The organism is Pseudomonas sp. AD21, from assembly GCF_002878485.1.
Classification (GTDB): domain Bacteria; phylum Pseudomonadota; class Gammaproteobacteria; order Pseudomonadales; family Pseudomonadaceae; genus Aquipseudomonas.
The window spans coordinates 1-57,671 of record NZ_NQYG01000013.1 but is presented as its reverse complement, the minus strand read 5'-3'; the positions used below and the strand labels follow the sequence as shown (position 1 = coordinate 57,671).

Sequence of the window (57,671 nt, the reverse complement as noted above, 5' to 3'; positions counted from 1 at the left end):
AAGATGGCGAAGAACTGCTGTTGCTCACCACCGCCGTCGGCGTTGAACCGGTGCGGCCATCGAAGCGAATCGTCTGACCCGGATGGATCGTGTACGGCGTAGGAATATTGTTCCGGGCGGCAAGGGCTTTGTAGTCCCAGCCGTAGCGAAAAGCGATGGAAAACAGCGTATCGCCCGGACGGACTACATACTGCCCGGTCGTGACGGCAGGACGCTGGGCCGCTGCACCGTTGCGATCGACCACCCGCACGTTGCTCGATTTGGTGCTGGAGCAACCGACCAGCAAGGTGCTCAATACAAGGCCAGTCACCAGGCGCTGAAAGCTCGTGTTACCCATACGCTGCGCAATGACTGTGAGACTCACCCGCCGCTCCCTTTGTGGTGGCTGAAATATGTGGAATGCCGTGTTGCGGCAAGTAGTGTCGCAAGTATAACGGGCCGCACAGGCTTTACCGTTAAAGATGCGAAAACGCTTCACGCACACGTTTGCCCGTGGACAATTCGTAGTGTTTAACTCCTTGCTGCCGGTGTAAGACCCGGTCCAGCGAAAGGAATTCAGCGCCTGTAAACAAATGCTCAGGCCAGCGGGCCATTGAGCAATGGCACGAAGCGCACCGCCCCCAGAACGTGACGGGAAAAGCCATGTTCTTCACGCACGATCAGCATCAATTGCTGCACTTCTCCCGAGCCGACCGGAATCACCATCCGCCCACCTGGAGCCAGTTGATCGAGCAACGCCTGCGGCACATCGGTCGCGACCGCCGTGACAATGATGCCGTTGTACGGCGCCAGCGCCGGCCAGCCTTCCCAGCCATCGCCCCAGCGGAACACCACGTTGCGCAGGTTCAGTTCGACCAGGCGCTCCTTGGCCCGGTCCTGCAGGACCTTGATGCGCTCGACCGAGAACACCCGTTCAACCAGTTGCGACAGCACCGCCGTCTGATAGCCCGAACCGGTACCGATTTCCAGCACCTTGTCCAACGGGCCCGCCTCCAGCAGCAGCTCGCTCATGCGCGCCACCATATAAGGCTGGGAGATGGTCTGGTTGTGGCCGATCGGCAGCGCGGTGTCTTCATAGGCGCGGTGCGCCAGCGCTTCATCGACAAACAGATGACGCGGTGTACGGCGGATCACTTCCAGCACCTTGGCGTTGGACAGGCCTTCTTCATAAAGACGCTGGATCAGACGTTCACGTGTGCGCTGCGACGTCATGCCGATACCGCTGCGCAGTCGGTCTTCGTGTTCACGGGCCATCAGCGCAGTCCCTCCAGCCAGCCGTCCAGATTCCTGAAGGCGTCGTTGAAGGTGCGATCGAGCTGCAATGGCGTGATCGACACATAACCCTGCATCACCGCATGAAAGTCAGTGCCCGGGCCGCCATCTTCGGCATCCCCGGCAGCGGCAATCCAGTAACCGGCCTTGCCACGCGGATCGACCACTTTCATCGGTGCCGCCGCGCGGGCGCGATGGCCCAGACGGGTCAGCTGAATGCCACGAATGTGGTCGATCGGCAGATTGGGGATGTTCACGTTCAGCACCGTGCGCGGCGGCAGGTCCAGCCCGGCGTGGGCCTCGACCAGTTTGCGCGCGAAATGTGCCGCTGTCGCCAGATTGTCCACCTGTCGCGAACACAGCGAGAAGGCAAACGAGGGCCGCTCGAGAAAGCGCCCTTCAAGGGCTGCCGCCACGGTGCCGGAATACAGCACGTCATCGCCAAGGTTGGCGCCGAGGTTGATCCCGGAAACCACCATGTCCGGCTCGCGCTCCAGCAGGCCGTTGAGGCCCAGGTGCACGCAGTCGGTCGGCGTACCGTTGAGACTGATGAAACCGTTGGCCAGGTATTGCGGGTGCAACGGACGGTCGAGCGTCAGCGAACTGCTGGCGCCGCTTTTGTCCTGCTCCGGGGCGATAACCACGCATTCGGTGTAATCCGCCAGCGCAGCATAAAGCGCGGCGAGACCGGGTGCGGTTACCCCATCGTCGTTAGAAATCAGAATACGCATGGGCTGTCCGTCTGCCCCACCGGCACCAGATCAACGAGCTCGCGCACCAATACAGTGGCGAAGCATCCGGCCGGGAGGACGAATTCCAGTTGCAGAATGTCAGGCTGGGGATAATGCCACGACAACCCGCCAATGGGCAGCCGCAGGATGCGACGTTCGTGGCTCATTCCGGCATTGATCAACCAATCGCGCAGATCCGCTTCACGCTCGGCAATCCCCTGCTCCAGATCATGGACAGCGCCGGCGGCCGGTGAGTCACCTTCGCCCCACTGCGGCCCGGTCGGGTGCAGGTCGAGAATCGCCAGGCGCGGATCGCTGCATTCGGCAACACCCGCCGGGAAAAAACTGCGGCTGTCGGTGAACGCCAGCAGATCGCCAACCTGCGCCTGCTGCCAGGTGCCATCAGCCACCCGCGCCGCCAGCACTTGATTGAACAGAAAACTGCGCGCCGTCGACAGCAGCCGCGAGCGCACATTGCGCTGCTCCGGCAGCGCCTTGCGCGCGGCCCAGGCACGCGCATCAACGACGTTGCCGCCGTCATGGCCGAAACGCTGGGCGCCGAAATAATTGGGGATGCCTTGTTTGACGATCAGTTGCAGACGCTGCTCGATCGCCTCCTTGTCGCCGGCGAACTGGGTCAGGCGCAAGGTAAAGCCGTTGGCCGAATGCGCGCCGCGTTGCAGCTTGCGCTTGTGGCGCGTGGTCTTGAGGATCTTCAGCGTGTCATTTTCCGCTGCCGACAGATCCGGATCAGCCTTGCCCGGCAGTTGCACGCTGAACCACTGGCGGGGCAGCGCCTGCCGATCCTTGAGCCCGGCATAGCTGACGGTGCGTAATGGCACGCCGGCCGCCTTGGCAATCCGCCGCGCTGCTTCTTCGGTGTTCAGGCCGCGTTTTTCCACCCAGATCCACAGGTGTTCGCCATCGCCGCTGAACGGGATGTCGAGCACTTCATCGACCTGAAAATCTTCCGCGATGGCTTTCAGTACCGCAGTACCCAGGGGTTCGCCATAGGCGCGTGGGCCAAGCAATTGCAGTTCGTTCATGCGCGCAGCAACAAGGCAACGGAATGCACGGCGATGCCTTCTTCGCGACCGACAAAGCCAAGCTTTTCGGTGGTGGTAGCTTTCACGTTCACTTGATCCAACTCAACTTGAAGATCGGCGGCGATCAACGCGCGCATCGATTCGATATGCGGGGCCATTTTCGGCGCCTGGGCAACGATGGTGTTATCGACGTTACCGATTTTCCAGCCCTTGGCATGGATCAGCGCGACCACATGACGCAGCAGCACACGACTGTCAGCGCCCTTGAATTGCGGGTCGGTGTCCGGAAAGTGTTTGCCGATATCGCCCAGCGCAGCGGCGCCGAGCAAGGCATCGCTCAAGGCGTGCAGCAGGACGTCACCGTCGGAGTGAGCGAGCAGCCCGAAGCCGTGTGCAATGCGCACGCCGCCCAGAGTAATGAAATCGCCTTCAGCGAAACGGTGCACATCGTAGCCGTGGCCAATACGCATAAAAAAAACGCCCCGATTTTTGTCAGGGCGTGATTCTACCTGCATTAACCGCGCAGGGCGCGTGCGTGATGCTGCAAGTGGTCGTCAATGAAGCTTGCGATGAAGAAATAGCTGTGGTCGTAGCCCGGTTGCAGGCGCAACGTCAGCGGATGACCCGCTTGTTTTGCCGCTTGTTGCAGAGCCTCGGGCTTGAGCTGGTTTTCGAGGAAATCATCGCGATCGCCTTGGTCCACCAACAATGGCAGTTTCTCTTCGGCCTCTGCGATCAGCGCGCAGGCATCCCATTCTTTCCACTTGGAGCGGTCTTCACCCAGGTAACGGGAGAACGCCTTCTGCCCCCACGGACAATCCATCGGGTTGTTGATCGGCGAAAACGCCGACACCGACTGGTAACGCCCCGGATTGCGCAGCGCGCAGACCAACGCCCCGTGGCCGCCCATGGAGTGGCCGCTGATGCTGCGCTTGTCCGAGGCCGGGAAATGCGCTTCAACCAGTGCAGGCAATTCCTGCACGACGTAGTCATGCATCCGATAGTGCCGCGACCACGGTTCCTGTGTGGCATTCAGGTAGAACCCGGCGCCGTGGCCGAAGTCCCAGGCGCCATCCGGGTCACCCGGCACATCCGGGCCACGCGGGCTGGTGTCCGGCGCGACGATGATCAGCCCGAGTTCGGCCGCCATGCGCATCGCCCCGGCCTTCTGCATGAAGTTCTCGTCGGTGCAGGTCAACCCCGACAACCAGTACAGCACCGGCAACTGACCGCCCTGCTCTGCTTGCGGCGGCAGGTACACGGCAAACACCATGTCGCAGCCGAGCACGTCGGAGCGATGGCGATAGCGCTTGTACCAACCGCCGAAACTTTTCTGACAGGAGATGTTTTCCAGACTCATGGGATTCTCCCAGCTGCAAGCGGCAAGCTTCGAGCTTCAAGAAAAGGCAAAAGCGCCCTGACTTGCCGCCTGAAGCTTGTAGCTTGGCGCTGCGTTTAGAAATGAATGACGGTACGGATGCTCTTGCCTTCGTGCATCAGGTCGAAGGCCTTGTTGATATCTTCCAGACCCATGGTGTGGGTGATGAAGGTATCCAGCGGGATCTCGCCGCTCTGGGCCATGTCGACATAGCTTGGCAACTCGGTACGACCACGCACGCCGCCGAACGCCGAACCGCGCCAGACGCGACCGGTCACCAACTGGAACGGACGGGTAGCGATTTCCTGACCGGCTCCGGCCACGCCGATGATCACCGATTCGCCCCAACCCTTGTGGCAGCACTCAAGCGCTGCGCGCATCAACTGCACGTTGCCGATGCACTCGAAGGAGAAGTCGACGCCGCCATCGGTCATGTCGACGATCACTTCCTGGATCGGTCGATCGAAATCCTTCGGATTCACGCAGTCAGTCGCGCCCAGTTGCTTGGCGATTTCAAACTTGGCCGGGTTGATGTCGATGGCGATGATCCGCGCAGCCTTGGCTTTCACCGCACCGATGACGGCCGACAGACCGATGCCGCCCAGACCGAAGATCGCCACGGTGTCACCTGGCTTGACCTTGGCGGTGTTGAGCACCGCACCGATACCGGTGGTCACGCCGCAACCGAGCAGGCAGACCTTTTCCAGCGGCGCGTCCTTGGAGATTTTCGCTACGGAGATTTCCGGGAGCACGGTGTACTCGGAGAAGGTCGAGGTGCCCATGTAGTGGAAAATCGTTTCGCCCTTGTAGGAAAAGCGCGACGTGCCGTCCGGCATCAGGCCTTTGCCCTGGGTGGCGCGAATCGCCTGACACAGGTTGGTCTTGCCCGACTTGCAGAATTTGCACTGGCCGCATTCCGGGGTGTAGAGCGGAATCACGTGATCACCAACGGCGACCGAGGTCACGCCCTCGCCGATGGCTTCAACGATAGCGCCGCCTTCATGGCCGAGGATCGACGGGAAGATACCTTCCGGGTCAGCACCGGACAGGGTGTAGGCGTCAGTGTGGCAAACCCCGGAGGCCACCACGCGCAGCAACACTTCACCGGCCTTGGGCATGGCGACATCGACTTCTACGATTTCCAGCGGCTTCTTGGCCTCGAAGGCAACGGCGGCGCGCGACTTGATCATGCTGACTCTCCAGTGAATCCATTGAATAAAAAACCAGACCGCGAGTGTAGTACAGCGCGATCTGATGAATAATCAGGACAAATGCAAAATATTATTGCTGTACAGGGATAATTAAATGTCCGAAAACCGCTGGGAAGGTATCGACGAGTTCGTCGCCGTCGCCGAATGCAGCCAATTCACCGCAGCAGCAGAACGCCTTGGGGTTTCTTCCTCGCACATCAGTCGACAAATCGTACGATTGGAGGAGCGCTTGCAGACGCGTCTGCTTTATCGCAGTACCCGTCGCGTCACCCTGACCGAGGCCGGACAGACCTTTCTGCAGCATTGCCAACGCCTGCAGGACGGTCGCGAAGAAGCCCTGCGCGCAGTCGGCGACCTGACCAGCGAGCCCAAAGGCATGCTGCGCATGACCTGCGCCGTAGCCTACGGCGAGCGGTTCATCGTGCCGCTGGTGACGCGGTTCATGGGCCAATACCCGCAATTGCGCGTCGACATCGAACTGAGCAACCGCCAGCTCGATCTGGTGCATGAGGGGCTGGATCTGGCGATCCGCCTCGGCCGGCTGCAGGATTCGCGACTGGTCGCCACGCGGCTGGCGCCACGGCGCATGTACCTGTGTGCGTCACCGTCCTACCTGGAAAGGTACGGTCGCCCACACAGTTTGTCGGAACTGAGTCGGCACAATTGCCTGATCGGCAGTTCGGACTTGTGGCAACTGGAACAGAACGGGCGGGAATTTTCCCAGCGCGTACAGGGAAACTGGCGCTGCAACAGTGGGCAAGCGGTGCTGGATGCGGCGCTGCAAGGGGTCGGCCTGTGTCAGTTACCGGACTATTACGTGCTGGAGCATTTGCACAACGGGGCGCTGATTTCGCTGCTGGAGGCGCATCAGCCGCCGAATACGGCGGTGTGGGCGTTGTATCCGCAGCAACGGCATCTGTCGCCGAAGGTGCGCAAGCTGGTGGATTTTTTGAAGGAAGGGTTGGCTGAGCGGCCCGAATATCGGAGCTAAACAGTCATCGGTGTATCAGCAAAGTATTGGTTGGCTGAAACATCGCCTTCGCGAGCAGGCTCGCTCCCACAGTGGATCCCCAGTGGATGCAAATTTGTGTTCGGCGTCATTCAAAGGTGGGAGCGGGCTTGCTCGCGAAGGCAATCTGACAAGCGCCACAGCACTCAGCGGCGATTGGCCCAGCGCTGACGCAACCATTCCAGATCTTCAGGCCGGGTGACCTTGAGATTATCCGCCCGCCCTTCGATCAGGCGCGGCGCCAGACCCGCCCACTCCATCGCCGAGGCTTCATCGGTAATCACGGCATCCGCCACCAGACTGTCCGCCAACGCCCGGTGCAGCGCGCCGAGACGGAACATCTGTGGCGTGTAGGCCTGCCAGATCACGCTGCGGTCAATGGTTTCGACCACGCGACCGTGCTTGTCGACGCGCTTGAGCGTGTCGCGCGCAGGCACGGCGAGCAAACCGCCGACCGGGTCATCCGCCAGTTCAGCCAGCAGCTTGTCCAGATCGTCGCGACTCAGGTTGGGCCGTGCCGCGTCGTGCACCAGCACCCAATCCTCATCGTCGGCCCCTTGCGCATGCAAATGCAGCAAGGCATTGAGCACCGACCCGGAACGCTCCGAGCCGCCCTCGACGCGCTGAATCCGCGAATCGCTGGCGCACGCCAGGTTTGGCCAATAAGGATCATCTACAGCAAGACTGACCACCAGGCCCTTGAGGCTCGGGTGGTCAAGGAAACAGCCGAGGCTGTGTTCGAGAATTGTGCGTCCGCCCAGTTGCAGGTATTGCTTGGGACGGTCCGCAGCCATTCGGGCACCGACGCCCGCGGCAGGAATCACGGCCCAGAAGGCCGGAAGGGAATTGATCATTGGGCCAACTGGTAAAGGGTTTCGCCGTCCTTGACCATGCCCAACTCGTGACGAGCCCGCTCTTCAACGGTCTCCATGCCCTTTTTCAACTCGCTGACTTCAGCATCCATCACTCGGTTGCGCTCCAGCAAACCTTCGTTCTCGGCGTGTTGATCAGCAATCTGCTGATTCAGCTCGGCGACCTGCGCCAGACTGCCATTGCCCACCCACAGGCGGTACTGCAGACCGGCCAGCAGCAAGAGCAAAACGAGAAACAACCAGTAAGGACTGCGCATCGAATATCAGGTATCCAGTGAAAAAAGACAGCCACGCCAAAACTTTGAAACGTCTGATAGCACGAAGCCTGGAAGATCCAGGCTTGTGCATATAAGGCATCAGATTAGTGGCAAATCCATCGCTGTCACGACTTTTCCGACACAATCCGGTGTCTTTTTTACCACGTACTTATCAGCCGCGGAACTCGGAGCGACCGTTGTACTTGGCTTTGCCATTCAACTGCTCTTCGATTCGCAGCAGTTGGTTGTACTTGGAAACGCGGTCGGAACGGCACAGCGAACCGGTCTTGATCTGGCCAGCCGAGGTGCCCACAGCCAGGTCGGCAATGGTCGAATCTTCGGTTTCGCCCGAACGGTGCGAGATCACGGCGGTGTAACCGGCAGCCTTGGCCATCTGGATGGCTTCCAGGGTTTCGGTCAGGGTGCCGATCTGGTTGAACTTGATCAGGATCGAGTTGGCGATCTTTTTATCGATGCCTTCTTTCAGGATCTTGGTGTTGGTCACGAACAGGTCGTCGCCCACCAGTTGAGTCTTCTCGCCGATCTTGTCGGTGAGAATCTTCCAGCCTGCCCAGTCGGACTCGTCCAGACCGTCTTCGATCGAGATGATTGGATAACGCTCGGTCAGACCTTTGAGGTAATCAGCGAAACCTTCAGCGGTGAACACCTGACCTTCGCCGGACAGGTTGTACTTGCCGTCTTCGTAGAATTCGCTCGCTGCGCAGTCCAGTGCCAGGGTCACGTCGGTGCCCAGCTTGTAACCGGCGTTGGCCACAGCTTCGGAGATCACTTTCAGCGCGTCTTCGTTGGACGCCAGGTTCGGTGCGAAACCGCCTTCGTCGCCAACGGCGGTGCTCAGGCCACGAGCCTTCAGCACAGCTTTGAGGTGATGGAAAATCTCGGTGCCCATGCGCAGACCTTCCGAGAAAGACTTGGCGCCAACCGGCTGCACCATGAATTCCTGGATATCGACGTTGTTATCGGCGTGCTCGCCACCGTTGATGATGTTCATCATCGGCACCGGCATCGAGTACACACCCGGGGTGCCGTTCAGGTTGGCGATGTGTGCGTACAACGGCAGATCCTGATCCTGTGCAGCCGCCTTGGCCGCAGCCAGGGACACGGCGAGGATGGCGTTGGCGCCCAGGGTCGCTTTGTTTTCGGTACCGTCGAGCTTGATCATCGCGTGATCCAGCGCTTTCTGGTCGCTTGGGTCGGTGCCCAGCAGCAGATCGCGGATCGGACCGTTGATGTTGGCGACTGCTTTCAATACGCCTTTGCCCAGATAACGGCTCTTGTCGCCATCACGCAGCTCAAGCGCTTCACGCGAGCCAGTGGATGCACCGGACGGCGCGCAGGCGCTGCCGATGATGCCGTTGTCGAGAAGCACGTCCGCTTCCACGGTGGGATTGCCACGGGAGTCGAGGACTTCACGACCTTTGATGTCGACGATTTTTGCCATTGTTGTAAACACTCCAAAGTTGACGAAAACGACGCAGCTAGAGGAAATCTTTTTACCGTCGGCAAGTGGTGTGCAGCGGGCAGCTTGCAGACGACAACGCACATGCCCGAGGGCATGTGCGACAAATCGTGCGGTACTTTACCGGAGAAATGAGCTTTACGCGGTTTCTACCGTCGGAAAACTCTTCACCAGTTCGTCCAAGGCTTTGAGCTGGGCCAGGAATGGCTCCAGTTTGTCCAGACGCAAGGCGCAAGGGCCGTCGCATTTGGCGTTGTCCGGGTCCGGGTGTGCTTCGAGAAACAGCCCCGCCAACGACTGGCTCATGCCCGCCTTGGCCAGATCGGTGACCTGTGCACGGCGACCGCCGGCGGAGTCGGAACGACCGCCAGGCATTTGCAGCGAATGGGTCACGTCGAAGAATACCGGGTACTCGAACTGCTTCATGATGCCGAAGCCGAGCATGTCCACCACGAGATTGTTGTAGCCGAAGCTCGAACCACGCTCGCAGAGGATCAATTGATCGTTACCCGCTTCCACGCACTTGTTCAGGATATGTTTCATTTCCTGAGGCGCGAGGAACTGGGCTTTCTTGATGTTGATGACTGCATTGGTCTTGGCCATCGCGACGACCAGATCGGTCTGGCGCGACAGGAAGGCCGGCAGCTGGATGATGTCGCAGACTTCAGCGACGACCGCGGCCTGGTCAGGCTCGTGGACGTCGGTGATGATCGGCACGCCGAAGGCTTGTTTGATGTCCTGGAAGATGCGCATGCCCTCTTCCAGGCCAGGACCACGATAAGAGGTCACAGAAGATCGGTTGGCCTTGTCGAAACTGGCCTTGAACACGTAAGGGATACCGAGTTTCTCGGTGACCTTCACGTACTCTTCGCAAACCTGCATGGCCATGTCGCGGCTTTCCAGCACGTTCATGCCGCCGAACAGCACCATGGGCTTGTCGTTGGCGATCTCGATGTTGCCAACGCGGATGATCTTCTGTGCCATCGGGTTACGCCTTCTTCTGGTGTTGTGCCAACGCTGCCTTGACGAAACCGCTGAACAGCGGGTGACCGTCACGTGGCGTCGAGGTGAACTCAGGGTGGAACTGGCAAGCGACGAACCATGGATGATCCGGGGCTTCGACCACTTCAACCAGCGCGGCGTCAGCGGAGCGACCGGAGATTTTCAGGCCGGCTTCGATGATTTGTGGCAGCAGGTTGTTGTTCACTTCGTAGCGGTGACGGTGACGCTCGACAATCACATCCTTACCGTAGCAATCGTGCACCTTGGAGCCAGCTTCGAGCAGGCATTCCTGAGCACCCAGGCGCATGGTGCCGCCCAGATCGGATGTTTCGGTACGCACTTCAACAGCGCCGGTAGCGTCTTCCCACTCGGTGATCAGACCCACGACCGGGTGACCGCTGGCGCGATCGAACTCGGTGGAGTTGGCGTCTTTCCAGCCCATGACGTTACGAGCGAACTCGATGACCGCCACTTGCATGCCCAGGCAGATACCCAGGTACGGAACCTTGTTTTCGCGAGCGTACTGAACAGCAGTGATCTTGCCTTCAACGCCACGCAGACCGAAGCCGCCCGGTACGAGGATCGCGTCGACACCTTCGAGCAGCGCAGTGCCCTGGTTCTCGATGTCTTCGGAATCGATGTAACGCAGGTTGACCTTGGTGCGGTTGCTGATACCGGCATGACTCATCGCTTCGATCAGCGACTTGTAGGCGTCCAGCAGTTCCATGTACTTGCCGACCATGGCGATGGTCACTTCGTGTTCCGGGTTCAGCTTGGCGTCAACCACTGCTTCCCACTCGGACAGATCAGCGCTGCCGCATTGCAGACCGAAACGCTCGACGACGAAATCGTCCAGACCCTGCGAGTGCAAGATGCCCGGGATCTTGTAGATGGTGTCGGCGTCTTCCAGCGCGATCACCGCACGCTCTTCAACGTTGGTGAACTGAGCGATCTTGCGACGCGACGAGACGTCGATCGGGTGATCGGAACGGCACACCAGCACGTCTGGCTGCAGGCCGATCGAACGCAGCTCTTTTACCGAGTGCTGAGTTGGCTTGGTCTTGGTCTCGCCAGCGGTGGCGATGTACGGCACCAGCGTCAGGTGCATCAGCATCGCGCGCTTGGCGCCGACTTCGAAACGCAGTTGACGGATGGCTTCGAGGAACGGTTGCGACTCGATGTCACCCACGGTGCCACCGATTTCAACCATCGCCACGTCAGCATCGCCAGCACCCTTGATGATGCGGCGCTTGATTTCGTCAGTGATGTGCGGAATCACCTGGATGGTTGCACCCAGGTAGTCACCACGACGCTCTTTGCGCAGCACGTGCTCGTAGACACGACCGGTGGTGAAGTTGTTGTTCTGGGTCATGGTCGTGCGGATGAACCGCTCGTAGTGGCCCAGGTCCAGGTCGGTTTCGGCGCCGTCGTGGGTGACGAACACTTCACCGTGCTGGAACGGGCTCATGGTGCCCGGGTCGACGTTGATGTACGGATCCAGCTTAAGCATGGTGACCTTAAGCCCCCGCGCCTCCAGGATGGCCGCCAATGAAGCCGAGGCAATGCCTTTCCCCAATGAAGAAACAACACCGCCCGTGACGAATATGTAGCGCGTCATGAAAAACCCTAGAAGTCTGCGTTAAAGCGGTACGAGCCGCCGGGGAAAGCGAAGGAAGGCCGAAGCCCCCGATCACCTGCATTAATCACAGTGCACCTTTCAAAAAAACCGCCGCGTTGGGACAGACCGGCAGATGAAACACCGGTACGTTGCTCGCTACACATTTTTTGGAATCGCCCAGCAAAGACTGCTTGGTAATCGGCAACTCCTGCAATTCAGGCGAATCCACAGAAGTTGTATCAAGAAGGGAGCGTAGTCTACCGGAATGCTCCTTTCAGCTCAAACCTTGATCTTCGTCTGTTGGCTGCCAATGCAAACTCCAGTCGTCCTGCCCATGCCCGTCAAGGCCCGGCAGGTTCGCCACCGCAAGCAATTCTGCACCGCGAAACAGCAGCGGCAATCTGCCACGGACGAAGGCCGGCACCGCGCGTTCATTGAGCAGGCGCTTGAGATCGCGGTGGCCGCGCTCCGCCAGATGCATCACTTCGCCGCCCTGCCGATAACCAATCCGCAACGGCCCGACGGGAGTCTGCCCGCTGAACATGACACGCCCGTTATTCGGCAAGCGTAGCGCTGCCGACGGGTCGCGCCAGTCAATGGTGACCGCTGGCGCGTGCAGCCAGTCGCCGCTTAGCCACCATACCCGGCCGGCGCTGCGATGCAGCTCGCCATCGGCCAGACGCCACACTGGGGAAGCATCAATGGCTGCGTCGCAAAGATTTGCCCAACCCGACCAATGGTCAGTGTCCGGCAAACGGGTCAGCGGTTCGAGCCAGTGGCTGAGCGCATTGCGCTGACGTGCAGCAGACAGCGCGGTCAGCGGCGCCAACTCCAGCGACGGCAATCGCAGCCATTGGAAATCATGGGCGGTCGAGGCCTGCGCGAGATCCATCTGCGCCAGTTCATCGAGCAGCCCCTGAGCCTCACGCAGATGCGTTGCGCTACGGGCCAAGCTCGCCTGCGCTTGCGGCCAACGCCCGGTCAGCCGTGGCATGACCTGATGGCGCAGGTAGTTGCGCGAGAACTGCCGGTCCTGGTTTGACGGGTCTTCGATCCAGCGCAACTGGTGAGCCTTTGCGTAACGTTCAAGCTCGGTTCGAGCAACATCCAGCAACGGGCGAATCAGCGTGCCCTGCCCCACCGGCCGCTGCTGCGGCATCGCGCCAAGCCCTCTGACACCGGCGCCACGCAACAGGCGAAATAACAGCGTTTCCGCCTGATCATCGCGATGCTGGCCGGTGAGCAGTACGTCATCAGCTTGCGTCAGCGCACTGAACACCGCGTACCGCGCATCCCGCGCCGCCCGCTCAAGGCTCGCCCCCGGTTGCACGCTCACGCGCTCGATCAGCAGCGGCACGCCCAGCGTGTCGCAAACCGACTGGCAATGTTGCGGCCACGCATCAGCCGCAGCCTGGAGGCCGTGATGGATATGGATTGCGCTGAGCGCCGGCAGGGAATGGTGTTTGGCGAGATCGGCAAGCAGATGCAGCAGGACGGTGGAGTCCAGGCCACCGGAGAACGCGATATGCCAGGTCCTGGCATTGCGCCAGGCTGCAAGGTTCAGCAGAAGCCGGGTAGGCAGATCACTCACGGACTGACCTCTATCTAACTCTTTGCCCAAATCAAATGTGGGAGCGGGCTTGCTCGCGAAGGCGTTTCAACATTCAACACATCTGTCGACTGTTATACCGCTTTCGCGAGCAAGCCCGCTCCCACATTGGGTATTGCGAGATCTCTTAGAGACCGTAGCTCATCAGTCGATCGTAACGGCGCTTGAGCAGCGCTTCGTTGTCGAACTTTTGCAGCATCGCCAGTTGCGAGCTCAGTTCGGCACGGATCGACGCAGCGGCAGCAGCCGGGTCACGGTGGGCGCCGCCCAGTGGCTCGCCGATGACTTTATCGACGATGCCCAAGCCTTTCAGGCGCTCGGCGGTGATGCCCATCGCCTCAGCAGCGTCCGGCGCTTTTTCTGCGGTTTTCCACAGAATCGAAGCGCAACCTTCCGGCGAGATCACCGCGTAGGTCGAGTACTGCAGCATGTTCAGTTGATCGCACACGCCGATGGCCAGTGCACCGCCGGAACCACCTTCACCGATAACGGTGGCGATGATCGGGGTTTTCAGGCGCGACATCACACGCAGGTTCCAGGCAATCGCTTCGCTCTGGTTGCGCTCTTCGGCGTCGATGCCAGGGTAAGCACCCGGGGTGTCGATGAAGGTCAGGATCGGCATCTTGAAACGCTCGGCCATCTCCATCAGACGGCAGGCCTTGCGGTAGCCTTCCGGACGCGGCATGCCGAAGTTGCGGCGTACCTTCTCGCGCACTTCACGACCCTTCTGGTGACCGATGATCATCACCGGTTGATCATCCAGACGTGCCACACCGCCAACAATGGCCGCATCGTCGGAGAAGTGACGGTCGCCGTGCAGTTCGTCGAACTCGGTGAAGATGTGCTCGATGTAATCCAGGGTGTACGGGCGTTTCGGGTGACGCGCCAGGCGAGCGATCTGCCAGCTGGTCAGCTTGCCGAAGATGTCTTCGGTCAGCGTGCGGCTCTTGTCCTGCAGGCGGGAGATCTCATCGCCGATATTCAGCGAATTGTCATTACCGACCAAGCGCAACTCTTCGATCTTGGCTTGCAGGTCGGCGATCGGCTGTTCGAAATCTAGAAAATTCGGGTTCATAGGCGTCCGTCTTGGGTCGTGTCCCAAGTGAGCTTGGGCCGGCCGGTTGTCTATTCGCGCCCTACCTTAAGGGAGAGGCGCGCTGAGGTCGAGATTAAAAATTCAGGTTGTGGACAAGCGCAATGATGGCACTTGCCGGTCAACGGTATTGGAGGAAGACGTTGTCTCGCCCGAACTGGTCACGCAGGGCTTGAATCAAGGCATCCGCCGGATCGATTCGCCAGGTCTCGCCGAACTGCAGCAAGGTCTTCGCATCGGGGCTGGTGTACTCCATGGTGACCGGACACGCGCCGCGATGACGCTTGAGCAGCTCACCCAACCAGCGTAGCTGATCACCCTTCAGGTCCTGAGTCTGCAGCTTCAGACGCAGGCTTTCGGCCAGGTTGGTCCGGGCGTCTTCCATGCTCATCACGCGCTTGACCCGCAGCTTCAGGCCGCCGGAGAAGTCGTCATTGCTGACCTCGCCTTCGACGACCACCATCGCGTCAGTCTGCAACAGCGACTGCGCCGCATGGAACGACTCGGAAAACAGCGAGGCCTCGATGCGTCCAGAGCGGTCATCCAGGGTGATGAACCCCATCTTGTCGCCCTTCTTGTTCTTCATGACCCGCAGCGCAATGATCATGCCCGCGACGGTCTGGGTATCACGCGCCGGTTTCAGATCAATGATGCGCTGGCGGGCGAAACGACGGATTTCACCTTCGTATTCATCAATCGGGTGACCGGTCAGGTACAGGCCCAGGGTGTCTTTCTCCCCTTTGAGCCGCTCCTTGAGCGTCAACTCCTTGGCCTTGCGATGGTTGGCGTAAACGTCAGCGTCTTCTTCGACGAACAGACCACCGAACAGGTCCGAGTGCCCGCTGTCCTGAGTACGTGCAGTTTGTTCGGCGGCCTTGATCGCCTCTTCCATGGCCGTCAGCAGCACCGCGCGGTTGCGGTCGATGTTGGCCTGGTAGGCTTTTTGCTCATCGTGGAAGTACGGGCCAAGGCGATCCAGAGCGCCGCTGCGGATCAAGCCGTCGAGCGTGCGTTTGTTGATGCGCTTGAGGTCGACCCGGGCGCAGAAATCGAACAGGTCCTTGAATGGCCCCGCCAGACGCGCCTCAGTGATCGCCTCAACCGGCCCCTCGCCTACGCCTTTGATCGCGCCCAGGCCATAGATGATCCGGCCCTCATCGTTCACCGTGAACTTGAACTCCGAGGTGTTCACGTCCGGCGCGTCGAGGCGTAGCTTCATCGTGCGCACTTCCTCGATCAAGGTCACGACCTTGTCGGTGTTGTGCATATCCGCCGACAGCACCGCGGCCATGAACGGCGCCGGGTAGTGAGCCTTCAGCCAGGCAGTCTGGTACGACACCAGGCCGTAGGCGGCGGAGTGGGATTTGTTGAAGCCGTAACCGGCGAATTTCTCTACCAGGTCGAAAATGTTACCGGCGAGGTCGGCGTCGATATTGTTGGTCGCGCAACCTTCAATGAAACCGCCGCGCTGCTTGGCCATTTCCTCGGGTTTCTTCTTGCCCATGGCTCGCCGCAGCATGTCCGCACCACCGAGGGTGTAACCGGCCATGACCTGGGCGATCTGCATCACCTGTTCCTGATACAGGATGATTCCGTACGTCGGCGCCAGTACCGGCTTGAGGCCTTCGTACTGGTAGTCGGAGTGCGGGTACGCCAGTTCGGCGCGACCGTGCTTACGGTTGATGAAGTCGTCCACCATGCCCGACTGCAGCGGGCCCGGACGGAACAGCGCCACCAGTGCGATCAGGTCTTCCAGGCAGTCGGGCTTGAGCTTTTTGATCAGCTCTTTCATGCCGCGCGATTCAAGCTGGAACACCGCGGTGGTTTCGGCTTTCTGCAGCAGGCTGTACGTCGGCTTGTCGTCGAGCGGGATAAACGCGATGTCCAGCGGCGGCTCATTGACCTTGGCGCGGTCGCGGTTGATCGTTTTCAGCGCCCAGTCGATGATCGTCAGGGTCCGCAGGCCGAGGAAGTCGAACTTCACCAGACCGGCTGCCTCCACGTCGTCCTTGTCGAACTGGGTTACCAGGCCGTCACCGGCCTCGTCGCAATAGATCGGCGAGAAGTCGGTCAACTTGGTCGGGGCGATCACCACACCACCGGCGTGCTTGCCGACGTTACGCACCACGCCCTCGAGCTTGCGCGCCATCTCCCAGATTTCCGCCGCTTCTTCATCGACCTTGATGAAGTCACGCAGGATTTCTTCCTGCTCGTAGGCTTTTTCCAGGGTCATGCCGACTTCGAACGGAATCATCTTCGACAGACGATCCGCCAGGCCGTAGGACTTGCCCTGCACCCGCGCAACGTCGCGCACCACAGCCTTGGCGGCCATGGAACCGAAAGTGATGATCTGGCTTACCGCGTTGCGACCGTATTTCTCGGCCACGTAGTCGATCACCCGGTCACGACCGTCCATGCAGAAGTCGACGTCGAAGTCGGGCATCGATACCCGTTCCGGGTTAAGGAAACGTTCGAACAGCAGGTCGTATTCCAGCGGATCAAGGTCGGTGATCTTCTGCACATAGGCCACCAGCGAGCCGGCACCCGACCCCCGGCCAGGCCCCACCGGCACGCCGTTATTCTTGGCCCACTGGATAAAGTCCATCACGATCAGGAAGTAACCGGGGAAGCCCATCTGGATGATGATATCCAGCTCGAAATTCAAGCGGTCGACATAGACCTGACGCTTGGCTTCGTAGTCTTCAGTGGTGTCCTTGGGCAGCAGCACCGCGAGGCGTTCTTCGAGACCATCGAAAGAGACTTTGCGGAAGTATTCGTCGATGGTCATGCCATCGGGAATCGGGAAGTTGGGCAGGAAGTGCGTACCCAGCTTCACTTCAATGTTGCAGCGTTTGGCAATCTCGACGGTGTTTTCGATGGCGTCGGGAATGTCGCTGAACAGCTCGGCCATTTCCTCGGCGCTTTTGAGGTATTGCTGGTCGCTGTAATTCTTCGAGCGCCGCGGATCGTCGAGGGCGCGGCCCTCACCGATGCACACGCGGGTTTCGTGGGCTGCGAAATCTTCCTGCTTGATAAAGCGCACATCGTTGGTTGCCACCAGCGGTGCGCCAAGCTTGTCGGCCAGGGCCACGGCGCCGTGCAACTGTTCTTCATCGTTGGGGCGATTGGTGCGCTGGATTTCCAGATAGAAACGGTCCGGGAACACCGCCATCCATTCCCGCGCCAGCGCTTCGGCCTCGGCCGGGTTGCCGCCAATCATGGCCATGCCGATCTCGCCTTCTTTGGCGGCGGACAGCATGATCAGGCCTTCGTTGGCCTCGGCGACCCATTCGCGCTCGATGATGATCATGCCGTTGCGCTGACCGTCGATGAAGCCGCGCGAGATCAGCTCGGTAAGGTTGCGATAGCCCTTGGCGTTCATCACCAACAGGCTGATCCGGCTCAGTGGCGCGTCCGGATCCTTGTTCGACAGCCACAGGTCGGCGCCGCAGATCGGCTTGATGCCTGCGCCCATGGTGTTTTTATAGAATTTGACCAGAGAACACATGTTGTTCTGATCAGTGACCGCCACGGCCGGCATGTTCATGCCGGTCAGCGCCTTGACCAGTGGCTTGATCCGCACCAGCCCGTCGACCAGGGAGTATTCAGTGTGCAGGCGTAGATGAACGAATGAAGCCGGCATAGTGATCCTGTCCAGTTACATAGAGACAACAAGGCCCGGATTGTACCGGGCCTCGAACAAAACATCAGCCTTGCGACTAAACCTGCGTCAGGCCTTCGAGCGCCTCGTAAGCCTGACGCACCGGGGCGAACGAGCGCCGGTGAATCGGTGTCGGCCCGAGCCGTGCCAACGCTTCCAGATGAACGGGCGTCGGGTAGCCTTTGTGGCCACCGATGCCGTAGCCCGGGTAGATCAATTCGAACGCAGCCATTTCACGGTCGCGGCTGACCTTGGCCAGAATCGACGCAGCAGCGATGGCCGGCACCTTGCCGTCGCCCTGTACCACCGCTTCGGCGCGCATCGGCAGTTTCGGGCAGCGGTTGCCATCGATCATCGCCAGTTTCGGCTGCACATGCAGTCCGGCCACCGCACGCTGCATGGCGAGCATGGTCGCGTGCAGGATGTTCAGCTCGTCGATTTCCTCGACTTCGGCACGGGCGATGCACCAGCTCAGGGACTTCTCGATGATCTCGTCGTAGAGCTTCTCACGCTTGGCTTCGGTGAGTTTCTTCGAGTCATTGAGGCCGAGAATCGGCCGGTTCGGATCGAGAATCACCGCCGCCGTCACCACTGCACCGCACAACGGGCCGCGACCGACTTCATCGACACCGGCTACCAGTTCTTCGACTTCGGCGACCAGGGTGAAATCCAGGCCCATCTGCATATCTTTCTTGCTCATCGTGATTGACCGATCAGGTTGAGGACGGCGTCCGCCGCCTGATTGGAGGCGTCCAGCCGCAGCGTGCGATGAATCTCGTCGAAGCCACGGGTCTGCTCTTCGCCACCTTCGATCAGCGGCGACAGGGTCTGCGCCAGGGCCTCGACCGTTGCATCATCCTGCAACAATTCCGGGACCAGCAGACGCTGGGCCAGCAGGTTTGGCAAAGACACATACGGACTCTTGACCATGCGCTTGAGAATCCAGAACGTCAGCGGCGCCAGGCGATACGCGACGACCATTGGCCGCTTGTACAGCAACGCTTCAAGCGTGGCCGTGCCGGAAGCGATCAACACCGCGTTGCACGCCGCCAGGGCCAGATGGGATTTGCCGTCGAGCAGGGTTACCGGCAAGTCGCGACCCGCGAGCAGCTCCTCGAGCTGAGCGCGACGCTCGGCATTGGCGCACGGTATGACAAAGCGCAGTCCCGGACGCATGGCCCGCAGGCGCTCGGCCGTATCGAGGAACAATGCGCCCAGGCGGCCAACTTCGCCACCACGACTGCCAGGCATCAATGCCACCAGCGGACCGTCGGGCAAGCCCAGTTCGGCACGCGCAGCGGCGCGATCAGCCTGCAGCGCAATGGTATCGGCCAACGTATGACCGACGAACCGTACCGGCACGCCTTTCTCTTCGTAGAATTTCGCTTCGAACGGCAACAGCGTCAGCATCAGGTCGCAGCCTTCGCGAATCTTCAGCACGCGCTTCTGGCGCCACGCCCACACCGAAGGGCTGACGTAGTGCACGGTCTTGATCCCGGCCTGCCGCAGCTTGAGTTCGATATTGAGATTGAAATCCGGGGCGTCGATGCCGATGAACACATCCGGTTTCTCGGCAATCAACATGGCGATCAGGTCCTTGCGGCGCTTGAGCAACTCGCGTAGCCGCCCGAGCACTTCCACCAGCCCCATGACCGACAGACGCTCCATGGGGAAGTAGGACGTCAGGCCTTCGGCCTGCATCAACGGACCGCCGACACCGATGAACTCGACCGCCGGATGTTGCGCCTTGAGGGCGCGCATCAGACCGGCGCCCAAAATATCACCGGAAGCCTCGCCCGCCACCAGCGCAATACGCAGATTGGCCATGATCAGCGGGTGATGCCGCGAGTCGACGACTGGATCGAGTCACGAAACAGCGCGACTTCCGGGAACTGCGCAGCAGGTTCGGCCAGTTCGGCCAGCGCCTGTTCCACGGTCAGCCCTTGGCGATACACGGTTTTATAGGCGCGACGCAGGGCGTGAATGGCGTCTTCACTGAAACCGCGACGGCGCATACCTTCGAAGTTCATGCTGCGCGCTTCAGCCGGGTTGCCGAATACGGTCACGAACGCCGGAACGTCCTTGCCGATGGCGGTGCCCATGCCGGAAAAGCTGTGGGCGCCGATGTGGCAATACTGATGAACCAGGGTGAACCCGGAAAGGATCGCCCAGTCGTCGACATGTACATGTCCGGCCAACGCCGTGTTGTTGACCAGAATGCAGTTGTTGCCGATCACACTGTCGTGACCGATGTGGGCATAGGCCATGATCAGGTTGTGGTCGCCCAGCGTTGTTTCGGAGCGATCCTGAACAGTGCCACGGTGAATGGTCACGCCTTCGCGGATGACATTGTGGTCACCAATCACCAGACGGGTTTCTTCACCTTTGTATTTCAGATCGGGCGTATCTTCGCCTACCGAGGAAAACTGGTAGATGCGATTGTGCTTGCCAATCCGGGTCGGGCCTTTGAGGACCACATGCGGCCCGATTACGGTACCCTCGCCGATTTCCACACCTGCGCCGATGATCGACCACGGGCCGACCTCGACGCCGTCAGCCAGAACGGCCGACGGATCGATGATTGCGCGAGGGTCAATCAAACTCATAGCTTGCGTTCCGCACAGATGATTTCAGCGGAGCAGACCGGCTTGCCGTCGACCGAAGCCTGGCACTCGAACTTCCAGATCTGACGCTTGCAACTGATGAACCTGGCCTCAAGGATCAGTTGGTCACCCGGCAGAACCGGCTGACGGAAACGCAGTTTGTCGGAACCGACGAAGTAATACAGCGTGCCGTCGGCAGGCTTCACATCGAGCATTTTGAAACCGAGGATCCCGGCAGCCTGAGCCATCGCTTCGATGATCAACACGCCCGGCATGATTGGATGCGCCGGGAAGTGACCATTGAAGAATGGTTCGTTGATGCTGACATTCTTGTAGGCGCGAATGCGCTTGCCTTCAGTGTCCAGTTCCACCACCCGGTCCACCAGCAGGAACGGGTAACGGTGAGGCAGGTATTCGCGAATCTCGTTGATGTCCATCATTTCGGGGGGAAGCCTATGTAAAGATTGGGAGCGCGACTGACGCGCACTCCTCTAGCAAATCAAGGAGGCAGTCTAGAGGCTGTGCACACTTGATATGGAAATGGTATCAGCCATCAGATGAAGCATTGCCGCCGGGGGTCACTTCCCCAACGCGCTTTTCCAGCTGTTTCAAACGTCGCGCAAGGTCATCGAGCTGACGGATGCGGGCCGCGCTTTTGCGCCATTCGGCCGCCGGTTGCATGGCTGTACCGGAAGAATAGGCACCCGGCTCGGTAATCGAGTGGGTCACCATGGTCATCCCGGTGAGGAAAACGTTGTCGCAAATATCAATGTGACCCACCAGACCGACACCGCCAGCGAGCATGCAGTGCTTGCCGATCTTGGTGCTGCCGGAGATACCGACGCACGCCGCCATGGCGGTGTGATCACCGACCTGGACGTTGTGCGCAATCTGAATCTGGTTGTCGAGCTTCACGCCATTGCCGATCACGGTATCGGCCAAGGCACCGCGGTCGATAGCGGTATTCACGCCAATCTCCACGTCATCGCCGATGGTCACGCCACCGATCTGGGCGATTTTCTGCCAGATGCCTTTTTCGTTGGCAAAGCCGAAGCCCTCACCGCCGAGCACCGCGCCAGACTGGATCACCACACGCTTGCCGATGCGCACGTCGTGGTACAGCGTCACTCGCGGAGCGAGCCAGCCGCCCTCACCGATTTCACTGCGGGCACCGATGACGCAATGTGCGCCCAGGGTGACCTGCGCGCCGATTCGCACACCGGCCTCGATCACCACGAACGGGCCGATGCTGGCGCTTGGATCAACCACCGCATCCGGCGCAATCACTGCTGTGGGATGAACACCCGCAGTAGCTTTTGGCTTGGGATCGAACAGGTGCGAGATGCGTGCGTAAGCCAGGTAAGGATCCGGCACCACCAGCGCATTGCCGGCAAAACCGTCGGCATCGGCCTCTTTGAGCAATAGCGCAGCCGCCTGGGAACTTGCCAGGTATTTGCGGTATTGAGGATTTGCCAGAAAGCTCAACTGAGCTGGGCCAGCCTCCTGCAAGGTGGCTAGCCCAGTAATTTGCGTCTCGGGGTCGCCACGAAGGGTGGCGCCGAGGAACTCGGCCAACTGGCCGAGCTTGATAGTCACGGTCATGGGTTACTTCAGCTGATTCATGCGCTCGATAACCTGGCGCGTGATGTCGTACTGAGGTTTGACATCGATCACTGCGCCACGCTCGAACACCAGGTCAAAACCACCTTTCTTGATGACTTCTTCCACTGCGCTATCCAGTTTCGGCTTCAGTTGCTTGAGCATTTCGCGGTCGGCAACAGCCTTGGCTTCGTTCAGTTCCTTGGACTGGAACTGGAAGTCACGGGCCTTTTGCTTGAATTCAAGCTCCAGACGCTCACGCTCGCCCTGCTGCATCTTGTCGCCACCGGCCATCAGACGGTCCTGAATGCCCTTGGCGCTGCTTTCCAGCGTCTTGAGTTTGGTCAGTTGCGGACCGAACTTCTTCTCGGCATCCACGGCGTACTTCTTGGCCGCATCGGATTCCAGCAGCGCCATCTGATAGTTCAGAACAGCGATTTTCATGTCGGCGAACGCCGGGCCTGCCACCAGTACGGAGGCCAGGAGAACCAATTGAGTCAACTTACGCACGATGCACTCCTACAAAATCCATTGTCGTTATCTTGGGTCAGACGCTTAGAACGTCTGGCCGAGGGAGAATTGGAACACTTGAGTTTCAGCGTTATCCGGTTTCTTGACCGGCATCGCCAGAGCAAAACTCAGCGGACCCAGTGCGGTGACCCAGGTCACACCCACACCAACGGAACTGGCCATGTTGCTCAGACTGATGTCGTTGCACTTGGTGTTGGACGTCGAGCCATTTGTGTTGGTGGTGTCCTTGCACTGCGAATCGAAAACGTTACCCACGTCCCAGAATACCGAGGTACGCAGGGATCGCTGATCCTTGACGAACGGCAGCGGGAACAGAACCTCCGCACCACCCTGGATCAGTACGTTGCCACCGAACGGCAGCGGGTCCTGATCCGGGTCAACGGAGGTACCCGGGTTAGTGCCACGACTCGGAGTACTGCGAGGACCCAAGGTGCTGTCCTTGAAGCCACGAACCGAGTTGAAACCACCAGCATAGTAGTTTTCATAGAACGGCAAGCCGTCGGTCGAACCATAACCATCGCCATAACCCAGCTCAGTGTGCAGACGCAGGGTGTAGTTTTCGGTAATCGGCTGGAACAACTGACCACGATAGTCGAGTTTGTAGAACGACAGGTCGCTGCCCGGAATCGTGGTTTCCAGGGTCAGGCTCTGGGAACGGCCACGGGTCGGCAATACGCCCTTGTTCAGGGTCGACTCGGACCAGCCGGCCGACGCCTTGAAGTTCAGATACTGGTCGCCTTCCTTGTTAACGAAGTCGAAGATCTCGTCAACGGTGTACTGACCGGTCTTGATCTTGTCCTGTTGAGCGGACAGACCGAAGGTCAGACGCGAAGTCTCGCTGATCGGATAGCCAACGTTGACGCCGGCACCCAGGCTGTCTACCGCATAGCTCGCTACGTCGATGTTGAGATCTTTGTAGTCGGTGGTGCGATAGAACGCGTTGTAACCCAGGCTCACGCCATCGGCGGTCCAGTACGGGTCAACGTAGCCGAAGTTGTAGCGGCTCTGGTATTCGCTGCGGGTCAGGCCGACGCTGACGCGGTTACCGGTACCGAGGAAGTTGTTCTGGGTGATCGAACCGCCGAGGATCAGACCGGCACTCTGGGCGAAACCGACACTGGCGGTGATCGAACCGGACGCCTGTTCTTCAACGGCGTAGTTCACGTCTACCTGGTCGTCGACACCCGGAACGGCCGGAGTTTCAACGTTTACTTCTTTAAAGAAGCCCAGACGCTCAAGACGGGTCTTGGACTGGTCGATCAGGTAGGTCGAAGCCCAACCACCTTCCATCTGGCGCATTTCGCGACGCAGCACTTCGTCTTCGGACTTGGTGTTGCCACGGAAGTTGATGCGGTTGACGTAGGCACGCTTGCCCGGATCGACGGCGAACAGGATGTCCACGGTGTGATCGTCGTCATGCGGCTGAGGAACGCCGTTGACGTTGGCGAAGGTATAACCTTCGTTACCCAGGCGACGGGTGATCAGTTCGGACGTGGTGGTCATCAGTTTGCGCGAGAACACCTGGCCTTTCTGCACCAGCAGCAGGGACTTGATCTGGTCTTCAGGGACTTTCAGGTCACCGCTGAGCTTGACGTCACGTACGGTGTACTTCTCGCCTTCGGTGATGTTGACGGTGATGTAGACGTGCTTCTTGTCCGGGGTGATGGACACCTGGGTCGAAGCGATATCCATGTTGATGTAGCCGCGGTCCAGGTAGTAGGAACGCAGACGCTCCAGGTCACCGGAGAGTTTTTCGCGGGCGTACTTGTCATCGTTCTTGAAGAACGACAGCCAGTTGGTAGTTTTGAGCTCGAACAGGTCGATCAGGTCGTCATCAGGGAAGACCGTGTTACCCACCACGTTGATGTGCTGGATCGCAGCCACGGTGCCTTCGTTGATCTTCACTTTCAGCGCAACGCGGTTACGCGGCTGCGACACCACTTCGGTATCGACCGAAGCCGAGTAGCGGCCCTGGGCAACGTACTGGCGTTGCAGCTCGTTACGAACACCTTCAAGGGTGGCGCGCTGGAAGATTTCACCTTCGGACAGACCGGACTGCTTGAGGCCCTTCATCAGGTCTTCGGTGGAGATCGCCTTGTTGCCTTCGATCTCGATACTGGCGACGGACGGACGTTCGACGACCGTGATCACCAGAACGTTGCCTTCGCGGCCCAGCTGGATATCTTGAAAGAAACCGGTTTTGAACAACGCACGAGTGGATTCCACCAGGCGACGATCATCCGCCTGCTCGCCGACGTTCAACGGCAAGGCACCAAAGACGCTACCCGCGGAGACCCGCTGGAGGCCATTGACGCGAATATCAGAGATAGTGAAGGACTCGGCGTGAACTTCGGCGATCATCAATACGGTGAGAACCGCAGTTAGCAGCAGACGTTTCATGAAGTCCTTTCTTATTCCAACTGGCAATAAACAAACTGCCGCAAAATGCGGCAGATTCGCAATTCAGCGAAGCTTTACAGTCGACCCAGATCATTGACCAGAGCAAGCAACATCACTCCGACCACCAAACTGATACCGATCTGCACCCCCCAACCTTGCACCCGATCCGACAAGGGGCGACCACGCACCCACTCAATCAGATAAAACAACAAATGCCCCCCATCCAATACAGGAATGGGCAGCAAATTCAGAACCCCCAGGCTAATACTCAGATAAGCAAGGAAATTCAGGAAATCAGCGACGCCCGACTGGGCAGAAGCGCCCGCCACTTTAGCAATGGTTATCGGTCCACTCAAGTTTTTTACCGAGAGCTCGCCGAACAGCATTTTCTTCAGTGAGTCCAGCGTCAGAACGCTCATGGTCCAGGTACGACGGGCACCCTCGCCAATCGCGGCCAGCGGACCATAGCTGACCTCACGGATCATCTCCGGCGGCCAGTCTACGGCTTTTACACCAGCACCGAGATAACCGCCAGGCGACTTGCTTTCGCCGCGTGCCGCCAAGGTCACCGGGATGTCGATTTGAGCACCGTCGCGCTCGATACGCAGCATGATTTTGGTATCAGGACGCGTACGAACAGTATCGACCACCTGCTGCCAGTCACCCAGCGCCAGGCCGTCAAGCGACAGCAGACGGTCACCGGTTTTCAGACCAGCGGCCTGCGCCGGACCTTTTGGATCAAGTTCCGCCAGCACCGGCGGCAACGCCGGGCGCCATGGGCGAATGCCGAGCGAGCGGATCGGATCGGGCTCGTCGGCTCCTTTGAGCCAATGATCCAGCGCCAGCTCACGAGGCGTGTCGGCGCTGGAGCCCTGCTCGCGCACGAGCAATTGCAGGGAACCACTTTCGCCAAGACGACGCACCAACTGCAAATTGACCGCCGCCCAACCGGAGGTCGGCTCGCCATCGATGGCGACGATTTCCTGGCCAGCACTCAAGCCAGCCTTGGCCGCGAGACTGCCGGACTCGACTGCACCAATGACAGGGCGGATCTGCTCGCTGCCGAGCATGGCCAGCACCCAGAAGAACACCAGGGCCAGCAGGAAGTTGGCAATCGGCCCCGCCGCCACAATGGCGATACGCTGGCGAACCGATTTGCGATTGAAGGACTGATGAAGCTGATCGACCGGCACTTCGCCTTCACGCTCATCGAGCATCTTGACGTAGCCGCCCAACGGAATCGCGGCGATAACAAACTCGGTGCCCTGCTTGTCGTGCCAGCGCAACAGGGGCATGCCGAAGCCCACGGAAAAACGCAAAACCTTGACGCCACAGCGACGAGCGACCCAGAAGTGGCCGAATTCGTGAAAGGTGACCAGCACACCCAATGCGATCAGGGTGCCGGCAATCATATAGAGCGCGCTCATCTACTTTCTCCGCAATCCTGTTCAGTGTCGCGTGACGCCAGGGTCCTGCAACGGCTATCGGCCGTGACGACTCAGCCATCGTTCGGCCAGAATCCGCGCTTTCGCGTCTGCGGTAAACACCGCATCCAGATCTTCCAGCGCAACCACAGGCTCGAGATTCAACACGTCCTCGATGATACTCGCGATTTCCAGATAACCCACGCGTGCGTCGAGAAACGCCGCGACCGCCACTTCGTTGGCCGCATTGAGCATGGCTGGTGCGCTGTTGCCGGCCTCAGCCGCCTGTCGCGCCAGGCGCAGACACGGGAAGCGTTCTTCGTCCGGCGCCTCGAAATCCAGACGCGCAACGGCAAACAGATCCAGCGGCGCCACGCCCGAGTCGATACGCTCAGGCCAGGCCAGCGCATTGGCAATCGGCGTGCGCATGTCGGGATTACCCAACTGCGCCAACACCGAACCATCCACATAGTCGACCAATGAGTGAATCACACTCTGCGGATGGATCACCACCTCGACCTGCGCAGGCTTGGCGTCGAACAACCAGCAAGCCTCGATCAACTCCAGGCCCTTGTTCATCATGCTGGCCGAGTCCACCGAGATCTTGCGCCCCATGGACCAGTTCGGGTGCGCACACGCCTGATCCGGCGAAACATGCGCCAATTCGCTCATCGGCGTTTGCCGGAAAGGACCACCCGACGCCGTGAGCAAAATCCGCCGCACGCCGACGGCGCCCAGCCCACGGGCAAAATCCTGCGGCATGCACTGGAAGATCGCGTTGTGCTCGCTGTCGATCGGCAGCAGCCCCGAGCCGCTCTTGTGCACGGCCTCCATGAACAGCGCGCCGGACATCACCAGCGCTTCTTTATTGGCCAGGAGAATCTTCTTGCCAGCCTCCACCGCTGCCAATGTCGGGCGCAAGCCCGCAGCACCGACGATGGCCGCCATCACGGCATCGACTTCTGGCGCGGAAGCGACCTGGCACAGGCCCTCCTCCCCTACCAGCACGCGAGTGGGCAGGCCAGCCGCTCGCAAATCATCCTGCAGACCGCGAGCCGCAGCCACTTCGGGCACCACCGCGAACTGCGGCACATGGCGAATGCACAGGGCCAGCAACTCGCTCAGGCGCGTGAAGCCGCTCAGCGCGAAAACCTGATAACGCTCAGGATGACGAGCGATGACATCCAGGGTACTCAGACCGATCGAGCCGGTAGCCCCCAGAACGGTAATCTGTTGAGGACCGCTCACGGTGCAGCCATCCACAGCAATACAGCGAAAATCGGAATCGCAGCGGTCAGACTGTCGATGCGATCAAGCACACCGCCATGACCGGGCAGCAGGTTGCTGCTGTCCTTGATACCGGACTGGCGCTTGAACATGCTTTCGGTAAGGTCGCCCACCACCGAAATGAAGACGATCAGCGCAGCACCGATCAAGCCTTTGAGCAACTCGCCCACGGTCCAGTCACGAACCAGGCCGACGACAGCGGTAATGACCAGACTCAGCGCCAGACCACCGTAAACGCCTTCCCAGCTTTTACCGGGACTGACTTGCGGCGCCAGTTTGCGCTTGCCGAAGGCACGGCCGGAGAAATAGGCACCGATGTCGGCACCCCAGACCAGCACCATCACCGCCATGATCAGCCAGTTACCCAGCGGGTACTGTTTGATCTGCACCAGCCCTTGCCAGGCCGGCAGCAGGATCAGCAAGCCGATCACCAGTTTGGTGGCCGCCGTGGACCAGTGCTCGCTCGAGCGCGGATACGTCAGCACCAGATACGTCGCCACCGCCCACCACAGCACCGAAGCGCCCAGCACCCAAGGGGCGAGGCTCGGCAGGACGTACATGACGAACAGCATCAGCGCGACGACAGCGGCATAGCCGACACGGAACGACTGCGCGGTAAAGCCCGCCAGACGCGCCCATTCCCAGGCGCCCAGGCTTACGACCAGACCGATGAACAGCGCGAAACCGGAACCCTCGAGCAGGAAAAACCCGCACAGAGCGATCGGTAGCAGGATCAGCGCAGTGATGATTCGTTGTTTAAGCATTAAACCCGGGCTCCAGCTTCGACCTGCTCGCTCGTTTTACCGAAGCGACGCTGACGCGAAGCGAAATCGGCCAGCGCAGTGCGCATGGCTTCGTGTTTGAAGTCCGGCCAGAACAGGTCGGAGAAGTACAACTCGGCGTACGCCAGTTGCCACAGCAAGAAGTTGCTGATGCGGTGCTCGCCACCGGTGCGGATGCACAGGTCCGGCAGCGGCAGGTCACCGGTCGCCAGACACGTTTGCAGCAGATCCGGAGTGATGTCTTCCGGACGCAGATGCCCGGCCTGAACTTCACGCGCCAGACGCTGCGCTGCCTGTGCAATATCCCACTGACCGCCGTAGTTGGCGGCGATCTGCAGAATGAAACGGTTGGCACCGGCCGTCATGGCCTCAGCCTCGCGCATCGCCGCCTGAAGTTCAGGATGGAAGCGCGAGCGATCGCCAATGATGCGCAGGCTGATATTGTTGTCGTTGAGGCGCTTGGCCTCACGACGCAACGCCTTGAAGAACAGATCCATCAAGGCACTGACTTCATCGGCCGGGCGCTGCCAGTTTTCACTGGAAAAGGCGAACAGGGTGAGCACTTCAACCTTGGCCTCAGCGCACACCTCGATTACCGCCCGCACAGCATCCACACCCGCTTTATGACCGGCGACACCCGGCATAAAGCGCTTTTTCGCCCAGCGATTATTGCCATCCATGATGATCGCGACATGGCGCGGCACCGCGGACGGCGCAGACTGCTTGGTCTTGTCCATTTAAAACTCGACCCTTATACGGCCATCAGATCCGCTTCTTTTGCCTTGGTGGCCGCATCGATATCAGCCTCAGCCTTGTCAGTGATTTTCTGAATGTCGGCTGCAGCACGACGCTCTTCGTCTTCGCTGATTTCTTTATCCTTGACCAGCTTCTTCAGCTCGCCCAAGGCGTCACGACGAATGTTGCGCACGGCAACACGAGCGTCTTCGGCGGCACTGCGCGCCTGCTTGGTGAAGCCCTTGCGGGTCTCTTCAGTCAGGGCAGGCATGGAGATCAGCAGCAACTCGCCAAGGTTGGTCGGGTTGAGGTTCAGACCAGCGCTCTGAATGGCCTTGTCGACTGCCGCGAGCATATTGCGCTCGAAGGCAACGACTTGCAGGGTGCGCGAGTCTTTTACAGTGATGTTGGCCACTTGGGTGATGGAGGTGTCTGCGCCGTAGTACGGCACCATCACGCTGCCCAGGATGCTTGGGTGAGCCTTGCCGGTACGAATCTGACCAAATGCATGAGCCAGAGAGTCCAGGGATTTCTGCATGCGCTCTTGAGCGTCTTTCTTGATTTCGTTGATCATTGTTGACCTTCCTCGATCAGGGTGCCTTCAGCGCCGCCATGCACGATGTTCAGCAGGGCGCCCGGCTTGTTCATGTTGAATACGCGCAACGGCATCTTGTGGTCGCGGCACAGGCAAATAGCTGTCAGATCCATTACACCCAGCTTGCGATCCAGCACTTCATCATAAGTCAGATGATCGAACTTCTCGGCATGCGGGTCTTTGAACGGGTCTGCGGTGTAGACGCCATCGACCTTGGTCGCCTTCAGAACAACGTCGGCATCGATTTCGATTGCACGCAGGCAGGCTGCCGAATCCGTGGTGAAGAACGGATTACCGGTACCGGCCGCGAAAATCACGACGTCCTTGGAGTTCAGGTGGCGCATGGCTTTGCGACGATCATAGTGATCAGTAACACCAACCATGGAAATGGCCGACATCACGATGGCCGAGATATTGGCACGTTCCAGCGCATCGCGCATGGCCAGAGCATTCATCACAGTGGCCAGCATGCCCATGTGGTCGCCTGTTACCCGATCCATGCCAGCCTTGCTCAAGGCCTCGCCACGGAACAGGTTGCCACCGCCGATCACCAGACCGACCTGTACGCCGATACCGACCAGTTGGCCGACTTCCAGCGCCATGCGATCCAGTACCTTCGGATCGATCCCGAACTCTTCCGAGCCCATCAGGGCCTCGCCGCTAAGCTTGAGTAGAATGCGTTTATAGCGAGCCTGATAACCACTGCCCTGCTGAGCCATTGCGAATCTCTCCTGCGGCGTATTTAAAAATTCTTTGCGAGCTGTTTACAGCTGGCGTTCACTCTAGCTTGGCGCTGCTTCAGCGCCATCGGAACATGGCTTTGTAAGTCAGTTCCAAGCGGAAACCAATTAAAAATTGGTAACCCCATCTGAAAAGAGGCTGCGCGCGTGAGCGGGCAGCCTCTTTCGGGCGACAGTTGAAAAACCGTCTTATTGCTTGGCGGCAGCCAGCTGGGCAGCAACTTCTTCAGCGAAGTTGTCGACCGGCTTCTCGATGCCTTCGCCTACTTTGTAGTAAGTGAAGGAAACGATTTCTGCGCCGCCTTTCTTGGCCAGCTCGCCAACCTTGATTTCAGGGTTCTTGACGAACGCCTGCTCAACCAGGCTTGCTTCTGCCAGGAACTTGCTGATACGGCCTTTGACCATGTTCTCAACAATGTTTTCTGGCTTGCCTTTGATTTTTTCTTCGTTCAGCTGCAGGAACACAGCTTTTTCACGCTCGATCGCTTCAGCCGAAACTTGCGAAGGCAGCAGGAACTCAGGGTTGCTTGCAGCTACGTGCATCGCGATGTCTTTGGCCAGCTCGACGTCACCGCCTTTCAGAGCCACAACAACACCGATCTTGTTGCCGTGCAGGTACGAACCTACAACGTCACCTTCGATACGGGTCAGACGACGGATGTTGACGTTCTCGCCTACTTTGGCAACCAGTGCTTCGCGAGCGGCTTCTTGAGCAGCGATCAGCGGAGCAGCGTCGGTCAGCTTGTCAGCGAAGGCTTTTTCAACGCTGGCAGCAACAAAGTTTTTGAAGTCGTCTTGCAGGGCCAGGAAGTCGGTCTGCGAGTTCACTTCCAGGATAACGGCAGCTTTACCGTCGTCCTTGATTGCGATTGCGCCTTCAGCGGCAACGTTGCCAGCCTTTTTCGCAGCCTTGATCGCGCCCGAAGCACGCATGTCATCAATGGCTTTTTCGATGTCGCCGTCAGCCTTTTCCAGGGCTTTCTTGCAATCCATCATGCCTTCGCCGGTACGCTCGCGCAGTTCTTTAACCAACGCTGCAGTAATTGCTGCCATTTTCAAATTCCTCTTGGATAGGTTTTCAACCATTCCACCCGATCGAACGGGCGTTCAATTCTTCCCGAATCACCTTGTACCCGCCGCACGTTACAGATGCAGGGGGTGCGCCACCACAAGTGGGCGCCAACAAACGGTTTTCGAGGTGGCAAAAAGGGGGCCAAGCCCCCTTTTTGCTTACTGAGTCAACGCCAGGGCGTCAATTACTCAGCTGCAGCCTGAGTTTCTTCAGCTGCGAATTCAACAGTACCGCCAGCAACGTTGTTGCGACCGCGGATCACTGCGTCAGCCATCGAACCCATGTACAGCTGGATAGCGCGGATTGCGTCATCGTTGCCTGGGATGATGTAGTCAACGCCTTCCGGGCTGCTGTTGGTGTCGACAACGCCGATTACCGGGATGCCCAGCTTGTTGGCTTCGGTGATCGCGATGCGCTCGTGGTCAACGTCGATCACGAACAGTGCGTCAGGCAGACCGCCCATGTCCTTGATGCCGCCCAGGGAGCGATCCAGCTTTTCCAGGTCACGGGAGCGCATCAGCGCTTCTTTCTTGGTCAGCTTGGCGAAGGTACCGTCTTCGGCTTGAACTTCAAGGTCACGCAGACGCTTGATGGAAGCACGAATGGTTTTGAAGTTGGTCAGCATGCCGCCCAACCAGCGGTGATCGACGTACGGCGAACCGCAACGTGCTGCTTCTTCAGCAACGATCTTGCCAGCGGAACGCTTGGTGCCGACGAACAGAATCTTGTTTTTGCCCTGGGCCAGACGCTCTACGAAAGTCAGAGCTTCGTTGAACATTGGCAGGGTTTTTTCAAGGTTGATGATGTGAATCTTGTTACGCGCGCCGAAAATGTACTTACCCATTTTCGGATTCCAGTAACGGGTTTGGTGACCGAAGTGCACACCGGCCTTCAGCATATCGCGCATGTTGACTTGGGACATGATAGTTCCTTAATAAGTCGGGTTTGGCCTCCACGTATCCCAATGACCAACCAGTGGCATAAAGCCAAAAGCACCCAGGTCATCGTGTCGACACGTGTGTGGATTTAAGCTTTTCGGGGTATCCCCGGAAAGCGGCGCATTTTATACCACAGGGTGCGCAGAAACGGAACCCGGAATCTGCAATCGCACCAAGGACATGGGCGCAGCCCCCCCTGGAATCGCCTTCAGGCACGCCATTGTATAGAGAGAGACGATGAACGCAGGCGCGGATTTGCTCCTTTCGTCTGTTAGAATCGGGTTTTTCAGGGTCGCAAAAAGAACACTTGCCACCCAATCCGTATCAGCAAGCGCCGCCGAGCGCAGAGAGAGCCTGTATGACCGTCAACCTCAAAACCCCCGAGGACATCGCTGGCATGCGTGTCGCCGGCAAACTGGCCGCCGATGTGCTGGAAATGATTGCCGAACACGTCAAACCGGGCGTGACCACCGATCAACTGAACCAGATCTGCCATGACTACATCGTCGACGTGCAGCAGGCCATCCCTGCCCCGCTCAACTACAAGGGCTACCCGAAGTCGATCTGCACTTCGATCAACCATGTGGTGTGCCACGGCATCCCGAACGACAAGCCGCTGAAAAACGGCGACACCCTGAACATCGACGTCACCGTGATCAAGGACGGCTACCACGGTGACACCAGCCGCATGTTCCACGTCGGCGAAGTACCGGTCTGGGCCGAGCGCCTGTCGCAGGTCACTCAGGAATGCATGTACAAGGCGATCGAAATCGTCAAACCCGGCTGCCGCCTCGGCGACATTGGCGAAGTGATCCAGAAGCACGCCGAAAAGAACGGCTTCTCGGTGGTTCGCGAGTTCTGCGGCCACGGCATCGGCAAGGTCTTCCACGAAGAACCGCAGATCCTGCACTACGGCCGCGCCGGCACCGGCATGGAACTGAAGGCCGGCATGACCTTCACCATCGAGCCGATGATCAACCAGGGCAAAGCCGACACCAAGGTGCTGGGCGACGGCTGGACCGCCATCACCAAGGACCGCAAGCTCTCGGCACAGTGGGAACACACCCTGCTGGTGACCGATACCGGCTACGAGATCTTCACCCTGCGCGCCGACGACACCATCGCGCGCATCTCGGCCTGATCCCAAGAACGCTCCCAGCCTTATAAAAGGAAAGCCAATCGATGCCGCAGGTGGATCCCGAACTCTTCGACCGCGGCCAGTTCCAGGCTGAACTGGCCCTGAAAGCGAGTCCCATCGCGGCGTTCAAGAAAGCGATCCGCCAGGCTCGCGAGGTCCTCGACACGCGTTTTCGCAATGGCCGCGACATCCGTCGCCTGATCGAAGACCGTGCCTGGTTCGTCGACAACATCCTGCAAAAGGCCTGGGAACAGTTCAACTGGAGCGAAGACGCCGACATTGCGCTGGTCGCGGTCGGTGGCTACGGCCGCGGTGAGTTGCATCCTTATTCCGACATCGACTTGCTGATCCTGCTGGACAGCGCCGATCACGAAGTTTTCCGCGATTCCATCGAGCGTTTCCTGACGCTGCTGTGGGACATCGGCCTGGAAGTCGGCCAGAGCGTGCGCTCGGTCAACGAATGCGCCGAGGAAGCGCGGGCCGACCTGACGGTGGTCACCAACCTGATGGAAAGCCGCACCATCTGCGGCCCCGAGCGCCTGCGCCAGCGCATGCTCGATGTCACCAGCACAGCACACATGTGGCCGGCCAAGGAGTTCTTCCTGGCCAAACGCGCCGAGCAGAAGGCCCGTCACCACAAGTACAACGACACCGAATACAACCTGGAACCCAACGTCAAAGGCTCGCCCGGCGGCCTGCGGGATATCCAGACGATTTTGTGGGTAGCCCGTCGTCAATACGGCACCCTGAACCTGCGCGCCCTGGCCGGCGAGGGCTTTCTGGTCGAGAGCGAAAACGCACTGCTGGCCTCTTCCCAGGAGTTTCTGTGGAAAGTGCGCTACGCCCTGCATATGCTCGCCGGCCGCTCCGAAGATCGCTTGCTGTTCGATCATCAACGGACCATTGCCGGCCTGCTGGGGTTTGAAGGTGACGACGCCAAACAGGCGGTCGAAAACTTCATGCAACAGTATTTCCGCGTGGTGATGAGCATCGCCCAGCTCAGCGACCTGATCATTCAGCATTTCGAGGAAGTCATCCTCGCCCCGGAAGACGAAGCGCCGCCGCAGCCGATCAACTCGCGCTTCCAACTGCATGACGGTTATATCGAAGCACGCAACGACAACGTATTCCGCCGCACGCCGTTCGCCATGCTCGAAATCTTCGTGCTGATGGCCCAGCAGCCGGAAATCAAAGGCGTGCGCGCCGACACCATTCGTCTACTGCGGGAAAACCGTCACCTGATCGACGACAACTTCCGCAACGACATCCGCAACACCAGCCTGTTCATCGAGCTGTTCAAGTGCAAGATCGGCGTCCACCGCAACCTGCGGCGGATGAACCGCTACGGCATCCTCGGGCGTTACCTGCCGGAGTTCGGTTTCATCGTCGGGCAGATGCAGCACGACCTGTTCCACATCTATACAGTCGATGCGCACACACTGAACCTGATCAAGCACCTGCGTAAGTTGCAGTACACCCAGGTATCGGAAAAATTTCCGTTGGCTGCCAAGCTCATGGCCAAACTGCCCAAGCCCGAGCTCATCTACATGGCGGGTCTGTACCACGACATCGGCAAGGGCCGGCATGGCGATCACTCGGACATCGGCGCGGTCGATGCCGAAGCGTTCTGCCAGCGCCATCAGTTGCCGCTGTGGGACAGCCGCCTGATCGTCTGGCTGGTGCAAAACCATCTGGTGATGTCGACCACTGCGCAGCGCAAGGATCTGTCCGATCCGCAGGTGATCCACGATTTCGCCCAGACCGTCGGCGACGAAACCCGTCTGGACTACCTGTACGTGCTGACCGTGGCCGACATCAACGCGACCAACCCGACCCTGTGGAACTCGTGGCGCGCCAGCCTGTTGCGCCAGCTCTACACCGAGACCAAGCGCGCCCTGCGCCGAGGTCTGGAAAACCCGGTGGATCGCGAAGAGCAGATTCGCCAGACCCAGAGCGCGGCGCTGGATATTCTGGTGCGCGGCGGCACCGACCCGGACGACGTCGAGCAGTTGTGGGCACAGTTGGGCGATGACTATTTCCTGCGCCACACCGCAGGCGACGTGGCCTGGCACAGTGACGCGATCCTGCAGCAGCCGGCCGATGGCGGCCCACTGGTGCTGATCAAGGAAACCACCCAGCGCGAGTTCGAGGGCGGCACGCAGATCTTCATTTATGCCCCGGATCAGCACGACTTCTTCGCCGTGACCGTGGCCGCGATGGACCAGCTCAACCTGAACATTCACGACGCCCGGGTCATCACCTCGAGCAGCCAGTTCACCCTCGACACCTACATCGTGCTCGACAACGACGGTGAATCCATCGGTGACAACCCGGCACGGATCAAGCAGATCCGCGACGGCCTGACCGAAGCCCTGCGCAACCCGGACGATTACCCGACGATCATCCAGCGCCGGGTGCCGCGCCAGCTCAAGCACTTCGCCTTTGCGCCGCAGGTGACGATCCACAACGACGCCCAGCGCCCGGTGACGGTGCTGGAACTGACGGCACCGGATCGCCCGGGCCTGCTGGCGCGGATCGGCGGGATCTTCCTCGAATTCGACCTATCGCTGCAGAACGCCAAGATTGCGACCCTGGGCGAACGGGTGGAAGACGTGTTCTTCATCACCGACGCCCACAACCAGCCGCTCTCCGACCCGCTGCTGTGCAGCCGCTTGCAGGATGCAATCGTCGAACAACTGAGCGTCAATCAGGAACCGGATATCAAGCTTTCGCGTATCAGTATCTGAATTAACAAACTATCCCTGTGGAGGCAGATATAGCTGCCCGGGGCTTTAGTGGTGAGGGGATTGATCCCCGATGGGTTGCGAAGCGGCCCCAAAAACCTGCAATCGCGGTGTATTCGCTACACCGCACGCGATGGTTTTGCGACTGCTGCGCAGCCAATCGGGGATAAATCCCCTCGCCACGGAGTTCTCTCCACATTGAACGAGGCATCCATGAACAACGCTCTGAACCAGCTCCAGCCCTACCCGTTCGAAAAGCTCCGCGCCCTGCTCGGCACCGTGACCCCGAACCCGGACAAACGCCCGATCGCCCTGTCGATCGGTGAGCCGAAACATCGCTCGCCAAGCTTTGTCGCCGAAGCGCTGGCGAACAATCTGGATCAGATGGCGGTATACCCAACCACCCTCGGCATCCCGGCCCTGCGCGAAGCGATCGCTGGCTGGTGCGAGCGTCGTTTCGGCGTGCCGAGCGGCTGGATTGACCCGGCGCGCAACGTGCTGCCGGTCAACGGCACTCGCGAAGCGCTGTTCGCCTTCACCCAGACCGTGGTCAACCGTGGCGACGACGCCCTGGTGGTCAGCCCCAACCCGTTCTATCAGATCTACGAAGGCGCAGCGTTCCTCGCTGGCGCAAAGCCGCACTACCTGCCTTGCCTGGACGAAAACGGCTTCAACCCGGATTTCGACGCGGTATCACCAGACATCTGGAAGCGCTGCCAGATCCTGTTCCTGTGCTCGCCGGGCAACCCGACTGGCGCGCTGATCCCGGTAGATGTGCTGAAAAAACTGATCGCTCTGGCTGACGAACACGACTTCGTGATCGCCGCCGATGAGTGCTACAGCGAGCTGTACTTCGACGAACAGACTCCGCCGCCAGGCCTGCTCAGTGCCTGCGTCGAACTGGGCCGCAAGGACTTCAAGCGCTGCGTGGTGTTCCACAGCCTGTCCAAGCGCTCCAACCTGCCTGGCCTGCGTTCCGGTTTCGTCGCCGGAGATGCCGATATCCTCAAGGGTTTCCTGCTGTACCGCACCTACCACGGCTGCGCGATGCCGGTACAAACCCAACTGGCCAGCGTTGCGGCGTGGAATGACGAAGTCCACGTGCGCGCCAACCGTGCGCTGTACCGCGAGAAGTTCGACGCGGTGCTGGAAATCCTCAGCCCGGTGATGGACGTGCAGCGCCCGGATGGCAGCTTCTATCTGTGGCCGAATGTGCAAGGTGATGATGCGGCGTTCTGCCGGGATCTGTTTGCCGAAGAGCACGTGACCGTGGTGCCTGGCTCGTATCTGTCCCGAGAAGTGGACGGTGTGAACCCGGGGGCCGGTCGTGTGCGGATGGCACTGGTTGCGCCATTGGCTGAATGTGTGGAAGCGGCTGAACGGATTAAAAACTTCATTACGCGCCACTTGTCTTAATCGCCAGTTCTCGCGCGATGCAATATCGCGCGAGAACAATGAAACAACGAAATACACTTCTACACTTTAAAACTTCCCGCACCTGGCCTATCCGCCTGCTCTTCCCATCGCAACTTACCGCTACATACAAAAGCCAACGAACAACACGAAAGTCTAAAGCATGGCCTATCCGCACCCGGTAGTGGAGAGCGAATAAGCCGGGTCACGGTTATTTGATCGCACCCAGGTGGGCCTCACTCAAATCCAGCTCAACCAATACCTCTGTGAGCACGTCATCGCCAATCTGGTGGTGGTGGCGGCTCATTCCTTCCTGGCAATACCCGCGCCAAAAATTGTCACCGGGTTTTCCCAATTTTCCAGTTACTCTGCTCTGCGTGCCTCACTCCATTGCACAAGTACGCCCTACCAACATCAAGCAACATCATTCATCAGAATCAAACTTAACAACAACTTCAAAACACATTAGCCTTAAAAAACCAATCAAACATCAAACCCTCACAACAAGCCTTTATACATATTGGTACTCCCGATGAACATCGCCACCCCATGCAAACTTATTCACCCCGACAATCAACTAGCTTCTTATCAGGTCGCTGTCAACGAGAACCCTCACAACGAACGTCCCTCCTTACAGGGTGCCCGCAGCAAACGCGCCATTGGTAATTGGCAAAAATTCTGGGGTCATGGCCGAGTATTGACTATCAGCTTTATGGAAAACTTGCCTGTCAATCTCAAGCAGCGTATCGAAAGGTTGATCCGACAATGGGAGCCTGCCACCAATCTGACATTCAAGTTCGTTGATGGCGTCGCCGGGGAAATACGCATTTCCACAACGGGCGACGTATCCAATTCATACCTTGGAACTGACGCACTTTTGGTGCCATCGGACCTGCCCACCTTGAGGCTGGGGATCGCTCCGGATCATGCGGAGTTCGATCCGACAGTGCTCCACGAGTTTGGTCACGCATTGGGAATGCAACATGAGCATCAGCACCCAGCCGCCAACATCCCTTGGGACGTGCCAAAAGTTTATGAATACTTCAACCTGCACCATCAATGGACCAAGGAAGACGTCGACAACAATCTTTTCAACACGTTTGATGCCAACACTTCATTGAACGGACCTTACGACAAGACGTCCATCATGCATTACGTAATTCCCAACGAGTTGACCGTCGGCGATTGGCAAGCGGGACTTAACACCAAGATCAGCAAACTTGATCGGCGCAATATGCGCAAGGCTTACCCTAAACCCTAAACCCTAAACCCTAAACCCTGACACCCTGTATTTTTATATATGGAGCTTTCTGATTATGGACAATCTGAACCCCTGCCAACTCGTCACGCCAAATGACGTTAATACCTCTTATGAAACTGCCATCAGGGAAAACCCTGACAATCGCAATACCGCCACCGGCAGTCGAAGGAAACGTGCCGTCGCCCGGCACACAAAATTCTGGACACCCGGTCGCCTGTTACGCATCCGGTTTCTGAACGGCAGTTCGTCCTTCAAAGAGGCGACAAAAGCAGCACTCGCGAATTGGACACCTCACGTCAACCTGAACGTTCAGTACATTGAAGAGGGCGAAGCCGAGATTCGCATTTCCAGTGAGCCGGGAGCTTACTGGTCGATGATCGGGACTGACGCATTGACCATTGACGATCAAACCGAAGCAACATTGAATCTGTCTCCGGATCAGGATCTTTCAATCAAATTTTTCATGGCCCAGGCCACCCATGAATTCGGTCACATGCTCGGGGCCGAACACGAGCACTTGCACCCTGAAATGACCATTCCCTGGGACAAGGAAGCTGTTTACCAACATTTCGACGCAACGAGTGATCTGGAACGTAGCCGGATAGACCTGACTTATTTCAACCTTCTTGATGCCAGCGAAGTCAACCATTCTCCTTACGATCCGAAATCCATCATGCATTACGCCATTCGCCAGAACTGGACCAAGGGTGACTTTCAGATATACCTCAATCCAGTCCTCAGCGAGAAAGACAAGGCATTCATGACGACCGCTTACCCTCATCCCGAAGCCTGACAGGAAGAAGGTTCAACTTGAAATCATCAATATTTCCGGCATCACTTCACTGAGCCAAGGTTGGCCTCACTCAAATCCAGCTCGCCCAGCACTTCGCGCAGCACGTCATCACCAATCTGGTGATGACGACTCAGGCTGTACAACTCAAGGCGTTGCGCTCGCAACGCCTTCAAACGCAAGCGGCGCTCCAGCAGATCCATCTGGAACGCCAACGCCTGGGCTTCGGCCGAATCATTGAAAACTTCGAGTTGATGGCGATACTCGGACATGATCCGCGCCTTGAGTTCTGCCGAGAGCGCGGCCTGCGCAGCATCCTGCGGGCCGACCTCTTCGGTTTCCAGCGCATGAATCGCCGCCTCGGCGGTCTTGCGCCAAGCATCGCGCACTTCCTGGCGACGTTTGTCGTCCGGACTTTTCTCGATGCCGCGCAACAGCAACGGCAAAGCGATGCAGGCGCAAATCAGCGACAACAGAATCACCCCGGCGGCGATGAAGATCAGCAGGTCACGCTCGGGGAACGCCTCGCTGCCCATCAACATCGGCACCGACATCACACCGGCCAGCGTCACCGCCCCGCGCACACCGCCGACGCTCAGCAGCCAGCAGGATCGGGCCGTGGGCACTTGCGTCAGGTCGCCCTTGCCGCGCAAACGCCGCAACAGCACCGACAAGCGCCAAATGCTCTGCACCCAGATAAACCGCAACAGTACCAACGCGAGAAAAATCGCCACCACATCAAGGCCGCGATACAGCAGCGTCGGCCACAGCGTCGGTTCGTGGCTGACCACCGCTTTGATGATGTCCGGCAGTTGCAGACCGAGCAGCAGAAAGATCAGACCGTTGAAGGCGAACTCCAACAACGACCAGACGCTGCGATTGAGCAAGCGGGTGCTGGTCTGCCGTGGCAGCAGATCGAGCCAGCTCTGCATCATTCCCGCCGCCACCGCCGAAAGAATGCCCGAAGCCCCCAGTCGTTCGGCCAACACGTAGGCGGCGAACGGCAGCAGCAACATAAACACCACGTGGGTGGCCGGATCGTCCCAGCCCCTGGCGATCATCCACGCGCGCAAGCGTCCGACCAGCCAGCTCAGCGCCACGCCGACCGCCAGTCCGCCGACCGCCACCAGCACGAACGTCAGGCTGGCATTGGCCAGCGAGAACACCCCGGTCACCGCGGCCACCAAGGCGAACTTGAACGTCACCAGACCCGACGCATCGTTCATCAGCGCCTCGCCTTGCAGGATATGCATCAGCGGCGTCGGCAAGCGGTTCTGCGAAATGGCTGAAACCGCCACGGCGTCAGTCGGCGACAGCACGGCGGCGAGTGCGAAGGCGACCGCCAGCGGAATGCTCGGCAACAGCCAGTGAATGAAGTACCCGGCGCCAACCACGGTGAACAGCACCAGACCGACGGCCAGCGTCAGGATCGGGCCGCGCAGATGCCAGAACTCACGCTTGGGCATGCGCCAACCATCTGAAAACAGCAGCGGCGGCAGGAACAGAAACAGGAACAATTCAGGATCCAGCGCGACGTGCAGGCCCAGTGTCGGCCAGGCCAGCAGCGCACCGGCGGCGATTTGCACGAGGGGCAGCGGCAGCGGGATGACCCGTCCGACCAGCCGCGAGACGCTGACCAGCATCAACAGGATCAGCACGGTATAAGCGGTTTGCATAAAGCGGAATTCTCAGACAATCGACAGCGTTGAACTGCCATATTAGCCGCTTAGGATGCGTCTGGCGTTTGCACCTATGTCGCAACCTCCCGCACATTCCCTTGCAGGAGTGAGCCTGTTCGCGATAGCGGTGTGTCCGTCAATTGCAGCTTGAACATGAAAAAGCCATCGCGAGCAGGCTCACTCCTACAGGTGTTTTGCGTATTAGCTGAAGGGTCATGGCATAATCCGACACCATTTTTTTCCAGCACCTGTAAAGGGGGCAATTCCTTGACCGTTTCAAGTAAAACGTTGCACCTTTTCGGCATCAAAGCCTGCGACACCATGAAGAAGGCGCGCACTTGGCTCGATGAACACGCTGTCAGCTACGACTTCCATGACTACAAAACTGCCGGTATCGACCGTGAGCACCTGACCCAATGGTGTGACGAGCACGGCTGGCAAACGGTGTTGAACCGTGCAGGCACGACCTTTCGCAAACTCGACGACGAACGTAAAGCCGATCTCGACCAGTCGAAAGCCATCGAACTGATGCTCGCTCAACCCTCGATGATCAAGCGTCCGGTGCTCGATCTCGGTGACCGAACCCTGATTGGCTTCAAGCCAGACATCTACGCGGCCGCACTCAAGTAAGCAGCCCGTCACTTATTGCTAGAGGTATTCACATGTCCAATTCCCTGTTCAGCATCGCCTTTGGTGTCGGCACTCAGAACCGTCAAGGCGCCTGGCTGGAAGTGTTCTACGCTCAGCCACTGCTCAACCCTTCGGCCGAACTGGTCGCCGCCGTTGCGCCGATCCTCGGTTACACCGAAGGCAACCAGGCCATCACTTTTACCACTGCACAGGCTGCGCAACTGGCTGAAGCGGTCAAAGGCATCGACGCCGTTCAAGGCAAACTGCTGACCCGTCTGGCCGAGAGCCACAAGCCGCTGGTCGCCACCCTGCTGGCCGAAGACGCACAGCTGACCTCGACACCCGAGGCCTACCTCAAGCTACACCTGCTGTCCCACCGCCTGGTCAAGCCGCACGGCGTGAGCCTGGCCGGGATCTTCCCGCTGCTGCCGAACGTTGCCTGGACCAGCCAGGGCGCGATCGACCTGAGCGAACTGGCCGAACTGCAACTCGAAGCCCGTCTGCGTGGCGAGCTGCTGGAAGTGTTCTCGGTGGACAAGTTCCCGAAAATGACCGACTACGTGGTACCGGCCGGCGTGCGTATCGCTGACGCGGCACGTCTGCGTCTGGGTGCGTACGTGGGCGAAGGCACCACCGTGATGCACGAAGGCTTCATCAACTTCAACGCCGGCACCGAAGGCCCGGGCATGATCGAAGGCCGCGTCTCCGCTGGCGTGTTCGTCGGCAAGGGTTCGGACCTGGGCGGCGGCTGCTCGACCATGGGCACCCTGTCGGGTGGCGGCAACATCGTGATCAAGGTTGGCGAAGGCTGCCTGATCGGTGCCAACGCCGGTATCGGTATTCCGTTGGGCGACCGCAACACCGTCGAATCGGGCCTGTACGTGACCGCCGGCACCAAGGTCGCGCTGCTGGACGAGCACAACAACCTGGTCAAGGTTGTGAAGGCGCGTGAACTGGCCGGTCAGACTGACCTGCTGTTCCGTCGCAATTCGGAAACCGGTGCCGTGGAGTGCAAAACCCACAAATCGGCGATCGAACTGAACGAAGCGCTGCACGCTCACAACTAAGTGCTTTAAGCACCTGTGGGAGCGACGGTTCGACGATTCGACCTGCTCGCGAAGCTCTTGGCGTTCTCAGGGACGTCTTCGCGAGCAGGCTCGCTCCCACAAGGTTTGGCGTACATCCCGCCCCTCTTCACCAGGGCTAAAAACTGTGATGATTCCCTCTCCCTGGCGCGCCGATTTTCCGGCCATCGCCGCCCTGCAACGGCAAGACCAGACCTATCTGGACAACGCCGCCACCACGCAAAAACCCCAGGCCCTGCTCGACGCACTGACGCATTACTACGCCAACGGCGCAGCCAATGTGCATCGCGCGCAGCACCTGCCCGGCGCCCACGCCACGCAGGCGTTCGAAGACAGTCGGCTCAAGGTTGCCCAGTGGCTGAATGCCGGTGACAGCGGGCAGATCATCTTCACCCACGGCGCCACCAGTGCGCTGAATCTCCTGGCGTATGGCCTGGAACATCTTTTCCACCCGGGCGATGAAATTGTCATCAGCGCCCTGGAGCATCACGCCAACCTGCTGCCGTGGCAGCAACTGGCGCAGCGTCGCGACCTGAAACTGGTGATCCTGCCGCTGGACGCCGACGGCGTGATCGACCTCGGCGCCGCCGTACGCCTGATCGGTCCGCGCACTCGCTTGCTGGCGGTCAGTCAGTTGTCCAATGTGCTCGGTGCCTGGCAGCCGCTGCCGGCACTGTTGGCGATGGCCAAGGCGCAGGACGCGCTGACCGTGGTCGATGGCGCGCAAGGTGTGGTGCATGGTCGCCACGACGTGCAGGCGCTGGGTTGCGACTTCTATGTGTTTTCCAGCCACAAGCTGTACGGCCCCGATGGCCTCGGTGTGCTGTTCGGGCGCAACACAGCGCTTGAGCAACTGCAGCCGTGGCAGTTCGGCGGCGAAATGGTGCTGGAAGCCAACTATCACGACGCGCGTTTCCGCCCTGCCCCGCTGGGTTTTGAAGCGGGCACGCCGCCGATTGCCAGCGTGATCGGATTGGGTGCAACCCTCGACTATCTGGCCGGGCTCGATCAGGACGCGGTATCCGCCCATGAAGCAGCGCTGCACGACTATCTGCTGCAAGGCCTCGCCGCCCGTAACGGCATTCGCCTGCTGGGCAAACCGCAGCTGGCGCTGGCAAGTTTTGTCGTCGAGGGCGTGCACAACGCTGATCTGGCGCACCTGTTGACCGAGCAAGGTATCGCCGTGCGCGCCGGGCATCATTGCGCCATGCCGTTGCTCAAAAGCCTTGAGCTGGCCGGGGCGATTCGCGTGTCGCTGGCGTTGTACAACGATTCCGAGGATCTGGAACGCTTCTTCGAAGCACTGGATCAGGCGCTGGAGTTGTTGCGATGAGCCTGCCGGTCGAAGCCGCCGAGGCGTTGCAGACTTTTCAGAATGCGGCTGGCTGGGAACAGCGCGCGCGGTTGTTGATGCAGTTTGGTGATCGTTTGCCGCCGCTGGATGACGCGGACAAGTGCGAGGCCAACCGGGTGCATGGCTGTGAGAGTCAGGTGTGGCTGGTTGGGGAATTGCGTGACGGTCATTGGCAATTCAGCGCCAGCAGCGATGCGCGGATGATTCGCGGGTTGGTGGCGTTGTTGCTGTTGCGGGTTAACGGCTTGTCGGCGGCTGAGTTGCAACAGGTTGATCTGCCAGACTGGTTTAATCAACTCGGCCTTTCGCGCCAGCTATCGCCATCGCGCAGCAATGGCTTGAATGCCGTGCTCCAGCGAATGAATGAGTTGGCCGGTTAATCGCCTTCGCGAGCAGCCACAACATCAAACCTGAGGTTTAATGCGATCCGCCGGGCGCCGAACGCCCGCCACAATCTTGTCCACAGCCTTGGTCGCCGCGACCATGCCGAACGTCGCCGTCACCATCATCACCGCGCCAAACCCGCCCGCGCAGTCGAGCTTCACGCCATCGCCGACAAAACTCTTCTGCAGACAGATGCTGCCATCGGGTTTCGGATAGCGCAGCTGTTCAGTGGAGAACACGCACGGCACGCTGTAATGGCGGGTCACGGTGCGCGAGAAGCCGTAGTCACGACGCAGGGTCGAACGCACTTTCGAGGCCAGTGGATCGTTGAACGTACGGTTGAGGTCGCAGACCTGAATCAGCGTCGGATCAATCTGCCCGCCGGCACCGCCGGTGGTGATGATCTGGATCTTGCGGCGTTTGCACCAGGCAATCAGCGCAGCCTTGGCGTTGACCGCGTCGATGCAGTCGATCACACAATCGATGTTCGGCGTGATGTACTCGGCCATGGTGTCGCGGGTGACGAAATCGGCCACCGCGTGCACCGTGCAGTCCGGGTTGATCCCGCGCAGACGCTCGGCCATCACTTCGACCTTGGGTTTGCCGACAGTGCTGTCCAGCGCATGCAACTGCCGGTTGGCGTTGCTGACGCAGACGTCGTCGAGGTCGAACAGCGAAATCTCGCCCACGCCACACCGGGCCATGGCTTCCGCCGCCCAGGAACCGACGCCACCGACGCCGACAATCGCCACATGGGCCGCACGCAGGCGCTCGAGGCCCTCGATGCCATACAAACGGGCGATGCCTGCAAACCGTGGATCTTCTGTACTCATGACCATTACCCCAAAAACCGGCGCGCATTATAGGGCCGTCGGCGGCCAAGAGCATCTTTGACGCTATGAACGGTGAACGCAGCCGTTTTATACAAACCCTGTGGCGAGTGAGCTTGCTCCCGCTGGGTCGCGAAGCGGCCCTCAAAAAAGCGGCCTGCGTCGCAGTCCAGCGGGAGCAAGCTCCCTCGCCACAGGAAATTGATGCCACACTGAACAAAGTTTTCTCTTACAAGCTGTTACTAAAGAACTTAAATCAGGTTGGACTGCCCAATGTCCGGCATTTCCCTGTCCGGTGTACGAGCAGTGAACTGCCGGTGTAGGATTCGCGCCCTTTGCTAGTCAGAAAGCCGCAATACCAACCGATCCTTCGTTCCACAGCCTTTGGAACCCGAAATAGCTATGTCATCGCGTAAATTTGGTCTCAACCTGGTGGTGGTTCTGGCAATCGCCGCCCTGTTCACCGGTTTCTGGGCGCTGATCAACCGCCCGGTCTCCGCGCCCAACTGGCCGGAGCAGATCTCCGGTTTCTCCTATTCGCCATTCCAGCAGGGTCAATTCCCACAGAAGGATCAGTATCCGACTGACGATGAAATGCGCCGCGACCTGGAGATCATGAGCAAACTGACGGACAACATCCGTATCTACTCGGTCGACGGTTCCCTGCAGGACATCCCGAAACTGGCGGAAGAGTTCGGTCTGCGCGTGACCCTCGGGATCTGGATCAGCCCCGACCAGGAACGCAACGAGCGGGAAATCCAGCGCGCCATCGAACTGGCCAACACTTCGCGCAGCGTGGTTCGCGTGGTGGTCGGCAACGAGGCGATCTTCCGCAAGGAAATCACTGCCGAACAACTGAGCGTGCTGCTTGATCGCGTGCGTTCAGCGGTGAAGGTGCCGGTGACCACTTCCGAGCAGTGGCACGTCTGGGAAGAACACCCGGAACTGGCCAAACACGTCGACCTGATCGCTGCTCACGTGCTGCCGTACTGGGAATTCATCCCCGTCGACAAGGCCGGGCAGTTCGTCTTCGACCGCGCCCGCGACCTGAAAAAGATGTTCCCGAAAAAACCGTTGCTGCTGTCCGAAGTCGGCTGGCCGAGCAACGGTCGCATGCGCGGTGGCGCCGATGCGTCGCCGGCGGATCAGGCAATCTACCTGCGCACCCTGGTCAACAAGCTTAACCGCCAGGGCTTCAACTACTTCGTGATCGAAGCCTTCGACCAGCCGTGGAAGGCCAGTGACGAAGGTTCGGTAGGCGCCTACTGGGGCGTGTTCAACGCTGCGCGCCAGCAGAAATTCAACTTCGAAGGCCCGGTAGTGGCGATCCCGCAATGGCGCGTGCTGGCCATCGGTTCGGTGGTGCTGGCGCTGCTGTCGCTGACCCTGCTGATGATTGACGGCTCGGCGCTGCGCCAGCGTGGCCGTACCTTCCTGACCTTTATCGCGTTCCTCTGCGGTTCAGTGCTGGTGTGGATCGGCTACGACTACAGCCAGCAATACAGCACCTGGTTCAGCCTGACGGTGGGTTTCCTCCTGGCGCTGGGTGCGCTCGGGGTGTTCATCGTATTGCTGACCGAGGCGCATGAACTGGCCGAAGCGGTCTGGACCCACAAGCGCCGGCGTGAATTCCTGCCGGTGGTGGGCGACTCGGACTACAGACCGAAAGTCTCGATCCACGTACCTTGCTACAACGAGCCACCGGAGATGGTCAAACAGACCCTCGACGCCCTGGCCGCCCTCGATTACCCGGACTATGAAGTCCTGATCATCGACAACAACACCAAGGACCCGGCCGTGTGGGAGCCGGTGCGCGACTACTGCGAAACCTTGGGCCCGCGCTTCAAGTTCTTCCACGTATCGCCCCTGGCCGGCTTCAAGGGCGGCGCGCTGAACTACCTGATTCCGCACACCGCCAAGGACGCCGAAGTCATCGCGGTGATCGACTCCGACTACTGCGTGCACCCGAACTGGCTCAAGCACATGGTGCCGCACTTCGCCGATCCGAAAATCGCCGTGGTGCAGTCGCCGCAGGATTACCGCGACCAGAACGAAAGCACCTTCAAGAAGCTCTGCTACGCCGAATACAAAGGCTTCTTCCACATCGGCATGGTCACCCGCAACGACCGCGACGCGATCATCCAGCACGGCACCATGACCATGACCCGGCGTTCTGTTCTGGAAGAGTTGGGCTGGGCCGACTGGTGCATCTGTGAAGACGCCGAGCTCGGTCTGCGCGTGTTCGAAAAAGGTCTGTCGGCGGCGTATTACCACGACAGTTACGGCAAGGGTCTGATGCCGGATACCTTCATCGACTTCAAGAAGCAGCGTTTCCGCTGGGCCTATGGCGCGATCCAGATCATCAAGCGCCACACCGGCAGCCTGTTGCGCGGCAAGGACACCGAGCTGACCCGTGGCCAGCGCTACCACTTCCTCGCCGGCTGGTTGCCGTGGGTCGCGGACGGCATGAACATCTTCTTCACCGTCGGCGCGCTGTTGTGGTCGGCGGCGATGATCATCGTGCCGCAACGGGTCGATCCGCCGCTGCTGATCTTCGCGATCCCGCCTTTGGCGCTGTTCGTATTCAAGGTCGGCAAGATCATCTTCCTGTACCGTCGCGCCGTCGGCGTGAACCTCAAGGATGCGTTCTGCGCGGCGCTCGCGGGCCTGGCGTTGTCGCACACCATCGCCAAAGCGGTGCTGTACGGCTTCTTCACCAGCAGCATCCCGTTCTTCCGCACGCCGAAAAACGCCGACAACCACGGTTTCTGGGTGGCGATTTCCGAAGCGCGCGAAGAGCTGTTCATCATGCTGCTGTTGTGGGGCGCGGCACTGGGGATCTACCTGGTGCAAGGCATTCCGAGCAACGACATGCGCTTCTGGGTGGCGATGCTGCTGGTGCAGTCGCTGCCGTACCTGGCAGCGCTGATCATGGCGTTCCTCTCGTCGCTGCCAAAACCGGCAACGGAGCCTGAACCGGCGCCTGTCGTCTAATTCCTCGACGAAGCACTAAACGGCGGCCAATGGTCGCCGTTTTGCTTTAAGATAACCGCCATTTTGCAGGGCTTGGCGGCGTTCGGCTCATTGGCCGAACCCAATTCCTACAGTTAGTCCGCGCCCACATTCATGATCTCCGGAGTTTTCCATGACGGCCCACGCCGACCTTTCGCCGACCCTCCAACTCGCCATCGATCTGATCCGCCGTCCGTCCGTGACGCCGGTCGACGCCGATTGCCAGAAGCAGATGATGCAGCGCCTGGGCGATGCCGGTTTCACCCTCGAGCCGATGCGCATCGAAGATGTGGATAACTTCTGGGCCACCCACGGCAACGACGACGGCCCGGTGCTGTGCTTCGCCGGCCACACCGACGTGGTGCCGACCGGTCCGGTAACGGCCTGGCAGATCGACCCGTTCAACGCGCTGATCGATGAACACGGCATGCTCTGCGGCCGTGGCGCAGCGGACATGAAAGGCAGCCTGGCGTCGATGACCGTGGCCGCCGAGCGTTTCGTCGCCGACTACCCGAACCACAAGGGCAAGGTCGCGTTCCTGATCACCAGCGACGAAGAAGGCCCGGCGCACCACGGCACCAAAGCGGTGGTTGAACGTCTGGTGGCGCGCAAGGAACGTCTGGACTGGTGCATCGTCGGAGAACCGTCGAGCACCACGCTGGTCGGTGACGTGGTGAAAAACGGTCGTCGCGGCTCGCTGGGCGCCAAGCTCACCGTGCGCGGCGTGCAGGGTCACGTGGCCTACCCGCATCTGGCGAAGAACCCGATCCACCTCGCGGCCCCGGCGCTGGCCGAGCTGGCCGCCGAGCACTGGGATCACGGCAACGATTTCTTCCCGCCGACCAGTTTCCAGATTTCCAACCTCAATTCCGGCACCGGCGCGACCAACGTGATCCCGGGTGATCTGGTGGCGGTGTTCAATTTCCGTTTCTCCACCGAATCCACCGTCGAAGGCCTGCAGAAACGCGTGGCCGACATCCTCGACAAGCACGGTCTGGACTGGCACATCGACTGGGCGCTGTCCGGTCTGCCGTTCCTCACCGAACCGGGCGCGCTGCTCGACGCGGTGTCGTCGAGCATCAAGGACATCACCGGCCGCGAGACCAAGGCGTCGACCAGTGGCGGTACTTCCGACGGTCGCTTCATCGCGACCATGGGCACCCAAGTGGTTGAGCTGGGCCCGGTCAACGCGACCATTCACCAGGTCAACGAACGCGTGCTGGCGACCGATCTCGATGTACTGACCGAGATCTACTACCAGACCCTGATCAAGTTGCTCGCCTGATGCTCGCGTGCCCGATCTGCAGTGAACCGCTGAACAGCGTGGACAACGGCGTGGTGTGCCCTGCCGGCCACCGCTTCGACCGCGCGCGCCAGGGTTACCTGAACCTGTTGCCGGTGCAGCACAAGAACAGCCGCGATCCTGGCGATAACCAGGCGATGGTCGAGGCTCGCCGTGACTTCTTGAATGCCGGGCACTACGCGCCGGTGGCCAAACGTCTGGCCGAGCTGGCGGCGGGTTATGCGCCGGCGCGCTGGGTCGATATCGGGTGCGGCGAGGGTTACTACACCGCACAGATCGCCGATGCCCTGCCGGACGCCGATGGCTACGCGCTGGACATCTCCCGCGAGGCGGTCAAACGCGCCTGCAAGCGCAACCCCTCGCTTACCTGGTTGATCGCCAGCATGGCCCGCGTGCCCCTGGCGTCGGGCAGTTGCCAGTTTCTTGCGAGTGTTTTCAGCCCGCTGGACTGGGAAGAAGCCAAGCGCCTACTGAGTGTCGGCGGCGGCCTGATGAAGGTCGGCCCGACCAGCGGCCACCTGATGGAACTGCGCGAACGGCTGTACGACGAAGTGCGCGAATACACCGACGACAAGCATCTGGCCCTGGTGCCCGAAGGCATGGCGCTGGCGCACAGTGAAACCCTGGAATTCAAACTGACGCTGGACAAACCCGAGGATCGCGCCAACCTGTTGGCGATGACGCCCCACGGCTGGCGCGCCAGTGCCGAACGCCGCGCCGCAGTGATCGAACAGGCCGAGCCGTTCGTGACCACCGTGTCGATGCGCTACGATTATTTCGTTCTTCAATAACTTTTGGTCTCGGGCAAGTGCCCGGGGCCGGCTAAATCCGCGAATGGATTTTTCAGACCCGCAGTGAGGACATCCATGCGCCAACCGGATATCGAGATTTACCTGAAAGACGCCGACGTCGACCACAAGGCCATTTCCGCCTGGCTCGGCGCCGCGCTGGGCCCGTGCAGCGACTGGGTTCAGAAAGGCCAGACCTACAAGTGCAAGGCCGGCAACATCCCAGTGACCTGGCTGCCAAAAGCCGTCGGCAAATGGAACAGCCTGTACCTGGAAAGCGATGCGACCCCATGGGACGACGACATCGCCTGCGCCCGCGCAGCCTTTGCCGCGCTGAACGTCGAAGTGCGTTGCGCGCCGGGAACGTGGATCGAGGAAGAAGGTGAAGAGACCGCCGATCGCTGGATCCGGATCAGCGAAGACGGTGAAGAAGAGATCACCTGGAAAACCGCATAACAACAGGCGACGCAGATCCAAATGTGGGAGCGGGCTTGCTCGCGAATGCGGTGTATCAGTCCATATCAATATTGACTGATACACCGCATTCGCGAGCAAGCCCGCTCCCACAGTGGTTTTGGGTGTTTTGGAGATTTGTATTACAGACCTACCACATCCTCAGCCTGCAACCCCTTCTCCCCCGTCACCAGCGCATATTCAACCTGCTGCCCTTCAGTCAGCGAGCGATGCCCTTCACCGCGAATCGCGCGGTAGTGCACGAACACGTCCACCCCGTCGTCGCGCTGAATGAAGCCGTAGCCCTTGGCGTCGTTGAACCACTTCACGTTGCCGGTTTCACGTGTTGCCATCTGTTCATACTCCTTTTTTATTATTGAACAGGCTTTTCGCAGGAAAGCCTTTGCGGAACGTCAGCCTGCGCCCGACGTCCATAAAGGGCCCCGGCGACAGATTGCCGAGTATATGACAGGCGCGAAAACTCTCAACAGGAGATTACTTCGCCGCTTTTTTGCCGATTTTCAGCGAATCCGGCACACTATCGACCGCCCGAGCAAATGCTCGGTTTTATTCACTCACGCAGAAGTCGTATGACCCGTTCCCCGTTCCACCGTCTTGTGTTTGGCACCTTGCGCCGACTGTTGTACCTCTGGGTTCGCTCGGAGACGATCAACCAGTCGTCGTTCACCCTCAACCTCGACCGCAGTCGTCCGGTGTTCTACGTCCTGCAAAACCCCTCGCTCACCGATCTGGCGGTGGTTGACACCGAGTGCACCAAGGCCGGGCTGCCGCGTCCGGTGCTGCCGGTGTCGGTGGGGTCGCTGATCGAACCGGCGGCGTTCTTCTACCTGACGCCGGACCCGGACTGGCTCGGCCGTCAGGACAAGCGCGGTGCGCCGCCGACCCTGACCCGACTGGTCAGCGCCCTCACCCAGAACGCCGCCGAAGACGCGCAGATCATTCCGGTCAGCGTGTTCTGGGGCCAGTCGCCGGACAGCGAAAACAGTCCGTGGAAGCTGCTGTTCGCCGACAGCTGGGCGGTCACCGGGCGCTTGCGTCGACTGCTGAGCATCATCGTCCTCGGGCGCAAAACCCGCGTGCAGTTCTCGGCGCCGATCCACCTGCGCGAACTGATCGAGCACAACAAGGGCCACGAGCGCACCGTGCGCATGGCCCAACGCATCCTGCGCGTGCACTTTCGCAACCTGAAGGCGGCGGTGATCGGCCCGGACATCTCGCACCGGCGCAATCTGGTCAAAGGCCTGCTCAACCAGCCACTGGTCAAGCAAGCGATCCTCGACGAAGCCGAACGCGAAAACATCTCTGCGGAAAAGGCCAAGGCCCAGGCCCTGCGCTACGGCAACGAGATCGCCTCGGACTACACCTACACCGCGATCCGTTTCCTCGAAGTGGTGCTGAGCTGGTTCTGGAACAAGATCTACGACGGGATCAAGGTCAACCACATCGAAGGCGTGCAAAAGGTCGCCCAGGGTCACGAAGTGATCTACGTGCCGTGCCACCGCAGCCACATCGACTACCTGCTGCTCTCGTATTTGCTGTTCCGTAACGGCCTGACCCCGCCGCACATTGCCGCCGGGATCAACCTGAATATGCCGGTGATCGGCAGCCTGCTGCGGCGCGGCGGCGCGTTTTTCATGCGCCGCACGTTCAAGGGCAATCCGCTGTACACCTCGGTGTTCAACGAATACCTGCACACTCTGTTCACCAAAGGCTTCCCGGTCGAGTACTTCGTCGAGGGCGGCCGCTCCCGTACCGGGCGCATGCTGCAACCGAAAACCGGCATGCTCGCGATCACCCTGCGCAGCTTCCTGCGTTCGTCGCGGATGCCGATCGTCTTCGTGCCGGTGTACATCGGTTACGAGCGCGTGCTGGAAGGTCGTACCTACCTTGGCGAACTGCGCGGGGCGAGCAAGAAAAAAGAGTCGATCTTCGACATCTTCAAAGTCATCGGCGCGCTCAAGCAGCGCTTCGGTCAGGTCGCAGTGAACTTCGGTGAGCCGATCAAACTCGCGGAGTTCCTCGACAGCGAACAACCGGACTGGCGCCAGCAGGAACTCGGCCCGCAGTACAAACCGGCGTGGCTCAACGAAACCACCAATCGCCTTGGCGAGAAAGTCGCGCAGCACCTGAACGAAGCGGCGGCGATCAACCCGGTCAATCTGGTGGCGCTGGCACTGCTGTCGACCACCCGCCTGGCACTGGACGACCGGGCCATGGCGCGGGTGCTGGATCTGTATCTGGCATTGCTGCGCAAAGTGCCGTATTCGCCGCACACCACCTTGCCGCAAGGCGACGGCCGTGCGCTGATCGAGCACGTGAAGGACATGGATCTGCTGTCCGAGCAGAACGATGCGCTGGGCAAGATTCTGTATCTGGACGAGCAGAACGCCGTCCTGATGACCTACTACCGCAACAACGTGCTGCACATCTTCGCCCTGCCGGCGCTGCTGGCGAGCTTCTTCCAGAGCACCTCGCGCATGAGCCGCGAACAGATCCTGCGCTACACCCGTGCGCTGTATCGGTACCTGCAGGCGGAGCTGTTCATTCGCTGGAGCCTGGACGAACTCGACGCCGTGGTCGATCAATGGCTGGAAGCGTTCGTCGAACAAGGCCTGCTGCGTTTCGAGAAGGACGTGTACCTGCGCCCCGCTCCGAGTTCGCGGCACTTTGTGCTGCTGACCCTGCTGTCGAAAAGCATCGCGCAGACCCTGCAGCGCTTCTACATGACGGTCTCGCTGCTGCTCAACGCCGGGCAGAACAGCATCAGCGCCGAAGAACTGGAAGACCTGTGCACGGTCATGGCCCAGCGCCTGTCGATCCTGCACGGCCTGAACGCCCCGGAGTTCTTCGACAAGAGCCTGTTCCGTCACTTCATCCAGACCCTGCTGGATCTCGACGTGCTGCACCGCGACGAGGCCGGCAAGCTGAGTTACCACGAACTGCTCGGCGAACTGGCCGAGGGCGCGGCCAAGCGCGTATTGCCGGCGGAGATTCGCTTGTCGATTCGTCAGGTGGCGTTGCATCGCAGTGAAGATGCTGCGGAAACCGCTGTAACGCCGCCAGTCTGAAATTTGCCGACAACTAACGGGCGTACCGTTCGGTTCCCCCGTTAGTTGATCCATGAATTAATAGGCTCTTTCAAACAATCACGATAAGGATATCGAGATGAGCCTGTTAAACGACCACACTTCGGCAGTCACTTTAAACTTCAGTTTACCAGCAGCCTTTCAAATCCCCCTCGATGGTGACAATGAAACCATTGTCACCATCGAGGGGGTTAATCCGAAGCTGTCGACGCCCATCAAGGAACAGCGCTTTGCAAGGCTGTTCGAAGGCGACTGGAAGTTCGAATTCCTCCATCCCTATACAGATATCGGCGTGAAGTACCGAATTACCGTCCGGATGTTCCACAAGCACCAACCCTTGCTGCTTGATCAGGAATACTTTGTCATCGTCAACAAGCTGCCTCATCGCCAGACCGTGCACCTGAGCCCGATCGGGCTGTTATATGTTGAAGTTCAAGAGCCGGAAAACTTCCCGACCGAAGAAGCAGTCACCATCAGCCTGCATGAGGCCGACAGTCCCGAAGTTGAACTGGTGCGAGTCAGCCACGACGAACAGACCGCCACTTCGTTCTATCTGAAATATGACCCGGCCAGTGTCACTCCCGGCAAGAGTTATGCACTCAGCGGCATCGAAAACCGCTACCACCAACGCATTCCGGTCAGTCCCGGGCGAATAGAACTTTCCCCGCCGCCACGCGAACAACGCTCGTGGTTGATTCAGGCCATGGCGCAGTGGTTGGAAAAACCCTTACGTTTGTTCACTGACGCTGACAGCAAAATCCGCTAGATTTCCTTCGGCGCCGGGATTCTTCCGGCGCACATGTCTCAGAGGTCCCGATGAAAAAACTCACCCTTCTCGCCGCTGCCACCCTGTTGAGCGCCTGCCAGTCGACCACCCCGGCCGGTAAAGTCGGCCTCGACGGCGAAGTGTTCTACCTGCAACGCATCGCCCTGCCACCGAGCGCGACCTTGAGCGTGAGCCTGCAAGACGTATCGCTGGCCGACGCCCCGGCGGTGGTCCTCGACGAACAGAAAGGCCCGGTCAAAGGCCAGGTGCCGCTGCCGTTTCATTTGAGCTACGATCCGGCGCAGGTCAAACCCGGCCACCGCTACTCGGTCAGCGCGCGCATCGAAGTCAACGGCGAGTTGATGTTCATCACCACCGAAAACCACGCCGTGCAACTGGACGGCAACGATCCGCAGCCGCTGAAAATCCGCGTCGACGCCATTCGCTAATTATCTATCAAGGAAGCTGCCATGTTCCGCCCTACCCTTCGCTTCGCCGGCCTGTGCGCGGGCTTGATGATCTGCGCCAACGCACTGGCGCTGTCGCTCAGCGACCTGTCACAACAAGACGCCAGCGGCGGCCTCAAGGACGCCCTGACCCAAGGCGCGCAACTGGCCGTCAAACAACTCGGCACCCCGGGCGGTTTCAGCAACAACCCGCAAGTGAAAATCGAACTGCCGGGCAAACTCGGTAAAGTCGCCGGCAAGATGAAAGCCTTCGGCATGGGCGCCCAGGTCGACGAACTCGAAACCGCGATGAACAAGGCGGCGGAAAACGCCGTGACCCAGGCTCAGCCGATCCTCGTCGACGCCGTGAAGAAGATGACCGTGGCCGACGCCAAAGGCATCCTCAGCGGCGGCACCGACTCGGCTACCCAATACCTGGACAAATCCAGCCGCGAACAGATCCGCGCCAAGTTCCTGCCAATCGTCAAACAAGCCACCGACAAAGTCGGCGTAGCACAAAAGTACAACGCCTTCGCCGGCCAGGCCGCGACCCTGGGCGTGGTGGATGCGAAGAGCGCCAACGTCGAAAACTACGTCACCGAACAAGCGCTGAACGGCCTGTTCGAAATGATCGGCAAACAGGAAGAAACCATTCGCAAGAATCCGGCTGCTGCGGCGACCGGTCTTGCGAAAAAGGTGTTCGGGACTTTGTAAGCGATCCCGATGCAAACAAAAGCCCGCTGAACCTGTGAAGGTCAGCGGGCTTTTTGTTGCCTGTCAGTCTTGCGGATCGACTTGATCAAGGACGCGGTTTACCGACAGCTCAGCGAGCGAAATCATCTGCTGGATGCCGAGAAGCTGACTGCACGTCGGGACGCTCAGGGTAAACGCCAACGCACTGGCCATGACATTGGCCGAGGCGAGTGTTTCACAGGCATGGGCCAGCAGGGTTTCGGAATCGACTTCGGGGAGGACGGTGAAGATTGTGCTGGGCTGACTGACGGGCTTGGGGTGTTTTTCAGCCTGGGGCAGCAGGTAGTGATCGAGCGCGCGCAGCGCTGCGTCGTGGAGCTTGAGCGAATCGAGGAAGGCGTAGGGGGAGACGGGGTCGGTTGGTCGTTCAAGGGTGGTTTCGGGTTCGGATTCGGGGGGATTGGGGGGTGTCGGAGATTGGTCGGCTCGCAGGCCGCCTTCGCGAGCAGGTTCGCTCCCACAGTGGGATGGGGTGCAGGCAGTTGGAGAGTGGTCGGCTCGCAGGCCGCCTTCGCGAGCAGGCTCGCTCCCACAGTGGGATGGGGTGCAGGCAGTTGGAGATTGGTCGGCTGTCAGGCCGCCTTCGCGAGCAGGCTCGCTCCCACAGTGGGATTGAGTGCAGGCAGTTGGAGAGTGGTCGGCTGTCTGGCCGCCTTCGCCAGCAAGCCCGCTCCCACAGTGGGATGGGGTGCAGGCAGTTGGAGAGTGGTCGGCTGTCTGGTCGCCTTCGCGAGCAAGCCCGCTCCCACAGTGGGATGGGGTGCAGGCAGTTGGAGAGTGGTCGGCTGTC

The 57,671-nt window shown here is 59.8% G+C and carries 52 protein-coding genes (1 of these 52 running past the window's edge); 18 read left to right on the top strand and 34 right to left on the bottom strand.

Features of this window, described 5'->3' with window-relative positions:
- The 7 genes from PseAD21_RS10890 to PseAD21_RS10860 form a co-directional block, all read right to left on the bottom strand.
- Window positions 1-364: the beginning of a peptidoglycan DD-metalloendopeptidase family protein gene (locus PseAD21_RS10890; protein ID WP_102355673.1), read on the bottom strand. It extends 518 nt beyond the left edge of the window; 364 of the gene's 882 nt are visible here — the first part of the coding sequence; its start codon is at window positions 362-364; the stop codon falls past the left edge of the window.
- Window positions 365-576: 212 nt separating this feature from the next.
- Complete coding sequence (locus PseAD21_RS10885) at window positions 577-1,212, bottom strand: protein-L-isoaspartate(D-aspartate) O-methyltransferase (protein ID WP_169841266.1); 636 nt, start codon at window positions 1,210-1,212, stop codon at window positions 577-579.
- A gap of 41 nt (window positions 1,213-1,253) precedes the next feature.
- Entirely contained in the window at window positions 1,254-2,003 is a 750-nt protein-coding gene (surE, locus tag PseAD21_RS10880) for a 5'/3'-nucleotidase SurE (protein ID WP_102355672.1), read from the bottom strand.
- Entirely contained in the window at window positions 1,991-3,049 is a 1,059-nt protein-coding gene (truD, locus tag PseAD21_RS10875; protein WP_102355671.1) for a tRNA pseudouridine(13) synthase TruD, read from the bottom strand. Before truD ends, surE begins: the two co-directional genes overlap by 13 nt.
- Window positions 3,046-3,519, bottom strand: a complete 474-nt coding sequence (gene ispF / locus PseAD21_RS10870; RefSeq protein WP_025110868.1) for a 2-C-methyl-D-erythritol 2,4-cyclodiphosphate synthase — start codon at window positions 3,517-3,519, stop codon at window positions 3,046-3,048. The genes truD and ispF overlap by 4 nt, the downstream gene beginning before the upstream one ends.
- A gap of 44 nt (window positions 3,520-3,563) precedes the next feature.
- Window positions 3,564-4,409 (bottom strand): S-formylglutathione hydrolase, encoded by an 846-nt coding sequence (gene fghA / locus PseAD21_RS10865; RefSeq protein ID WP_102355670.1) that lies wholly within the window; start codon window positions 4,407-4,409, stop codon window positions 3,564-3,566.
- Between the two features lie 95 nt (window positions 4,410-4,504).
- Window positions 4,505-5,617 (bottom strand): S-(hydroxymethyl)glutathione dehydrogenase/class III alcohol dehydrogenase, encoded by a 1,113-nt coding sequence (locus PseAD21_RS10860; RefSeq protein ID WP_007908835.1) that lies wholly within the window; start codon window positions 5,615-5,617, stop codon window positions 4,505-4,507.
- A 115-nt stretch (window positions 5,618-5,732) separates the two neighbouring features.
- Between PseAD21_RS10860 and PseAD21_RS10855 the strand changes: the two genes are divergently transcribed.
- A complete protein-coding gene (locus tag PseAD21_RS10855; protein WP_102355669.1) occupies window positions 5,733-6,629 on the top strand; it encodes a LysR substrate-binding domain-containing protein in 897 nt (298 codons plus the stop codon).
- A gap of 164 nt (window positions 6,630-6,793) precedes the next feature.
- Here PseAD21_RS10855 and ispD read toward each other — a convergent pair whose 3' ends face one another.
- The 23 genes from ispD to rpsB all read right to left on the bottom strand — a co-directional run bounded on the left by ispD (window position 6,794) and on the right by rpsB (window position 32,929).
- Window positions 6,794-7,501, bottom strand: a complete 708-nt coding sequence (gene ispD / locus PseAD21_RS10850) for a 2-C-methyl-D-erythritol 4-phosphate cytidylyltransferase (protein ID WP_102355668.1) — start codon at window positions 7,499-7,501, stop codon at window positions 6,794-6,796.
- Window positions 7,498-7,776: a cell division protein FtsB gene (ftsB, locus tag PseAD21_RS10845; protein ID WP_007908838.1), complete on the bottom strand. Its 279-nt coding sequence runs from the start codon at window positions 7,774-7,776 to the stop codon at window positions 7,498-7,500. Before ftsB ends, ispD begins: the two co-directional genes overlap by 4 nt.
- 172 nt (window positions 7,777-7,948) lie before the next feature.
- Window positions 7,949-9,238, bottom strand: a complete 1,290-nt coding sequence (gene eno / locus PseAD21_RS10840) for a phosphopyruvate hydratase (RefSeq protein ID WP_093436567.1) — start codon at window positions 9,236-9,238, stop codon at window positions 7,949-7,951.
- 156 nt (window positions 9,239-9,394) lie between these two features.
- Window positions 9,395-10,240 carry a 3-deoxy-8-phosphooctulonate synthase gene (gene kdsA / locus PseAD21_RS10835; RefSeq protein ID WP_098967470.1) on the bottom strand — a complete coding sequence of 282 codons (846 nt, stop codon included), beginning with the start codon at window positions 10,238-10,240 and terminating at the stop codon, window positions 9,395-9,397.
- Window positions 10,241-10,244: 4 nt separating this feature from the next.
- Window positions 10,245-11,876, bottom strand: a complete 1,632-nt coding sequence (locus PseAD21_RS10830; RefSeq protein ID WP_102355667.1) for a CTP synthase — start codon at window positions 11,874-11,876, stop codon at window positions 10,245-10,247.
- A 274-nt stretch (window positions 11,877-12,150) separates the two neighbouring features.
- The gene (tilS, locus tag PseAD21_RS10825; protein ID WP_178082119.1) at window positions 12,151-13,467 is read right to left on the bottom strand and encodes a tRNA lysidine(34) synthetase TilS; all 1,317 of its coding nucleotides are present in this window, start codon (window positions 13,465-13,467) and stop codon (window positions 12,151-12,153) included.
- Window positions 13,468-13,612: 145 nt separating this feature from the next.
- Window positions 13,613-14,560, bottom strand: a complete 948-nt coding sequence (locus PseAD21_RS10820; RefSeq protein WP_102355665.1) for an acetyl-CoA carboxylase carboxyltransferase subunit alpha — start codon at window positions 14,558-14,560, stop codon at window positions 13,613-13,615.
- Window positions 14,561-14,699: 139 nt separating this feature from the next.
- On the bottom strand, window positions 14,700-18,221 hold the full coding sequence (gene dnaE / locus PseAD21_RS10815) for a DNA polymerase III subunit alpha (protein WP_102355664.1): 3,522 nt from the start codon (window positions 18,219-18,221) through the stop codon (window positions 14,700-14,702).
- Between the two features lie 76 nt (window positions 18,222-18,297).
- A complete protein-coding gene (gene rnhB / locus PseAD21_RS10810; protein ID WP_064586190.1) occupies window positions 18,298-18,924 on the bottom strand; it encodes a ribonuclease HII in 627 nt (208 codons plus the stop codon).
- 11 nt (window positions 18,925-18,935) lie between these two features.
- Entirely contained in the window at window positions 18,936-20,066 is a 1,131-nt protein-coding gene (gene lpxB, locus PseAD21_RS10805) for a lipid-A-disaccharide synthase (RefSeq protein WP_102355663.1), read from the bottom strand.
- A gap of 2 nt (window positions 20,067-20,068) precedes the next feature.
- Entirely contained in the window at window positions 20,069-20,845 is a 777-nt protein-coding gene (gene lpxA / locus PseAD21_RS10800; protein WP_102355662.1) for an acyl-ACP--UDP-N-acetylglucosamine O-acyltransferase, read from the bottom strand.
- A complete protein-coding gene (fabZ, locus tag PseAD21_RS10795; RefSeq protein ID WP_025110881.1) occupies window positions 20,842-21,282 on the bottom strand; it encodes a 3-hydroxyacyl-ACP dehydratase FabZ in 441 nt (146 codons plus the stop codon). The genes lpxA and fabZ overlap by 4 nt, the downstream gene beginning before the upstream one ends.
- Before the next feature lie 106 nt (window positions 21,283-21,388).
- Entirely contained in the window at window positions 21,389-22,444 is a 1,056-nt protein-coding gene (gene lpxD, locus PseAD21_RS10790) for a UDP-3-O-(3-hydroxymyristoyl)glucosamine N-acyltransferase (protein ID WP_102355661.1), read from the bottom strand.
- Between the two features lie 3 nt (window positions 22,445-22,447).
- On the bottom strand, window positions 22,448-22,951 hold the full coding sequence (locus PseAD21_RS10785; RefSeq protein WP_003222140.1) for an OmpH family outer membrane protein: 504 nt from the start codon (window positions 22,949-22,951) through the stop codon (window positions 22,448-22,450).
- Window positions 22,952-22,996: 45 nt separating this feature from the next.
- Complete coding sequence (bamA, locus tag PseAD21_RS10780; protein ID WP_102355660.1) at window positions 22,997-25,372, bottom strand: outer membrane protein assembly factor BamA; 2,376 nt, start codon at window positions 25,370-25,372, stop codon at window positions 22,997-22,999.
- A gap of 74 nt (window positions 25,373-25,446) precedes the next feature.
- The gene (gene rseP, locus PseAD21_RS10775) at window positions 25,447-26,799 is read right to left on the bottom strand and encodes a sigma E protease regulator RseP (RefSeq protein WP_102355659.1); all 1,353 of its coding nucleotides are present in this window, start codon (window positions 26,797-26,799) and stop codon (window positions 25,447-25,449) included.
- Between the two features lie 54 nt (window positions 26,800-26,853).
- Window positions 26,854-28,044 carry a 1-deoxy-D-xylulose-5-phosphate reductoisomerase gene (gene ispC, locus PseAD21_RS10770; RefSeq protein ID WP_102355658.1) on the bottom strand — a complete coding sequence of 397 codons (1,191 nt, stop codon included), beginning with the start codon at window positions 28,042-28,044 and terminating at the stop codon, window positions 26,854-26,856.
- Entirely contained in the window at window positions 28,041-28,847 is an 807-nt protein-coding gene (locus tag PseAD21_RS10765; RefSeq protein WP_102355657.1) for a phosphatidate cytidylyltransferase, read from the bottom strand. Before PseAD21_RS10765 ends, ispC begins: the two co-directional genes overlap by 4 nt.
- On the bottom strand, window positions 28,847-29,602 hold the full coding sequence (uppS, locus tag PseAD21_RS10760) for a polyprenyl diphosphate synthase (protein ID WP_003222128.1): 756 nt from the start codon (window positions 29,600-29,602) through the stop codon (window positions 28,847-28,849). Before uppS ends, PseAD21_RS10765 begins: the two co-directional genes overlap by 1 nt.
- Before the next feature lie 14 nt (window positions 29,603-29,616).
- A complete protein-coding gene (gene frr / locus PseAD21_RS10755; protein ID WP_102355656.1) occupies window positions 29,617-30,174 on the bottom strand; it encodes a ribosome recycling factor in 558 nt (185 codons plus the stop codon).
- Entirely contained in the window at window positions 30,171-30,914 is a 744-nt protein-coding gene (pyrH, locus tag PseAD21_RS10750) for a UMP kinase (protein WP_003222124.1), read from the bottom strand. The genes frr and pyrH overlap by 4 nt, the downstream gene beginning before the upstream one ends.
- Window positions 30,915-31,124: 210 nt before the next feature.
- Window positions 31,125-31,988 (bottom strand): translation elongation factor Ts, encoded by an 864-nt coding sequence (gene tsf, locus PseAD21_RS10745; RefSeq protein WP_102355655.1) that lies wholly within the window; start codon window positions 31,986-31,988, stop codon window positions 31,125-31,127.
- Between the two features lie 203 nt (window positions 31,989-32,191).
- A complete protein-coding gene (gene rpsB, locus PseAD21_RS10740) occupies window positions 32,192-32,929 on the bottom strand; it encodes a 30S ribosomal protein S2 (protein WP_003222119.1) in 738 nt (245 codons plus the stop codon).
- Window positions 32,930-33,303: 374 nt separating this feature from the next.
- On the opposite strand from rpsB, the gene map reads away from it, so the two are divergent.
- The 5 genes from map (at window position 33,304) to PseAD21_RS10715 (ending at window position 40,294) form a co-directional block, all read left to right on the top strand.
- Window positions 33,304-34,086: a type I methionyl aminopeptidase gene (gene map, locus PseAD21_RS10735; protein ID WP_102355654.1), complete on the top strand. Its 783-nt coding sequence runs from the start codon at window positions 33,304-33,306 to the stop codon at window positions 34,084-34,086.
- A gap of 41 nt (window positions 34,087-34,127) precedes the next feature.
- Window positions 34,128-36,830 carry a [protein-PII] uridylyltransferase gene (locus PseAD21_RS10730; RefSeq protein WP_102355653.1) on the top strand — a complete coding sequence of 901 codons (2,703 nt, stop codon included), beginning with the start codon at window positions 34,128-34,130 and terminating at the stop codon, window positions 36,828-36,830.
- A gap of 210 nt (window positions 36,831-37,040) precedes the next feature.
- On the top strand, window positions 37,041-38,243 hold the full coding sequence (dapC, locus tag PseAD21_RS10725) for a succinyldiaminopimelate transaminase (RefSeq protein ID WP_102355652.1): 1,203 nt from the start codon (window positions 37,041-37,043) through the stop codon (window positions 38,241-38,243).
- Window positions 38,244-38,772: 529 nt separating this feature from the next.
- Complete coding sequence (locus PseAD21_RS10720) at window positions 38,773-39,501, top strand: M12 family metallopeptidase (RefSeq protein WP_102355651.1); 729 nt, start codon at window positions 38,773-38,775, stop codon at window positions 39,499-39,501.
- A 55-nt stretch (window positions 39,502-39,556) separates the two neighbouring features.
- A complete protein-coding gene (locus PseAD21_RS10715; protein ID WP_102355650.1) occupies window positions 39,557-40,294 on the top strand; it encodes a M12 family metallopeptidase in 738 nt (245 codons plus the stop codon).
- 41 nt (window positions 40,295-40,335) lie between these two features.
- Here PseAD21_RS10715 and PseAD21_RS10710 read toward each other — a convergent pair whose 3' ends face one another.
- Window positions 40,336-41,967 carry a Na+/H+ antiporter gene (locus PseAD21_RS10710; RefSeq protein WP_102355649.1) on the bottom strand — a complete coding sequence of 544 codons (1,632 nt, stop codon included), beginning with the start codon at window positions 41,965-41,967 and terminating at the stop codon, window positions 40,336-40,338.
- Window positions 41,968-42,237: 270 nt separating this feature from the next.
- Between PseAD21_RS10710 and PseAD21_RS10705 the strand changes: the two genes are divergently transcribed.
- From PseAD21_RS10705 to PseAD21_RS10690, 4 genes are all read left to right on the top strand, one after another.
- Window positions 42,238-42,600 (top strand): ArsC family reductase, encoded by a 363-nt coding sequence (locus tag PseAD21_RS10705; RefSeq protein WP_003222107.1) that lies wholly within the window; start codon window positions 42,238-42,240, stop codon window positions 42,598-42,600.
- A gap of 32 nt (window positions 42,601-42,632) precedes the next feature.
- Window positions 42,633-43,667, top strand: a complete 1,035-nt coding sequence (dapD, locus tag PseAD21_RS10700; RefSeq protein ID WP_007954762.1) for a 2,3,4,5-tetrahydropyridine-2,6-dicarboxylate N-succinyltransferase — start codon at window positions 42,633-42,635, stop codon at window positions 43,665-43,667.
- Window positions 43,668-43,812: 145 nt separating this feature from the next.
- Window positions 43,813-45,018: an aminotransferase class V-fold PLP-dependent enzyme gene (locus tag PseAD21_RS10695; RefSeq protein ID WP_102355648.1), complete on the top strand. Its 1,206-nt coding sequence runs from the start codon at window positions 43,813-43,815 to the stop codon at window positions 45,016-45,018.
- Entirely contained in the window at window positions 45,015-45,419 is a 405-nt protein-coding gene (locus tag PseAD21_RS10690; RefSeq protein ID WP_102355647.1) for a SufE family protein, read from the top strand. The genes PseAD21_RS10695 and PseAD21_RS10690 overlap by 4 nt, the downstream gene beginning before the upstream one ends.
- A 24-nt stretch (window positions 45,420-45,443) precedes the next feature.
- Here the strand turns inward: PseAD21_RS10690 and tcdA are convergent, their stop codons facing one another.
- Window positions 45,444-46,262 carry a tRNA cyclic N6-threonylcarbamoyladenosine(37) synthase TcdA gene (tcdA, locus tag PseAD21_RS10685; RefSeq protein ID WP_102355646.1) on the bottom strand — a complete coding sequence of 273 codons (819 nt, stop codon included), beginning with the start codon at window positions 46,260-46,262 and terminating at the stop codon, window positions 45,444-45,446.
- Window positions 46,263-46,655: 393 nt separating this feature from the next.
- On the opposite strand from tcdA, the gene PseAD21_RS10680 reads away from it, so the two are divergent.
- From PseAD21_RS10680 to PseAD21_RS10665, 4 genes are all read left to right on the top strand, one after another.
- A complete protein-coding gene (locus tag PseAD21_RS10680) occupies window positions 46,656-49,247 on the top strand; it encodes a glycosyltransferase (RefSeq protein ID WP_102355645.1) in 2,592 nt (863 codons plus the stop codon).
- A gap of 151 nt (window positions 49,248-49,398) precedes the next feature.
- Window positions 49,399-50,550: a succinyl-diaminopimelate desuccinylase gene (gene dapE / locus PseAD21_RS10675; protein ID WP_102355644.1), complete on the top strand. Its 1,152-nt coding sequence runs from the start codon at window positions 49,399-49,401 to the stop codon at window positions 50,548-50,550.
- Complete coding sequence (locus tag PseAD21_RS10670) at window positions 50,550-51,359, top strand: putative RNA methyltransferase (RefSeq protein ID WP_102355643.1); 810 nt, start codon at window positions 50,550-50,552, stop codon at window positions 51,357-51,359. Before dapE ends, PseAD21_RS10670 begins: the two co-directional genes overlap by 1 nt.
- Window positions 51,360-51,434: 75 nt before the next feature.
- Window positions 51,435-51,812 carry a hypothetical protein gene (locus tag PseAD21_RS10665; protein ID WP_102355642.1) on the top strand — a complete coding sequence of 126 codons (378 nt, stop codon included), beginning with the start codon at window positions 51,435-51,437 and terminating at the stop codon, window positions 51,810-51,812.
- Between the two features lie 140 nt (window positions 51,813-51,952).
- On the opposite strand, the gene PseAD21_RS10655 is transcribed toward PseAD21_RS10665, so the two are convergent.
- Window positions 51,953-52,162, bottom strand: a complete 210-nt coding sequence (locus PseAD21_RS10655; RefSeq protein WP_102355641.1) for a cold-shock protein — start codon at window positions 52,160-52,162, stop codon at window positions 51,953-51,955.
- A 237-nt stretch (window positions 52,163-52,399) separates the two neighbouring features.
- Between PseAD21_RS10655 and plsB the strand changes: the two genes are divergently transcribed.
- The 4 genes from plsB (at window position 52,400) to PseAD21_RS10635 (ending at window position 56,842) form a co-directional block, all read left to right on the top strand.
- Window positions 52,400-54,898 carry a glycerol-3-phosphate 1-O-acyltransferase PlsB gene (gene plsB, locus PseAD21_RS10650; protein WP_102355640.1) on the top strand — a complete coding sequence of 833 codons (2,499 nt, stop codon included), beginning with the start codon at window positions 52,400-52,402 and terminating at the stop codon, window positions 54,896-54,898.
- Window positions 54,899-54,995: 97 nt separating this feature from the next.
- Window positions 54,996-55,682: a hypothetical protein gene (locus PseAD21_RS10645; protein ID WP_102355639.1), complete on the top strand. Its 687-nt coding sequence runs from the start codon at window positions 54,996-54,998 to the stop codon at window positions 55,680-55,682.
- A gap of 50 nt (window positions 55,683-55,732) precedes the next feature.
- On the top strand, window positions 55,733-56,131 hold the full coding sequence (locus PseAD21_RS10640; RefSeq protein ID WP_003222082.1) for a YbaY family lipoprotein: 399 nt from the start codon (window positions 55,733-55,735) through the stop codon (window positions 56,129-56,131).
- A gap of 21 nt (window positions 56,132-56,152) precedes the next feature.
- Window positions 56,153-56,842 carry a DUF4197 domain-containing protein gene (locus PseAD21_RS10635; protein WP_102355638.1) on the top strand — a complete coding sequence of 230 codons (690 nt, stop codon included), beginning with the start codon at window positions 56,153-56,155 and terminating at the stop codon, window positions 56,840-56,842.
- Window positions 56,843-56,905: 63 nt separating this feature from the next.
- On the opposite strand, the gene PseAD21_RS29990 is transcribed toward PseAD21_RS10635, so the two are convergent.
- Window positions 56,906-57,313 (bottom strand): DUF6124 family protein, encoded by a 408-nt coding sequence (locus PseAD21_RS29990; RefSeq protein ID WP_102355637.1) that lies wholly within the window; start codon window positions 57,311-57,313, stop codon window positions 56,906-56,908.
- Window positions 57,314-57,671 lie beyond the last annotated feature (358 nt).

What these genes read in the sequence shown, in the direction of transcription:
- PseAD21_RS10885 (WP_169841266.1), bottom strand. Translation starts at nt 1,212, where the DNA reads ATGACGTCGCAGCGCACACGTGAACGTCTGATCCAGCGTCTTTATGAA.
- surE (WP_102355672.1), bottom strand. Translation starts at nt 2,003, where the DNA reads ATGCGTATTCTGATTTCTAACGACGATGGGGTAACCGCACCCGGTCTC.
- truD (WP_102355671.1), bottom strand. Translation starts at nt 3,049, where the DNA reads ATGAACGAACTGCAATTGCTTGGCCCACGCGCCTATGGCGAACCCCTG.
- ispF (WP_025110868.1), bottom strand. Translation starts at nt 3,519, where the DNA reads ATGCGTATTGGCCACGGCTACGATGTGCACCGTTTCGCTGAAGGCGAT.
- fghA (WP_102355670.1), bottom strand. Translation starts at nt 4,409, where the DNA reads ATGAGTCTGGAAAACATCTCCTGTCAGAAAAGTTTCGGCGGTTGGTAC.
- PseAD21_RS10860 (WP_007908835.1), bottom strand. Translation starts at nt 5,617, where the DNA reads ATGATCAAGTCGCGCGCCGCCGTTGCCTTCGAGGCCAAGAAGCCGCTG.
- PseAD21_RS10855 (WP_102355669.1), top strand. Translation starts at nt 5,733, where the DNA reads ATGTCCGAAAACCGCTGGGAAGGTATCGACGAGTTCGTCGCCGTCGCC.
- ispD (WP_102355668.1), bottom strand. Translation starts at nt 7,501, where the DNA reads ATGATCAATTCCCTTCCGGCCTTCTGGGCCGTGATTCCTGCCGCGGGC.
- ftsB (WP_007908838.1), bottom strand. Translation starts at nt 7,776, where the DNA reads ATGCGCAGTCCTTACTGGTTGTTTCTCGTTTTGCTCTTGCTGCTGGCC.
- eno (WP_093436567.1), bottom strand. Translation starts at nt 9,238, where the DNA reads ATGGCAAAAATCGTCGACATCAAAGGTCGTGAAGTCCTCGACTCCCGT.
- kdsA (WP_098967470.1), bottom strand. Translation starts at nt 10,240, where the DNA reads ATGGCACAGAAGATCATCCGCGTTGGCAACATCGAGATCGCCAACGAC.
- PseAD21_RS10830 (WP_102355667.1), bottom strand. Translation starts at nt 11,876, where the DNA reads ATGACGCGCTACATATTCGTCACGGGCGGTGTTGTTTCTTCATTGGGG.
- PseAD21_RS10820 (WP_102355665.1), bottom strand. Translation starts at nt 14,560, where the DNA reads ATGAACCCGAATTTTCTAGATTTCGAACAGCCGATCGCCGACCTGCAA.
- dnaE (WP_102355664.1), bottom strand. Translation starts at nt 18,221, where the DNA reads ATGCCGGCTTCATTCGTTCATCTACGCCTGCACACTGAATACTCCCTG.
- rnhB (WP_064586190.1), bottom strand. Translation starts at nt 18,924, where the DNA reads ATGCAGATGGGCCTGGATTTCACCCTGGTCGCCGAAGTCGAAGAACTG.
- lpxB (WP_102355663.1), bottom strand. Translation starts at nt 20,066, where the DNA reads ATGGCCAATCTGCGTATTGCGCTGGTGGCGGGCGAGGCTTCCGGTGAT.
- lpxA (WP_102355662.1), bottom strand. Translation starts at nt 20,845, where the DNA reads ATGAGTTTGATTGACCCTCGCGCAATCATCGATCCGTCGGCCGTTCTG.
- fabZ (WP_025110881.1), bottom strand. Translation starts at nt 21,282, where the DNA reads ATGATGGACATCAACGAGATTCGCGAATACCTGCCTCACCGTTACCCG.
- lpxD (WP_102355661.1), bottom strand. Translation starts at nt 22,444, where the DNA reads ATGACCGTGACTATCAAGCTCGGCCAGTTGGCCGAGTTCCTCGGCGCC.
- bamA (WP_102355660.1), bottom strand. Translation starts at nt 25,372, where the DNA reads ATGAAACGTCTGCTGCTAACTGCGGTTCTCACCGTATTGATGATCGCC.
- rseP (WP_102355659.1), bottom strand. Translation starts at nt 26,799, where the DNA reads ATGAGCGCGCTCTATATGATTGCCGGCACCCTGATCGCATTGGGTGTG.
- PseAD21_RS10765 (WP_102355657.1), bottom strand. Translation starts at nt 28,847, where the DNA reads ATGCTTAAACAACGAATCATCACTGCGCTGATCCTGCTACCGATCGCT.
- uppS (WP_003222128.1), bottom strand. Translation starts at nt 29,602, where the DNA reads ATGGACAAGACCAAGCAGTCTGCGCCGTCCGCGGTGCCGCGCCATGTC.
- frr (WP_102355656.1), bottom strand. Translation starts at nt 30,174, where the DNA reads ATGATCAACGAAATCAAGAAAGACGCTCAAGAGCGCATGCAGAAATCC.
- pyrH (WP_003222124.1), bottom strand. Translation starts at nt 30,914, where the DNA reads ATGGCTCAGCAGGGCAGTGGTTATCAGGCTCGCTATAAACGCATTCTA.
- tsf (WP_102355655.1), bottom strand. Translation starts at nt 31,988, where the DNA reads ATGGCAGCAATTACTGCAGCGTTGGTTAAAGAACTGCGCGAGCGTACC.
- rpsB (WP_003222119.1), bottom strand. Translation starts at nt 32,929, where the DNA reads ATGTCCCAAGTCAACATGCGCGATATGCTGAAGGCCGGTGTGCACTTC.
- map (WP_102355654.1), top strand. Translation starts at nt 33,304, where the DNA reads ATGACCGTCAACCTCAAAACCCCCGAGGACATCGCTGGCATGCGTGTC.
- PseAD21_RS10730 (WP_102355653.1), top strand. Translation starts at nt 34,128, where the DNA reads ATGCCGCAGGTGGATCCCGAACTCTTCGACCGCGGCCAGTTCCAGGCT.
- dapC (WP_102355652.1), top strand. Translation starts at nt 37,041, where the DNA reads ATGAACAACGCTCTGAACCAGCTCCAGCCCTACCCGTTCGAAAAGCTC.
- PseAD21_RS10720 (WP_102355651.1), top strand. Translation starts at nt 38,773, where the DNA reads ATGAACATCGCCACCCCATGCAAACTTATTCACCCCGACAATCAACTA.
- PseAD21_RS10715 (WP_102355650.1), top strand. Translation starts at nt 39,557, where the DNA reads ATGGACAATCTGAACCCCTGCCAACTCGTCACGCCAAATGACGTTAAT.
- PseAD21_RS10710 (WP_102355649.1), bottom strand. Translation starts at nt 41,967, where the DNA reads ATGCAAACCGCTTATACCGTGCTGATCCTGTTGATGCTGGTCAGCGTC.
- dapD (WP_007954762.1), top strand. Translation starts at nt 42,633, where the DNA reads ATGTCCAATTCCCTGTTCAGCATCGCCTTTGGTGTCGGCACTCAGAAC.
- PseAD21_RS10690 (WP_102355647.1), top strand. Translation starts at nt 45,015, where the DNA reads ATGAGCCTGCCGGTCGAAGCCGCCGAGGCGTTGCAGACTTTTCAGAAT.
- tcdA (WP_102355646.1), bottom strand. Translation starts at nt 46,262, where the DNA reads ATGGTCATGAGTACAGAAGATCCACGGTTTGCAGGCATCGCCCGTTTG.
- PseAD21_RS10680 (WP_102355645.1), top strand. Translation starts at nt 46,656, where the DNA reads ATGTCATCGCGTAAATTTGGTCTCAACCTGGTGGTGGTTCTGGCAATC.
- dapE (WP_102355644.1), top strand. Translation starts at nt 49,399, where the DNA reads ATGACGGCCCACGCCGACCTTTCGCCGACCCTCCAACTCGCCATCGAT.
- PseAD21_RS10670 (WP_102355643.1), top strand. Translation starts at nt 50,550, where the DNA reads ATGCTCGCGTGCCCGATCTGCAGTGAACCGCTGAACAGCGTGGACAAC.
- PseAD21_RS10665 (WP_102355642.1), top strand. Translation starts at nt 51,435, where the DNA reads ATGCGCCAACCGGATATCGAGATTTACCTGAAAGACGCCGACGTCGAC.
- PseAD21_RS10655 (WP_102355641.1), bottom strand. Translation starts at nt 52,162, where the DNA reads ATGGCAACACGTGAAACCGGCAACGTGAAGTGGTTCAACGACGCCAAG.
- plsB (WP_102355640.1), top strand. Translation starts at nt 52,400, where the DNA reads ATGACCCGTTCCCCGTTCCACCGTCTTGTGTTTGGCACCTTGCGCCGA.
- PseAD21_RS10645 (WP_102355639.1), top strand. Translation starts at nt 54,996, where the DNA reads ATGAGCCTGTTAAACGACCACACTTCGGCAGTCACTTTAAACTTCAGT.
- PseAD21_RS10640 (WP_003222082.1), top strand. Translation starts at nt 55,733, where the DNA reads ATGAAAAAACTCACCCTTCTCGCCGCTGCCACCCTGTTGAGCGCCTGC.
- PseAD21_RS10635 (WP_102355638.1), top strand. Translation starts at nt 56,153, where the DNA reads ATGTTCCGCCCTACCCTTCGCTTCGCCGGCCTGTGCGCGGGCTTGATG.